Source organism: Elusimicrobiota bacterium, from assembly GCA_016218575.1.
In the GTDB taxonomy this organism is placed as follows: domain Bacteria; phylum Elusimicrobiota; class Elusimicrobia; order UBA1565; family UBA9628; genus JACRDN01.
Genome location: JACRDN010000007.1, coordinates 1 through 52673, shown reverse-complemented (window position 1 = coordinate 52673; position 52673 = coordinate 1). Strand labels below are relative to the sequence as shown.

Annotated in this window: 57 protein-coding genes; 6 read left to right on the top strand and 51 right to left on the bottom strand. The window is 62.0% G+C overall.

Going from position 1 to position 52673, the window contains the following annotated elements; translation table 11 throughout:
• Positions 1–68: 68 nt before the first annotated feature.
• Entirely contained in the window at positions 69–1325 is a 1257-nt protein-coding gene (locus HY921_02145) for an IS256 family transposase (GenBank protein ID MBI5629666.1), read from the bottom strand.
• Between HY921_02145 and HY921_02140 the strand changes: the two genes are divergently transcribed.
• On the top strand, positions 1326–1949 hold the full coding sequence (locus tag HY921_02140) for a hypothetical protein (GenBank protein ID MBI5629665.1): 624 nt from the start codon (positions 1326–1328) through the stop codon (positions 1947–1949).
• 88 nt (positions 1950–2037) lie between these two features.
• Positions 2038–4140, top strand: coding sequence for a trypsin-like peptidase domain-containing protein (locus HY921_02135; protein ID MBI5629664.1), 2103 nt, complete (start codon positions 2038–2040; stop codon positions 4138–4140).
• A gap of 290 nt (positions 4141–4430) precedes the next feature.
• Here the strand turns inward: HY921_02135 and HY921_02130 are convergent, their stop codons facing one another.
• Genes HY921_02130 through HY921_02120 form a run of 3 tightly spaced genes read right to left on the bottom strand, consistent with a single transcriptional unit; the run spans position 4431 to position 15653 of the window.
• Complete coding sequence (locus tag HY921_02130) at positions 4431–5885, bottom strand: hypothetical protein (protein ID MBI5629663.1); 1455 nt, start codon at positions 5883–5885, stop codon at positions 4431–4433.
• Between the two features lie 13 nt (positions 5886–5898).
• Positions 5899–7395, bottom strand: a complete 1497-nt coding sequence (locus HY921_02125) for a MoxR family ATPase (GenBank protein ID MBI5629662.1) — start codon at positions 7393–7395, stop codon at positions 5899–5901.
• Entirely contained in the window at positions 7392–15653 is an 8262-nt protein-coding gene (locus tag HY921_02120; GenBank protein MBI5629661.1) for a VWA domain-containing protein, read from the bottom strand. The genes HY921_02125 and HY921_02120 overlap by 4 nt, the downstream gene beginning before the upstream one ends.
• 127 nt (positions 15654–15780) lie before the next feature.
• Here HY921_02120 and HY921_02115 point away from each other — a divergent pair, with 127 nt between their 5' ends.
• Both HY921_02115 and HY921_02110 read left to right on the top strand, forming a co-directional pair.
• Entirely contained in the window at positions 15781–16272 is a 492-nt protein-coding gene (locus HY921_02115) for a hypothetical protein (protein ID MBI5629660.1), read from the top strand.
• Positions 16273–16357: 85 nt separating this feature from the next.
• Positions 16358–16969, top strand: coding sequence for a hypothetical protein (locus HY921_02110; GenBank protein MBI5629659.1), 612 nt, complete (start codon positions 16358–16360; stop codon positions 16967–16969).
• Here HY921_02110 and HY921_02105 read toward each other — a convergent pair.
• The 5 genes from HY921_02105 to HY921_02085 form a co-directional block, all read right to left on the bottom strand.
• Positions 16951–17868 (bottom strand): restriction endonuclease, encoded by a 918-nt coding sequence (locus HY921_02105; protein ID MBI5629658.1) that lies wholly within the window; start codon positions 17866–17868, stop codon positions 16951–16953. The genes HY921_02110 and HY921_02105 overlap by 19 nt on opposite strands.
• A gap of 12 nt (positions 17869–17880) precedes the next feature.
• The gene (locus HY921_02100) at positions 17881–18855 is read right to left on the bottom strand and encodes a restriction endonuclease (GenBank protein ID MBI5629657.1); all 975 of its coding nucleotides are present in this window, start codon (positions 18853–18855) and stop codon (positions 17881–17883) included.
• 211 nt (positions 18856–19066) lie between these two features.
• The gene (locus tag HY921_02095) at positions 19067–22231 is read right to left on the bottom strand and encodes a type I restriction endonuclease subunit R (GenBank protein ID MBI5629656.1); all 3165 of its coding nucleotides are present in this window, start codon (positions 22229–22231) and stop codon (positions 19067–19069) included.
• Positions 22232–22240: 9 nt separating this feature from the next.
• Positions 22241–22573 carry a hypothetical protein gene (locus tag HY921_02090; protein MBI5629655.1) on the bottom strand — a complete coding sequence of 111 codons (333 nt, stop codon included), beginning with the start codon at positions 22571–22573 and terminating at the stop codon, positions 22241–22243.
• Positions 22570–23772, bottom strand: a complete 1203-nt coding sequence (locus HY921_02085; protein ID MBI5629654.1) for a restriction endonuclease subunit S — start codon at positions 23770–23772, stop codon at positions 22570–22572. Before HY921_02085 ends, HY921_02090 begins: the two co-directional genes overlap by 4 nt.
• 61 nt (positions 23773–23833) lie before the next feature.
• Between HY921_02085 and HY921_02080 the strand changes: the two genes are divergently transcribed.
• Positions 23834–24079, top strand: coding sequence for an ORF6N domain-containing protein (locus HY921_02080; protein ID MBI5629653.1), 246 nt, complete (start codon positions 23834–23836; stop codon positions 24077–24079).
• A gap of 20 nt (positions 24080–24099) precedes the next feature.
• Here the strand turns inward: HY921_02080 and HY921_02075 are convergent, their stop codons facing one another.
• Positions 24100–25563 carry an SAM-dependent DNA methyltransferase gene (locus HY921_02075; protein MBI5629652.1) on the bottom strand — a complete coding sequence of 488 codons (1464 nt, stop codon included), beginning with the start codon at positions 25561–25563 and terminating at the stop codon, positions 24100–24102.
• Between the two features lie 163 nt (positions 25564–25726).
• On the opposite strand from HY921_02075, the gene HY921_02070 reads away from it, so the two are divergent.
• Entirely contained in the window at positions 25727–26068 is a 342-nt protein-coding gene (locus tag HY921_02070) for a helix-turn-helix transcriptional regulator (GenBank protein ID MBI5629651.1), read from the top strand.
• 2 nt (positions 26069–26070) lie between these two features.
• On the opposite strand, the gene HY921_02065 is transcribed toward HY921_02070, so the two are convergent.
• From HY921_02065 to tuf, 41 genes are all read right to left on the bottom strand, one after another.
• Positions 26071–26418 (bottom strand): reactive intermediate/imine deaminase, encoded by a 348-nt coding sequence (locus HY921_02065; GenBank protein ID MBI5629650.1) that lies wholly within the window; start codon positions 26416–26418, stop codon positions 26071–26073.
• A gap of 28 nt (positions 26419–26446) precedes the next feature.
• Positions 26447–27487 carry a transcription termination factor Rho gene (rho, locus tag HY921_02060; protein MBI5629649.1) on the bottom strand — a complete coding sequence of 347 codons (1041 nt, stop codon included), beginning with the start codon at positions 27485–27487 and terminating at the stop codon, positions 26447–26449.
• 23 nt (positions 27488–27510) lie between these two features.
• Positions 27511–28323: a glutamate racemase gene (locus tag HY921_02055; GenBank protein MBI5629648.1), complete on the bottom strand. Its 813-nt coding sequence runs from the start codon at positions 28321–28323 to the stop codon at positions 27511–27513.
• Position 28324: 1 nt separating this feature from the next.
• Complete coding sequence (locus HY921_02050) at positions 28325–29884, bottom strand: N-acetylmuramoyl-L-alanine amidase (GenBank protein ID MBI5629647.1); 1560 nt, start codon at positions 29882–29884, stop codon at positions 28325–28327.
• Entirely contained in the window at positions 29881–31587 is a 1707-nt protein-coding gene (locus tag HY921_02045) for an Rne/Rng family ribonuclease (protein ID MBI5629646.1), read from the bottom strand. The genes HY921_02050 and HY921_02045 overlap by 4 nt, the downstream gene beginning before the upstream one ends.
• A 20-nt stretch (positions 31588–31607) precedes the next feature.
• Positions 31608–32948: a rod shape-determining protein RodA gene (gene rodA, locus HY921_02040; protein ID MBI5629645.1), complete on the bottom strand. Its 1341-nt coding sequence runs from the start codon at positions 32946–32948 to the stop codon at positions 31608–31610.
• On the bottom strand, positions 32938–34695 hold the full coding sequence (mrdA, locus tag HY921_02035; GenBank protein ID MBI5629644.1) for a penicillin-binding protein 2: 1758 nt from the start codon (positions 34693–34695) through the stop codon (positions 32938–32940). The genes rodA and mrdA overlap by 11 nt, the downstream gene beginning before the upstream one ends.
• A 53-nt stretch (positions 34696–34748) precedes the next feature.
• Positions 34749–35222: a rod shape-determining protein MreD gene (gene mreD, locus HY921_02030; protein ID MBI5629643.1), complete on the bottom strand. Its 474-nt coding sequence runs from the start codon at positions 35220–35222 to the stop codon at positions 34749–34751.
• Positions 35219–36046: a rod shape-determining protein MreC gene (gene mreC, locus HY921_02025; GenBank protein ID MBI5629642.1), complete on the bottom strand. Its 828-nt coding sequence runs from the start codon at positions 36044–36046 to the stop codon at positions 35219–35221. Before mreC ends, mreD begins: the two co-directional genes overlap by 4 nt.
• Before the next feature lie 49 nt (positions 36047–36095).
• Positions 36096–37148, bottom strand: coding sequence for a rod shape-determining protein (locus HY921_02020; GenBank protein MBI5629641.1), 1053 nt, complete (start codon positions 37146–37148; stop codon positions 36096–36098).
• Positions 37148–37492, bottom strand: coding sequence for a 50S ribosomal protein L17 (gene rplQ / locus HY921_02015; GenBank protein MBI5629640.1), 345 nt, complete (start codon positions 37490–37492; stop codon positions 37148–37150). Before rplQ ends, HY921_02020 begins: the two co-directional genes overlap by 1 nt.
• Before the next feature lie 50 nt (positions 37493–37542).
• Positions 37543–38544 carry a DNA-directed RNA polymerase subunit alpha gene (locus HY921_02010; GenBank protein ID MBI5629639.1) on the bottom strand — a complete coding sequence of 334 codons (1002 nt, stop codon included), beginning with the start codon at positions 38542–38544 and terminating at the stop codon, positions 37543–37545.
• 24 nt (positions 38545–38568) lie between these two features.
• A complete protein-coding gene (rpsD, locus tag HY921_02005) occupies positions 38569–39195 on the bottom strand; it encodes a 30S ribosomal protein S4 (protein MBI5629638.1) in 627 nt (208 codons plus the stop codon).
• Positions 39196–39198: 3 nt separating this feature from the next.
• Positions 39199–39618 (bottom strand): 30S ribosomal protein S11, encoded by a 420-nt coding sequence (gene rpsK / locus HY921_02000; GenBank protein ID MBI5629637.1) that lies wholly within the window; start codon positions 39616–39618, stop codon positions 39199–39201.
• A 20-nt stretch (positions 39619–39638) separates the two neighbouring features.
• Complete coding sequence (gene rpsM / locus HY921_01995; protein ID MBI5629636.1) at positions 39639–40028, bottom strand: 30S ribosomal protein S13; 390 nt, start codon at positions 40026–40028, stop codon at positions 39639–39641.
• 19 nt (positions 40029–40047) lie between these two features.
• Positions 40048–40161 (bottom strand): 50S ribosomal protein L36, encoded by a 114-nt coding sequence (rpmJ, locus tag HY921_01990; protein ID MBI5629635.1) that lies wholly within the window; start codon positions 40159–40161, stop codon positions 40048–40050.
• A 2-nt stretch (positions 40162–40163) separates the two neighbouring features.
• Positions 40164–40379, bottom strand: coding sequence for a translation initiation factor IF-1 (gene infA / locus HY921_01985; GenBank protein ID MBI5629634.1), 216 nt, complete (start codon positions 40377–40379; stop codon positions 40164–40166).
• Positions 40372–41136, bottom strand: coding sequence for a type I methionyl aminopeptidase (gene map, locus HY921_01980; protein ID MBI5629633.1), 765 nt, complete (start codon positions 41134–41136; stop codon positions 40372–40374). The genes infA and map overlap by 8 nt, the downstream gene beginning before the upstream one ends.
• Positions 41137–41142: 6 nt before the next feature.
• Complete coding sequence (locus tag HY921_01975; GenBank protein MBI5629632.1) at positions 41143–41790, bottom strand: nucleoside monophosphate kinase; 648 nt, start codon at positions 41788–41790, stop codon at positions 41143–41145.
• A 7-nt stretch (positions 41791–41797) separates the two neighbouring features.
• On the bottom strand, positions 41798–43129 hold the full coding sequence (gene secY, locus HY921_01970; protein ID MBI5629631.1) for a preprotein translocase subunit SecY: 1332 nt from the start codon (positions 43127–43129) through the stop codon (positions 41798–41800).
• The gene (gene rplO, locus HY921_01965) at positions 43126–43590 is read right to left on the bottom strand and encodes a 50S ribosomal protein L15 (protein MBI5629630.1); all 465 of its coding nucleotides are present in this window, start codon (positions 43588–43590) and stop codon (positions 43126–43128) included. The genes secY and rplO overlap by 4 nt, the downstream gene beginning before the upstream one ends.
• Position 43591: 1 nt before the next feature.
• Entirely contained in the window at positions 43592–44143 is a 552-nt protein-coding gene (rpsE, locus tag HY921_01960; GenBank protein MBI5629629.1) for a 30S ribosomal protein S5, read from the bottom strand.
• Between the two features lie 18 nt (positions 44144–44161).
• Complete coding sequence (rplR, locus tag HY921_01955) at positions 44162–44512, bottom strand: 50S ribosomal protein L18 (GenBank protein MBI5629628.1); 351 nt, start codon at positions 44510–44512, stop codon at positions 44162–44164.
• Positions 44513–44528: 16 nt separating this feature from the next.
• Positions 44529–45104 (bottom strand): 50S ribosomal protein L6, encoded by a 576-nt coding sequence (gene rplF, locus HY921_01950; protein ID MBI5629627.1) that lies wholly within the window; start codon positions 45102–45104, stop codon positions 44529–44531.
• Positions 45105–45111: 7 nt separating this feature from the next.
• Entirely contained in the window at positions 45112–45507 is a 396-nt protein-coding gene (gene rpsH / locus HY921_01945) for a 30S ribosomal protein S8 (GenBank protein MBI5629626.1), read from the bottom strand.
• 6 nt (positions 45508–45513) lie between these two features.
• Complete coding sequence (locus HY921_01940) at positions 45514–45699, bottom strand: type Z 30S ribosomal protein S14 (protein ID MBI5629625.1); 186 nt, start codon at positions 45697–45699, stop codon at positions 45514–45516.
• On the bottom strand, positions 45699–46247 hold the full coding sequence (rplE, locus tag HY921_01935; GenBank protein ID MBI5629624.1) for a 50S ribosomal protein L5: 549 nt from the start codon (positions 46245–46247) through the stop codon (positions 45699–45701). Before rplE ends, HY921_01940 begins: the two co-directional genes overlap by 1 nt.
• A 154-nt stretch (positions 46248–46401) precedes the next feature.
• Entirely contained in the window at positions 46402–46719 is a 318-nt protein-coding gene (locus tag HY921_01930; GenBank protein ID MBI5629623.1) for a 50S ribosomal protein L24, read from the bottom strand.
• Entirely contained in the window at positions 46719–47087 is a 369-nt protein-coding gene (gene rplN, locus HY921_01925) for a 50S ribosomal protein L14 (protein MBI5629622.1), read from the bottom strand. The genes HY921_01930 and rplN overlap by 1 nt, the downstream gene beginning before the upstream one ends.
• Positions 47084–47383, bottom strand: coding sequence for a 30S ribosomal protein S17 (gene rpsQ, locus HY921_01920; protein MBI5629621.1), 300 nt, complete (start codon positions 47381–47383; stop codon positions 47084–47086). Before rpsQ ends, rplN begins: the two co-directional genes overlap by 4 nt.
• Positions 47380–47583: a 50S ribosomal protein L29 gene (rpmC, locus tag HY921_01915; protein ID MBI5629620.1), complete on the bottom strand. Its 204-nt coding sequence runs from the start codon at positions 47581–47583 to the stop codon at positions 47380–47382. Before rpmC ends, rpsQ begins: the two co-directional genes overlap by 4 nt.
• Entirely contained in the window at positions 47583–47999 is a 417-nt protein-coding gene (gene rplP, locus HY921_01910) for a 50S ribosomal protein L16 (GenBank protein ID MBI5629619.1), read from the bottom strand. The genes rpmC and rplP overlap by 1 nt, the downstream gene beginning before the upstream one ends.
• Positions 48000–48002: 3 nt before the next feature.
• Complete coding sequence (gene rpsC, locus HY921_01905) at positions 48003–48848, bottom strand: 30S ribosomal protein S3 (GenBank protein MBI5629618.1); 846 nt, start codon at positions 48846–48848, stop codon at positions 48003–48005.
• A 26-nt stretch (positions 48849–48874) separates the two neighbouring features.
• Positions 48875–49264 carry a 50S ribosomal protein L22 gene (rplV, locus tag HY921_01900; GenBank protein MBI5629617.1) on the bottom strand — a complete coding sequence of 130 codons (390 nt, stop codon included), beginning with the start codon at positions 49262–49264 and terminating at the stop codon, positions 48875–48877.
• 20 nt (positions 49265–49284) lie between these two features.
• A complete protein-coding gene (gene rpsS, locus HY921_01895) occupies positions 49285–49569 on the bottom strand; it encodes a 30S ribosomal protein S19 (GenBank protein ID MBI5629616.1) in 285 nt (94 codons plus the stop codon).
• A gap of 10 nt (positions 49570–49579) precedes the next feature.
• Positions 49580–50425 carry a 50S ribosomal protein L2 gene (gene rplB, locus HY921_01890; protein ID MBI5629615.1) on the bottom strand — a complete coding sequence of 282 codons (846 nt, stop codon included), beginning with the start codon at positions 50423–50425 and terminating at the stop codon, positions 49580–49582.
• A gap of 16 nt (positions 50426–50441) precedes the next feature.
• The gene (gene rplW, locus HY921_01885) at positions 50442–50741 is read right to left on the bottom strand and encodes a 50S ribosomal protein L23 (protein MBI5629614.1); all 300 of its coding nucleotides are present in this window, start codon (positions 50739–50741) and stop codon (positions 50442–50444) included.
• Positions 50742–50760: 19 nt separating this feature from the next.
• On the bottom strand, positions 50761–51366 hold the full coding sequence (rplD, locus tag HY921_01880) for a 50S ribosomal protein L4 (protein ID MBI5629613.1): 606 nt from the start codon (positions 51364–51366) through the stop codon (positions 50761–50763).
• Positions 51367–51383: 17 nt separating this feature from the next.
• Positions 51384–52187, bottom strand: a complete 804-nt coding sequence (rplC, locus tag HY921_01875) for a 50S ribosomal protein L3 (protein ID MBI5629612.1) — start codon at positions 52185–52187, stop codon at positions 51384–51386.
• The gene (gene rpsJ, locus HY921_01870; GenBank protein ID MBI5629611.1) at positions 52184–52504 is read right to left on the bottom strand and encodes a 30S ribosomal protein S10; all 321 of its coding nucleotides are present in this window, start codon (positions 52502–52504) and stop codon (positions 52184–52186) included. The genes rplC and rpsJ overlap by 4 nt, the downstream gene beginning before the upstream one ends.
• 28 nt (positions 52505–52532) lie before the next feature.
• Positions 52533–52673 (bottom strand): elongation factor Tu (tuf, locus tag HY921_01865; GenBank protein ID MBI5629610.1); only part of this gene is annotated, 141 nt, incomplete at its 5' end.

The following is a 52673-nucleotide window of genomic DNA, read 5'->3' as shown; positions in this document are numbered from 1 at the left end:
GGCCGTGCCCCGATGTCCGGGGAAATTGCGTAGCGTAACCTAATTGGTGAGGGATTCATTCTAACTTTTTAGGCCGCGACTAGTTGCCTCACCTCCGCTTGCTCTTCGGTTCCAATCGCGGCCAGCGCAGGAACATTGCTCATATCCGCGTGCCCTTCGATGCGCCGCATCCGAATCATTCCCGAGGCCATCAGCCCAAACAACAAGACTAAAACGGATTGCTCCGAGGGAAACGAGCTTTGGGTCTTGATCCGCCGTCTAAACTCCCCGTTGATGCGTTCGATGATGTTCGTGGTCCGCAGCGATTTCCACTGGCTCTGTGGATAGCGATAGAAAGCCAGCAATTCCGGGCCGGCTTCCTCCAGCGATCGGGCGACGCCTTCGCACGAGCGTTTCCATTTCCCAAGGAAGACTTCGTAGGCCGCCTGACCCGCGGCATAGTTCTCGGCGTAGACGATGGCATGAAAATCGTCTTTGATCTCGTCGTAGTGCCGTTTCGGAGCGTGGTCATGAAGGTTGCGCAGCTTGTGAACGGCGCATCGCTGCCGCTGCGTCTTGGGCCATGTCTGCGCCAGAGCCTGCGTCAACCCGGGGTTGCCGTCAATGATCGCCAGCCGCGGGGCACGCAGGCCTCGCCCACTCAAGCTCTCGATGAGGCCCTTCCAAGACGACGTGCTCTCCGCACCACACAGCTCTAGAGCCAAGAGGACCTTCTCCCCATCGGCTCGCACGCCCACGACCGCCAACACGGGCAGACTCTCCGTCCTGCCCCCGCAGCGCACACGCACGCAAATGCCGTCAAGGTAAACATAGCGGACGTCCTCCCCAGCCAAACTCCGCCGGCGCCAAGCCTCGAAGTATTCCTTCAGCCTCACGATCAGCCGCGAGATCGCCGACTTCGACAGCGGCGAATTGCGCAGCAACGGACGGATCGCCTGTTTCACCTTGCGCGTGTTCACGCCGCCGAAATACATCCCCAACAGCGCCGCGTCCACCGCGCGACAGCGACGGGCGTAGCGCGGGATCATCGTCGACTGCCATTCTTGCTCAACGCCCCCGGCCGCAAATATCTTCGCACGCGGCATGTTGAACGTCGTCTTGCCAGAACCCGTCGTTAACGTTCTCTCCTCGCTCCCGTGCCGGTATCCTCGACGGTTCTCCGTTCTTTCGTGAAGCCTGGCTCCCAACGCGGCGTCCATTTCTTCGTTGGCGATCTGCGTCATCGCCTCTCGAATCCGAAGCCGAATCGCCTCGCTGAGAAGATCTCCCCCGAACGGCATGCTCATTGCATTTCCCTGGGTGACCACCTCTTTGCTATTCTTCATTTGAGCGTAACCTCCTTGGTGGGCCAGTTCAAGCTGGCCTCTTTTGATTTCCTCAACCAAAGGTTACGCTTTTTGCTTTTTCTCCATCAAACGGGACGCGGCCTCGCGGACGTCGAAAAGGCCTTGAATCTATTCACTCCGACTCTCTCTCTGGAAACTCACGACGCGGCCGCGATAGACGGGTCCCTTCATCCCATCGCCGGGACCGCCCATGAACGACCACTCCAAGAAGAGCTCTCCCTCTATCATTACAACTCGCTTCCCGTCATTTGGGATTATCCTCAGGAGGAAACCAATCCTCTGCCCGAGTTTTCCTGGGGTCCAAGCATTTCCGCCTTCGCCCAAGCGGCTTTGAAAAAATATTTCCAATCCAACGGCGCTTTAGTCGAGAGAGCCGTACGCGGCTGGTTTTCCATAAATCCGGACGAAACGATCCTTTACATCGTCCGGGAAGCGTCAAACAACGAGTTCCAATTCCCCCACCACCACAACACGTTCCAGATCAATGCGGCCGTCCGGCGCGACGGCTCGCTTCACGTCGCGGGATCCATCGAAATCCATCCGGATATCGCCTGCTTCTCCAGCGGGGAATGCGTTATCAACGGTTCAATAATCAAGAAATAGGGCCTAATTTCTCCATAGGCCCCTTGCCCGGCCGCCGAAGCCCGAAAGGCCCATGCCGGCCTTCTCCGGTCGGTTTTAGAATCTAGGCATGGCGGAGTCGCGTCAATTTCCAATGAGGCTGATTTCCCTGCTCCTGTCCGCGTCCTTGCTTCTAGCCTCTTTCCCGCCTGAAGCGCTTTCCGCCGCGCCGCGCGCGGCGCGGCCGGGGCCGAGGCTCCAGAAATTAGTCGCGGCCCTGGCCGCGCGGCTTCCAGTACGGCTCTTGGCCTTGCGCGCCAAAGACGCGGCCCGCGCAATAGAGCTCGACAAGGACCAAGGGGCCCAAGTCTTCGAGGCCGAGAGCTCAACGCAAGGCCTCACGCTCCCGCCGTCCTTTCCGGCCGCCCCGGCGCTGAGGCTGGAGCTCTCCAAACCGCTTGCAAAGCCCAAGCCCTCGGCCCGCCGCGACCGCAACGGCGGGCCGCCTCACCTCGAGCTGAGCCGCCCGAGGCAGGCCCTCTACGGACTCCAATGGGGGATCAACCTCGCGGGCTTGGGGGCCCTGGCCCAGGTCTGCGTGGAAGCCCTCTGCCGTCTCTATCATTGGCCGCTCGCCGTCCCGTCCCAATTCTTGGACGCCCTCGGCCGCGCCGAGCTCATGGCTTTCCTGGGGCCGGCGGATACCTCCCGCATCCTCGAAACGCACCCTTGGCTCTTCTTCTTGGCTGGGATCCCGGCCCTGGCGGCCCTCGAGGAAGTCCTCTTTCGGGGCGTCGAATTCGGGCTCGCCTTCTACGCATTGGCGGCGCTCGGACCGCTCTCCAACAAGGCCTCCCGCGTTCTCGAAGCCTTGCCGGAGCTCTTCAGCTGGGGGCCTTTGGCAAGGAATGCCCTCGCCCTGGCGACCTTCCTGTCAAGGAAGGCCTTCCCCTTGGCGGCCGGTCTTTCCGCCCTGGGATTCACGGCGGCTCATTTCCCTCGCTGGGGAGTAGAACCCGTGTTTATGGCCCAGCATCTTATCCTAGGCCTGGCCTTGGCGCATGCCGCCTACCGCACCAGGAGCCTCATCGCCCCGATCGCGGCCCACGCGGCCTACAACGCTATATCCCTCCTCCCGCTGGATCCGGCCTTGAAGCAGCTCATAGGCATCGGGGCCTTGGCCCATCTCTATTATTTTACCCGCGCGAGCCAAAAGGCCGGCGCCCCGGGATTGGCCCGCAAGGTTTTAGCCGCGGCCTTCTTCGGGCTTCTCGCTTTCTCGGCCCCTCGATTCGCCGCACCCGCACTCGCGCCCGCGGCTCCGGCCCCGCGCGTAGCTAGCACCGCTCAGCCCGCAACGCTAGCTCCTAAACCGACCTCACCAGCGCCGAGGCCTATCCTCACGGACGAGGCGGCCATAGCCTCGGCCAAGCCCTCCGTGCTTCGCATAATCACTGACGAGGGGATCGGCTCGGGCGTCATTATTACCGCGGAAGGCCTCGTCCTCACCAACGCCCACGTAGCCGCGGCCGCAGGCCGAGGCGGACAAGTCCAGGTAGACTTTACCGACGGCCGGCAAATGAAGGGGCTCGTCCTAGACATCAACCCGGACAAAGATATCGCGTTGATTCAGCTCCCGGCCCGCCTCGGGGGCTGGGCCTTGCTTCCCCTGGCCGAGCCCGCGTCCTTGGCCGAAGGGCAGAAAGTCCTGGCCTTGGGTTACCCTCAATTCCAGCCCTTTTCGGCGAGCGCGGGAATCATCAGCGGCATCGGGGAGCGAAGCAACGGCCACGTAAGCTATGTCCAGACCGACGCGGCCGTCAACCACGGCAATTCCGGCGGCCCTCTCATCAACAACAAAGGAGAGATCGTCGGCCTCAACACCATGGGCATAGCCGGCGCCGAAGGCCTCAACATGGCCATTTCCTCGGAGGACTTGGCAAGGGCCCTGGCGCAATATGGGAAGCTCGGCCATCTGCGCTCCCCTTGGCTCGGCATCGTATTGGACCGCGGCGGTGACACGGCCCAGGACAAGGGCCTCGCCGTGGAGGCGGTCCGGCCCGGCTCGCCCGCGGCCCGGGCCGGGATAGAGTCCGGGGATGTCCTCCTCGGAACGGATTTCGAGGCTCTCGAGCAGGCCTTGAGCCGTCTCCAGCCGGGAGAGAAGTTGTCCCTCAGGATCGCCCGTCAAGGCGCAATTTTTGAAAAGGAAGCCGTTCTGGGAGAGCGGTGAGAGAGTCTAACCTGAAAACGTCTGTTGGCCAGCTTCCACCGTCGGAAGCGGCCGGATAATTCTGTCCCGCTTCTTTCGGACAATGGCCTTCAATTGCTTCAGAAGCGCCGCGTCATCCGATTGCTTGAGATTCATTGTTTCTCCGCGACCAACCGTGGGCGCCCACAGTTGCCATTACTATACATGACGGCCTCTAAAAAGAGTCTGCATTTTTAACCGGCGCATGCCAGCGGTGATTTATCAAAGTTATCCCCAGAACTTCGCGGGAAAGTTTTGGGGATAAGTCCGCCTTAATAATGGACCAGCAGCCGCGAACCGTCCCTAAGCCGCACGGCCATGGCCTCGGACGAGAAGTCCAAGCGGGGAAGGGCCGCGAACCCGGCTTTAAGCGCCCCGGGCTCGCCAAGGAGAAGCAAGTAGGGGCGCCCCGCATCCGACCAGGAAATAACGGCCAGGGGTCCGCCGGAAGACAGGCCGACGAGCCTACCCACCTGCTCGGAGCGCAGGGACCAGTCCAAGGCTTCCCGCAACGATTCCAAGGAAGCAGGGCTCAACATGACGACTACCGGCCTTAGGGAATCCTTCAAGACGGCTCGCCGCACGCTCTCGCGCTCCGCCGCGGCGTCCGCCACGCGCAGCTGGACCGCGTTCGAGATGTCCATGGCTTGAAACAAAGGCTCGGCCAGTTCCATCGTGCCGGGGTCGGTCAAGAGCACTTGGTTCCTGAAATATCGGCAGAGCTTGGCTTGGGCCGCGAGCGCGCGCACCGCCGCGGCCCAGCGCGGGGCGCGAGAGCTCAAGGTCCCGCTTTCGTCCATGGCCCGCCTCACCTCCGGAAAGACTGACTTGGCGAAGGCGTCCACGCTCGTGGAGTACCAGTTTCCATCGGCCTTGAATTTCTCGGGGACATGGCGGAATAGAAACAAGCCCTGCCCGAGGGCGGTGGCCAGGCCCTCGTTCATGTCCTGCAGGAAGAACAGCCCGGCCCGGCGGTCGATCTTGAACAACTCCTTGGCGAGGCCGGCCCTGGCTTTCTCCGGGATCGCCGCGAACAGATCGTGGACGCACTCATGGACGATGACGTCTATCTGGTCCAAAAGCCGCAAATCCTCGGGAAGCTCGACCAGCATGACCGTCCCCTTGCGCACGGCGTGGGAGTGCCCGGCCGAGGCCTTGAGCCCGGGATGCCAGAGCAAGGCGATCTTGAAGTCCCTGGAAAGAGCCGGATCCAATTCAAAGAACCGCGAGACCCCGGCCAGGTACTCCTCGATTCGAACGTCCCAGCCTCCTTTCGAGAAATCCGCCACGGCCTGGGTCAAATGGCCTGAACGGCTCTCCCACAGGGGCTGGAACTTCCGGCCGAAATGCGCCAGGGCCTGGAACAGGTCTTGGGCCTCCTCGGCTTCCAGCGCGGCCGCAGCTCTTTCCCGGGCTTGCGCGACGCTCGAAGCGCCGATGAACATCAGGGGCCATTTCTCGTCCGAGTCCCGGTCATGGGCCTTGCGCAGGGCGGCGTATCTCGCCAAGAAGGCCTCGTCCTCGGCGTCGAGCCCGAATTTCTCTTTCCAAAATTCGCGGTAATAGGCGCTGGTCTCCAGGGGCTGGGCCCCGGAAAGGTTGTCGAGGAGGTAGAAGAGGCTGGCCGCATAGCTCGCGTCCACGCGAACCTGAAAAGCGGCCCGCGCGGGGACGGCCGCGGCCGACAAAACGCCGGCCGCGACAAGGAACCGCGCTAGCCGGCGCATCCGTCAATTATACTCACGGAATCCGGACCATTCCAAGCGCCAGGTCTATGAGGCTGTCGGGAGTGTGAACGATCGCGGCCTCGTAGGTCAAGGCCATGCGGTGCCGGAGCGCCCGGTGCGCCACGGCCTCGATGTCCTCGGGCAGGACGAAGCCCCGCCCCTGGAACAGGGCCTGAAGACGCGCGGCGCGCCTGATGTGGATGGCCGCCCGGGTGTAAAAGTAGTGCTTCAGGAGGGGTTTGATCTCTTTACTCTCGAAAGCATAAATGAGGGACAGGATATACTCCTCCAGGGCCTGGTCCACTTTCACGCGCTCGGAAAGCCCGCGGATCTTGTCGAGCTCCTCCAAGCTCGCCACCGGCCCGACCTCCGGCAGAGACCCGGGCGATTCGTTGAGCTTGACGATCCGGCCCAGCTCCTCCCGGCCCGGCTGGGGCACCATGACCCAGAACATGAAGCGGTCTATCTGGGCCTCGGAAGGAGGGTTGATGCCCTTCTCCTCGATTGGGTTCTGCGTGGAGAGAACGGAAATCAAGGGCAAGGGATAAGTCCTTCCCCCCGCGGTCACCTGCCTTTCCTGCATGGCTTCCAAGAGCGCGGACTGGGCTCTCGGCGTGGCTCGGTTGCCCTCGTCGAAGAGCACGAACTCGGCGAAAATCGGGCCTGGCCTGAAATCCATGCCCCTCCTGCCGGTGTCGGGATTCTCCTGCAGTATCTCCGAACCCGTTATGTCGGCCGGCTGAAGGTCGGGGGTTCCCTGGATGCGATTGAAGGAAGCCCTCACCGCCTTGGCCAAGGCCTTGATCGCCGCGGTTTTGCCCACGCCGGGAACTCCCTCGGCCAGCACGTGCTCGCGCAGGACCACGGCCATGATGAGGGAGTCCACGAGCTCCTGTTGGCCGATGATGGCGCGCCCCACCTCGGCGCGGATCCTCTGAATGGTCTCATGCGCGGCCTTCAGATCATCATCCCCCTCGCCGGGCAATTCCCTCGCGGAGGAAGCGCCCAGAATGCCAGCCGCCGCGAAGACCGCACCCGCGCCTAGGCCGAGATCCGGCAGGAGCCCCGCGGCGTTCAAGGCTAAAATGCCCATGGCGAGCAGCCCTCCGAATACCAAGGCCGGGGTGGAGTAGGCGGCGCGTAGAAAGCCTTTCCCCACGGAGCAGAGCGGCGGATGAGCGAGTCGTGGAGATGTCCTTCGCGCTTCAAGAGGCTTCGCCCTCAGAAGGGAGAATTTTGGAAGTTCCCGCGAGGTGGCTGCCGCGATTCGAGGAATCGCCAAATCGGGAGAACTTCCCCGAGGCCCGCCCGTCAAGGTTTCCTCAAGAACGAGGGCGCTCTGCGCGGCGCCTTCAGAGGTCTTGGAGCGCCCAAGCATGGTCAAGACTTCTCCTATGGAGGCGGATTGGCCTCTCCAAGAGAGAAATCCGGCGGCAGATCCGGGAGCGGGGCAGGCCAAGCAGAGAGTCAAGGACAAGGCAAGGATTTTGCGCGGCATCTCTTGTTTCATTTTGAAAACTCCTTTAAGAATGCGGCCCAATAGTCGCCTGCGGTCGAAACCGCGGCGACCCGGGCCGAGGTCCGGGAAAAAATTCTTTTCAGATTGTCTTCGCGCCGGCTCAAGGCCGCGGCCTCGGCCGCGCGCCAGGCGGGATCGGAAGTATCGGCCAATCGGACCGCCCCCGACTCCGGGTCCTGGACCCGGACCAGGCCCACGTCCGGCAAGGGCTTGAGCTCGGCCGGGTCAAAAACCCGCACCAGACGCACGTCATGGCGCTCGCCGAGCGCCATGAGCGCGCTTGCGAACCCCTCGGCCAGGAAATCCGAGACCACGACCACGGTGCTGCGCGAGCCGAGCCGGCTCAGGGCCAGCTCAAGGGCCGCCTTCAAATCGGTGCCTTTCCCCGAGGGCTCTGCCGCCAAAAGCCTCCGGATCATGAGCCGGGCCGAGTCTTCCCCTTGCCGGGGGAGCACCCAGGACTCGACTTTATCCGAGAAAACGACCGAACCCGCCTTGCGCCCCGCGGCCGCGGCCGCGAGCATTAGGGCCCCGGCGAGCTCCTCGATAACCTGGGATTTCCGGGCTCCCAGGGCCCAGACCATAGAAGAGCGGCTTCGGTCCGCGATGACCACGACCGGCATGTCCTTCTCAAGCCCGGTCTGCTTGAGGTAAGGAGTATCGAGCCGGGCCGTGGTTTTCACGTCCAGGAAACGGGCATCTTCCCCGTTCTCGTAGGGCCGAGAGTCGGCGACGTCCACTCCCCCGAGCCCGATGAAGGCGGAGAGGGCCGAGCCCCAGGACATGGAGTCGGCCAAACGCCGGGCCGCGAGCTCGATTGACCCGGCGCGCTTCTCGATTTGGGCCGGCGACCTCTTGGCCGCGAAGCTCGCGAGGGACGCGGGACGGCTCGCCTTCCACCGCGCGTAAGCGCGACACAGGAGATAAACCGTCGCCGCGGCGAGCGCCAGCCACGCCGAGGCGCCCCAAGCCGCGCCCTGGAGAATACCAAAGCCCATGCCCGCCAGACCATACAACGGAGACGAGCGCGGGCGCTCGATGAGCCTTTCCACCGTCTTTATAGCCGCCTCGAGATACGCTTTCTGGCTCGCTTCGAGCGGCGGCCGGCTCCCGTCATAGTTCCAACCCTTGCCCGCGGCCAAGGTCCGGGCCAGGAAGGCGCGGAGATTTACCAGGTCCTCCCGCGAGTAGGCTCCCGGCAAATTGTCCGCCGAGCCCGCGTCCGAGTTTTGCGCCGGGATCAGGCCCTCCTCGTGCAGAGCCTTGAAAAACTCGAAGGAAAGCGCGGCCGAACCGGCCGCCAGAAGCTCGTTGATCTCCTCGGCCGTGAGCTCCGGCGCGGTATCTCCCGCGGGCATCCCTAATTGAGCGCCCAGTTCCAGGAACCTGGGGGCCAAGCCTTCCATGCGCCGGAGCTCATCGGCTTGGAGTTGGCTCAAGCGCCCCTGCTCCTGCGCGAGCGCATCCGCCGCTTCCCGGAGCCTAGTCATGAATATCCGTATCTGCAGTCTGGTGTAGCCGTGCTGCTTCCGGGCCAGAGCCTCCAAGGAGTGAGCCGGGAAATAGAAGGCCGCATCGCTGAAAGCCTTGGCCACGGCTTCATCGAGCTTCTTGCGCAGAAGCGCGGCGGGCCTGCCGCCCGGCCCCAGACGCCCGGCCTCGGCCAGTAGGGCCAATTGCTCCTCGTACTCCGCTGCGTTGAACAAGTCGTCGAGGAAGGGCTCGAGGTCTCCCAAGGCCGGACGGGCCTGAGGCTTGCCCGCCCAGCCCATCGCCCAACGCAGGGCTTGGCCCTGGAACGCGGCGTCCTTCTTGCGAATTTGACAGGCGACGGAGAGGCGGGCCAAGGCCAGGCTCTCCTCGCCGGCGCGCTCGAGGCCCTCCCAGAAATCCGCCGGACGGGCGGGGCCCTCCGCCGGGAAATGCCGCGCCCGCGCGCTGCCAACCGCGTCCAATAGATAGCTCAAGTATTTCTTCTCGTCCCAAGAAAGGGCCGATGACTCGCCGCCGCGACCCCAGGCCCGGCCCGAGGCCGCGAGCTTGCGGAAAAACGCCTCGAATCTCGCCAGGTCCTTCGGGCCGTAGGCTTGGGGCCAAAGGGCTTCCCCGGCCGAGCGGTCGAGACCTTGTCGCGCGACGAGGCCCTCGCTCTGCAGGGCCGCCAGGAGCATGGCCGGAAAGCGGAAGGCGTGCGAGCTCTGGGAAAGGGCCCGGTTGAAATCGTCGGCCGCCCAGTCCTCGGCGAGGTTTCCCTCTTTCACCCCCAAAGCCGAACCCAAGGCCAAAAGGGCCCTAAGACCGCCCAAGGAGCGGCGCGCGTACTCCCAACGTCGGGAAGTCATGCTTTTGGCGGAGACCGCGGCCCTGACCTCCGCGGCGACGGCGCGGCGCAGGTTTTTCAGATGCCCGAGCTTGTAGGCGTCCCTGTAGACGGGAACGCCGGCCCCGGGAGCGGCCGCGGCGGGGCTCGCCTCGTAATCCACGAAGCCCGAGTCCAAGGCGTCCGGCAGAACCACTTTCCCCTTGAGCAGGCGCGCGTGCAGGCCCGAGAACTCCGTTTCGCCCTCGCTTACCAGGTCCTTGGCCGCGATGTTGAAGGCGTTCCTGGCCGCCGCCAAGAGCGGGGCCGGGGCCTTGGCGGCTCCCCCCACCGCCGAGATCTCTTCTCGGAACAGCTCGAGCGCGGTCTCGAGCAGACTGGATGGATTCTTACGGCGCGCCGCATCCAACGAAGAAGCCTTGTTAATGAAAATCTGGACCAGGTCCTGAGCCTTGAAAAGCTCTTCTTCCTCCATGGGGGCAGAGCTCAAACGCTTGAGAAGAATCTTCTCGAGCCACAGATTGGCCAGGCCCTTGTCCGCGAACTCGCGCTGGAGGCCAATGAGCTCTGGAAAGAATTGGTCTCTTTTGCCCGCGGACCACAGGACACGGTACAGGGCCTCGGCGGCCAGAGACTGGAGGCCGGGCTCCTCGGCGCGAATCAAGAAGTTCAGGATCTGACGCTCGGCTGCGGGCCCTCCCATGGCCGCGGCGGCCTCCAGCATCTCAGCGGCCTGCTCCAGCCTGCGGGGATCGGGATTTTCCCCGGCGGTCGCCTCGACCAGAACGGCCCAAACTCCGTCGTTTTTCCAGCGCACCAAGGCCGCCGTCATGAGCGCGCGGGCCCGGAGGGAAAGCCCCAGCTCCGAGGCGTGCTTGAAGATGAGTTCCATCAGGTTCTCGGCCTTGGGATCGCTGGAATGGGAAAGCGCCTCGACCGCGGCCTCCATGTCCCCGGCCGCCACACCCAGGGGCCAGCGCGAGAGGGCCGGCAGGACCAGCCTGCCGATGCGCGGGTCGGCGTAACGGTCGTAAAGAGCGTAAGCGTCCTCCCCGTAAAATATCCGGACCGCGCCTCGCGCCGCCATGGCCCTGTCCTGGAAATACTGGACGGTCTTGGCGCCGGACAAGCCGGCCAAGCCCAGGACCGGGACGAGCATAAGGGCGGCCGCGAGCAGAGCCAAGCGCCGGCCCCAGGGAAGGCGCGGAGGGGCGGCGGGCGCCTCGGCGGCTCCCAAGGCCCGCGACAATGCCATCATCCTCGCGGGCATGGCGCCGTCCTCAAGCCAGGTAAAACGCGCGCGGTTTTCAAGAAGCCTCTCCCAGACCGCCTGCGGAGATTGGAGATACCTCGCATGCCCAGCCTCAAGCGCCGCGAGAATCTTTTCCTGGGACTCGTCCGAACTGCCGTAAAGCCAGGCCGCGACGAGCTTCTCGCGCCAAAGCTGGGAATCCTCCAGGGCCTCGGCCGCGAGCTCTCCCCGGCGGCTCCCGCCCGCTTGGGACCAAGCCTTCATGAACGCGGCCAAGGAAGGGATGTCGGCCTCGCGGATGTCGAAGAGATGCTCCAGGTCCTTGAGGAGGGCCCCCTCGGCCCCGCTCCGGCGCCTCTGCCAGGCCCGGCGCAGGCCGCGCATCACCGAACCCCCGCCGCGCCAATCCAGCCAAAGCAGGACTCCCAGGGCGGCGGTGAGAAGCGCGAAGGGGAAAATCATGGGCCAGAAATGCAGGGGAATAGTCCCCAGCCCGAGCAAAACTCCCCCGTGCAGAAGGGAGTTTTTATCTTGCGCCGAGTCGTCCTCGCCCTTGAGCTTCGTCCCTAGGACGCTTTCAAGCAGCAAGAGAAGAAAGGCCGGCGCCACGAGCCAGACCCCGATGTCCCGGGGAGAGCGCAGGACGTTCCATTGCCGGCCCTCGTGACGGCCGGCCACCTGGGCCAAAATCCGCTCCATGGAGCCCTCGCCCTCGGCGCGGAAATAGGCCCCTCCGGTGGACTCGGCCAGGCGGCGCAGGTTTTTCTCGTTGAGAAAGGTCACGGCGGGCTTGTCCGTGGTGGAGTCCACGAGATCCTGGAGCGATTTCCCATCGCGGCTCGGGACCTTGATGCGGCTGCCCTCGGGGGACCCCATCCCTATCGTGTAAATCACCAATCTCGAGGCGTGGCGGACGGATTTTAGGGCGGCCTCGACATCGTAGTCCGGCACGTCCCCATCCGAGATCAGGACCAGAATCCACTCCCTGTCTCCCAGGTCTTTGGCCGCCACGAACGCGGCAATGGCTTGGCGCACCGCCGCGCTGAGCTTGGAGCCGTCCTCGAGGCGCTCGGCCTCGCTCTCCAAATGCTGGAGTTGGTATTGCAGGGTGCCGTAGTCCATGGAAAGGGAAGCCGCGGTCTTGGCCGTGCCCGAGAACAGGATAAGCCCCACGCGGTCAGCGCCTTGCAGGCGGGAAACGAAGCGCGTTAAGCCCTCGCCGTGGGCCTTGAAATGCCCTAGCTCAGAACGGCGCGTGCTCAGGGAAAGGTCGAAGTCGAGCAGGACGTCGTTTCCTCCGAAGCTCACGGCCACGTCCTGCTGGCCGCCCATGGGGCGCGCGGCCGCCAGACATAGCAGCCCAACGCCAAGCAGGAGGAGAGCCGCTTTGTTTTTGTACAACCTCGCCCCCCTCCAGGCGCCGAAGCTCGCGGGGGCCACGGCCGGGGCCGCGGACTTGGCCGCCTGGATTTTCTTGTGTATCCCGTAGGCCAGAAGCCAGGCCACTATGGGCAGGAGGATGGCCGCCGCCCAAAGCCAGGCCGGGGAGGCCAAGGCCACTCCCGAGCCCAAAAATCCGGGAGCCAGAAGGGGCAAGGCCAGCAGTCCCCAAAGGCTCGGCGGCGCCTCGGTGGGAATACCGCCCTTCTTCCAGGGCTTGGAGTCGTCCTTCTCCTGATCTTGGAGGCCTTTCTGGAGGTCCTCAAGGCCCGTCTTTCCCTGGTCCTGGGAAGGCTTGGCGGCGGATTGGGCCGAGGGCTCGCCTTTGCGCGGATCGGGATGCTCTTGAGAGCTTCGATTGCGGCCGTCTTCGCCCTCTCTATTCTCTCCATCCCTCTTCTTTCCGTCATGATTCTTCTGCTTCTTCTTTAGCAGCTGGTTGACCAAGTCCAGGTTCCAACGCGCGTCGGCGTCCCCGGGGTTCAAGCGCAGGGCCTGCTTGAAGGCGTCGCGGGCCGCGGCCAAGTCCTTCTGCAGGAGAGCCGCCAGACCCCTATTGTAATGGGCCTGGGCCGCGAGCTCGGAATCCCCGGAGCGGGCCAGGAACTCCTGGTAGCACCGCGCCGCCTTCTCGGCCTCGCCCAGGCTCAGGTAGGCGTTTCCCATGTTGAAGTAGAGCTCGGCCATGTCCGGGTACCGCTCCAAGGCCCGGGCGTAGCGGACCGCGGCCTCGCCGTAGCGCCCCTGGTGGAAAAGAAGATTGCCGTCCGAAAGCGCGGCAGGTTGCGACATCAGAGGCAGGGAGAGAAACGCCAGCCCCTGCAGGACGCGCAGCCAGGTGCTGGAAAGCGTCAACTCGAGCCCCACCAAAAGTAACGCCAGGATCGCCAGCTCCTGCCTTAGATCCCTCACCATGGGCACGGCCAGGACTTTGGACGGGATTTTGACCAAGGCGTTGATCTCAAGGAGGGCCTGCGTCAAGGCCTCCGCGTCTGCGGCGCGGAAATAGCGGGCCCCCGTGATCTCCGCCATTTTCTTGAGCGTGGCCTCGTCCACGCCGGGCCCGCCGGCATCGCTGGCGATTCCGACCGTGTAAATCTTGATGCCGAGCTTTTTCGCGATCCGGGCCGCCTCCAAGGGGCTGATCCCGACGTTGGAATCGCCGTCGCTGAATACCACCAAGACCTTTTGGCGCTCGGAACGCAGAACGCGCGCCGCCAAGTCGGGCTGGGCGTTGAGGTAAGCCAAGGCCTTGCGAAGGCCTCGGCCGGCCAATATCCGTTTTGCCTCCTTGACGCGCGGATCGCCGGAGTCGTCGAGATTCTTGAGGTCGTCCTCGACGAATTGGGCCGCTCCCGCGAGCACGGCCCGGCCTATGGCCGTGCCGCCCCGCACGGCGACCCCCTCCAATTGGGCGAGGAAGGCGTCCGTGTCAAAGGTCAGCATCACCTCGAACTCCGCGTTCTCCGCGAAGCTGAATAGACCCAGACGGTTGCCGCCTCCACGGCGCTGCTCCACGGCATAGGCCTTGGCGGATTCCTTGGCGGCCTGCAGACGGCTCTTGCCCCCCTGGGCGCTGTAGGGCGACGCCATGCTGCCGGAACTGTCTATCTCGAGAATCGTGTCCGTCGAGGCGATGAAGGCCTCCTGCCGGACGACTCCCAGCTGGGGCTGGGCCATGTACAAGATCAAAAGCCCGAGAACCACGACCCGGAGCGCGTTCGGCAGGAAGGCGAGCCTCTGGCGCAAGCTGGGGCGGAGGGCCGCGGGCAAGGCCTGGGGCATGAGAAGCCCGGCAGGGCGCCCGCGCCATTTCCAGAGGATGAAGGCGGTCAGCGGCACGAAGAGAATGAGGGCCCAGGGGTTGCCGAAATGCAATGAAGCCGCTTCAATTGGGAGAAAGCCCAATATTCCCAAGAGCCCCGAAGCCCCCCTAGGGGCTTCGCCTCCGGGACGACCCGCCACGCTGCGCGTCAAGTCCCCGAGCGATCGCAAATCCCGGCGCCGCCGGTCCGCGGACGCGTCCCCCCCTCCGAAGCGGACCATCTCGGCCCGCCGGGCCAAGCCCGCGGCCACCTCGAGCTGGCCCGAGCCGAGCTTTCGAGAGGCCTTGAGGTCCGCGGCAAGCCCCGCCGCGTGGCGCTCCTTGACCGGGAGGCCGTGGTAGTCCACCAGGAAGGAGCTCAATATTTTGTAGTACTCGGCGTAAAATTCCCGGTCCGGCAGGCTCTCAAGGTTGTCCTCGAGAACGGCCATCCCGGCCTCGGCGCGGGAGAGGACCGGCTCTTTCTCCGGGAAGGGCTGGGCCGGGGCGGGCGCGCTCCTTAAAAATCGCTCCGCGGCCAGAACTGCGAGCACGAGCAAAGGCAGGGCGAACGCCCAGGACCATTCCGGCTCGCTTTTCTGGACCACGTCCTTGGGGCCGCGGAAGCCTTTCTGCTCCCAGTCGGGGGTGAGCGGGGACTTCACCGCCACCGAGACCGGAGCGACCGCCGTTCCCAGGAGCTCCCCCCCGATCTTGAGCTCTCCCGAGCCGAAGGCGATGAACTCGAAGGACAGCTCCCGGGTTTGGCCGGGGCTCAACACGATGGGATCGGGGGCTTGCCCTTGAAGCTCGAGTTCCTCCGGGAAAAGGCCGGCCAGGGCCGCCCGGGACAGGTTGAGCCTCATGGGAGCCTTCCCGCCGTTTCTGACCGTCAAAACCAGGCGCCCGCGTCCGCCCAATTCCAGGGGCGTCCCCTCGACCCGCGCGGTCATTCCTGCCGAGGCCGGCTGAAGAGTCGCGGCCGCGGGAGCGCGGGCGGCGGGCGACGGGGGCGGTGTGGGCTCGGCTCGAATAGGGCCCGGAGCGGAGCTTAGGGCCAAGGAGAGCCCTAATGCCGCAGCGACCAGCGTCCTCGATAGGAATTTTTGGGGAGAGACTCCCTCCCGAGGCGGAGCCTCTAGCTCCTGCCGCATCACGACCGCGCTAGGGCCGAGCAAAGCCTCGGCCTGAACTGGAAGGGCTTCCGGGGCTTGGCGCGATCTTGCGAGAACGCGCAGGAGGGGTGCTGCGCCGCGCTTGAGGCGCGCCACGAAGGCCGCGCTCCGCTTCATGGGCGCGGCCGGCTGGAGAACGACGACAGCCTTCGGCGCCGCGCCGACTTGAGCGGCCAGGGCCTGATAGCAGGGCACGCCGGGAGACAGGAAGGCCAGGGAGAAAGCCAGCATCCCGGCTATCGCTTTGCGCGGCAGCATGACCGGATTATCGCAATCTGTCTTCGGGGGGAGCCCCGTCCTTTAGGCCCAGGAGGCCCTGGGCTTTGGGCCCAGGCTCAATTGGGCCAAAGGTCGCATGGCGGCTCCGTTGTGCTAGAATGCGGCCATGACCAAGATCATCCCGGCAGTTCTTTGTATTTTTATGGCCTCCGGCTCCGCGGCCGCGGGCCTAGAGTCCCTGGCCTCCGGCTCCGCCGCCTCGTTCCAGAAAATATTGGCCCAGCCCCAGACCCACCTGCAAGTCAAGAGCTACGTCCCGGTCTCCGGCCAGGTTTCCCTGAGCGGCTCGGCCTACGTTCCGAACGGATCGTCCTACGTCACGGTCACCTTGACCGGATTCGCTTACTTCAAGGATTCCTCGGGAAGAATCACGAGCCACCCCGCCTACATCCATGTCATGCACGGCTTCTGGGCCAATCAAGCCTGGGTCTCCAACTACGTCTACGTGACCGCCTATCCCTCCTTCTTCCAGGACGGCGCCTCCATCGGCGCCTTTCCCGTAAGCGGCTCCGTCCACGTTTCCGGCTGGATCACCGGCAACTGGATCCGATTGACCGGAACCGGAACTCTGGCGGGGACCGTCGCCGGTAAAAATTAGGCCCTTTGCCTAGGCCGATTTAGGCCGAAAGGCCCAGGACCCGCCTCGGCAAAAGTTGGAGAATGCCGCTCATGGAGGATTTGCCATGAGAACTTTGCTTCGAACCGCCGCTTTTATCGCCGCCTTGAACGCCTTCTCCGGGCCAGCGCGGGCGGAGATAGACTGTCCTCGCAACTACCCCAGCGGAAGGACGCTGCGCTATGACGGCGGGCATATGTATTACCCCAACGGCGCAACCCTGCGCTATGAGGGCGGCCACATGGATTATCCCAATGGCGGCACCATGCGCTACGAAGGCGGGCACATGGATTACCCAAATGGGAAGACCATGCGCTATGAGAGCGGCTCCATGGACTACCCCAGCGGGAGAACCCTGCGCGACGGCAGCGGCTCCATGGACTACCCCAGCGGGAGAACCCTGCGCGACGGCAGCGGCTATCTGGAATACGAAAATGGCCGCAGCATCCCGGATGGCTACATGGTCCGGCTTTCCATTCCACTGGAACCTTCGGGCACCATGGTCGTCAGGGTCGGACGCAAAACCGCGACCTACGAGCTCCTCCTAAAGGACGGCTCGACCGACATCCGGATCGTATTCGACGACAAGCAGAATTTCTTCTGCGAGATCACAGGGGAAGGCGCGCTGCGGCAGAGTTATCCTTTTTGGAAAGTGTCGTCTCACTCCTCGCTAAAATAATCGGCGTCAACCTTGCCGATCTCGTAGGAAGCGACCTTGCTCACGCCCACGCCGTGCTCGATCATGAGCTGGGCGAGCTTCTCCCCGTCTATCAATATGACGGTTTCCTTTATACGGGCGACGAACTCCAACGCGGACTTGGTAAAGCTGGAAGCCGTTATGAATACCCCGCGGCTCGCCTTGCGGCCCGACAAACTTCCGACGAAATTTCGGATATCAACCTCACCCACGGTCCCGTCCCAGCGTTTAGCCTGGACATAGATCACGTCCAACCCGAGGCGATCCTCGTTGATAATGCCATCAATGCCTCCGTCCCCGCTCCCACCCACCACCCGGGCGGCTTCTTTGCGAGAACCGCCGTAGCCCATCTTGACTAGAAGGTCCACGACAAGATTTTCGAAAAACCTCGGAGAGCTCTGCCTGATCGCCTCCAGCAAGTCTCCAGCGAGCTCGTTGCGCAATTTTTGGTAGCATTCCTCTAGGATTTCCTTGGTCGTCCCGGCGGCTTCCGCGACCGCGACGGCCTCGCCTTTCTTTCCCGCGTTGCCCCTCAAGGACCGATTCCTGAAATCCATAAATTTCGGGAACTGCATCAGGAAGTTGATGTTGATTCTCTTGGGCTTCGAATCCAAGACCTTGCGGCCGTCATCCGTAATCCGGAAGGATCCCCGAGCTGGATTTTGCAGCAGTCCGGCCTGCTTGAGATAGGACCGCGCCCAATGGACACGGTTGTCAAAACGCGCTTCGAAGCCGCTCGGGAGAAGCTCTCGGCACTCTTCATTGCTGAGCTTGAAAGCGCGCCCTAGGTTGTCAATGGCCTCCCGCACGGCGTGGTCGTTTCCATCCGCGGCAAGCTGCAGAAGAGGCAGCATGATTTCTTGAAAGTCGGGAATAGCCATGATTTCATCTCCTCACGCCCTGACCAGTCCGGGCTTGAGGCCCAGCTGGTCCCGGAACTCCCTCGGGATCGCGTCCCAATGCTCGATCAAGAGGTCCACTAGCTGTCGGCCGTTAATGAGACCGATGCGTGGGAAATTGGGATCCAGGGCCACCTCGGCCGCGGCTTCCTGGTAGTCCGCCGTCGTTATGAAAGCCCCCTGCCCGTCCCGAGGGACGGCCTGGCGCAATTGTTTGACCACATTGGCCGAGACCTTCGCGCCCAATTGATAGCGCTTGGCTTGGACGAAAATCTTTATCTTGGCCAAGTTGGCGATGTTGAGCTCACCCTTGGCATCCACTCCCCCGTCGCCGCTTTTTCCCACTACCTCCGAGCCCTCGAAGCCCAGAGCGGTCAGAAGGTGCCCCGCCAATATCTCGAACTCTTTGTCATCGAGCTTCAGAATCTGCTGCAAGACCGCGCGGTAGGGGTCATAGTGGTCGAAAGCCGCTTTCGGGGCGGCGTCTTTGATCCCGATCGCCTCCAGGAATTCCTCGGACTGTGAAATGGTGAATACGGTCAAGGCACAGCGAATGGCACTTTGAAAGGGAACCGAAAAATCCCCCCTCTTGATGGGCTCCTTGGCCCATTCCACCTCCCGGCGGTGCCGGTAGGGGCAGGAGTCCGCCTCTTTCTGGTAGTAATAGGACGGGGCCGGCCCCACTGTGCCGTAATTCAGAAACTCCGTATCCGCAGCCGGCGTCACCACGTAGTCCCCGGCCTTCATGTCGAGGAGGAACCTCGCCACCTGCCCGACGTTCTGCCCCACCACCAGCTTGCTCGCGACCTTCGGGTAGGCCGCCCTGAAGAGGCCGTAGAGCTCGTCTATGTCTTTCACCCCCGAGAGATCGGCTACAATCGCCGACCACCCGATCGCCGCGTACCCGCCCTCCAGAAAATCCCGGGTGTAATTCCCCGAATCCGCCCGTACGCAGTAGACGCTGGTCATTTTTCCCCCGTTAATCATCACTCATCTCCGACTTATCCACCGAACTTCGCAGCGAAGTTTGGTGGATAAGTCGGACTCAACCCTTAAACAGCCAACAATACAGCGCAAGCAGACCAGCCGCCCAGGTTGCGCAACGCGTCCAGAAGAGGTCCAAACCATTCGAAGAATGAAGAGCCTGCCGCTTGTTCTTTATTTGCCATGTTTTTGCCTCCTACGCGGCCTCAACAGCCGTGCTCTGAGCGAACAATTCGGCCTGCTCGAGAACCGTGGAGGCCGCTTTTTCCTGCTTGTCGGGAGGATAGCCGTGGCGGCGCAGGATTTTCTTGACCGTGACGCGCAGCCTGGCCCTCACGCTTTCCTTCATGGTCCAGTCTATCGAGGCGTTTCGGCGCACGTTCTCCACCAGCTCCCGGGCGATGTCGCGCAGCTTCTTGTCGCCCAGAACGCTGACCGCGCTGTCGCTGGTCTCCAAGGCGTCATAGAACGCGGCCTCCTCGAAGCCGAGGCCCAGCCGCTCTCCGCGCTTCTCGGCCTCGCGCATGTCCTTGGCCAGGGCGATCAGCTCGGTCAGGACCTGGACCGTTTCCACGGCGCGGTTATGGTAGCTGCGCAGGGCCGCCTCGAGCCGCTCGGCGAAGGATTTGCCCTGGACGACGTTCCTCCGAGAGCGGAGCTTGATCTCCTCCTTCAACAGCTTCCTTAAAAGCTCGACGGCCAGGTTCTGGTGCGGCATTTCCCGCACCTCGGCCAGGAACTCGTCCGACAGGATGGAGATGTTCGGCTTCTTGAGTCCCGCGGCCTCGAAAATGTCCACGATCTGGCTCGATGAAACCGCCTTCGAGACGAGCTGGCGCACGGCCTGCTCGAGATCCTCCTCGGTACCGAGGTCGCGCGCGCCCGTCTTGATCAAAGCTGCGCGCACGGCCTGGAAGAACCCCACGTCGTCCCGTATTTCCCGGGTCTTTTCGTGGGGCACCGCCAAGGCGAAGGCCTGCCACAAATCCTTGGCCGCCTTCAGAAGCCGGGCCTTGCCGTCCTCGAGGGCGAGGATATGTTGCTGGGCCGGGGGCAGGAGGCGCAGACGATCTTCCGAGGCGGTCGGCCCCTTCCAGGAGGACCAATCGAAGCCGTCGAAGAGGCCGCGGCAGATTTCGTGCTTTTCCAGCATGAGGGCCACGGCCTCGGCCTGGTCTATGGCGGTACGGCCCTGTCCGCCCCCGGCCGTGTAAGCGCCCAAGGCCCGCTTCAAGTTGTCCGCCAAGCCCAGGTAATCCACCACCAAGCCGCCTTTCTTGTCCTTGAAGACGCGGTTGACGCGGGCAATCGCCTGCATGAGGCCATGCCCGCGCATGGGCTTGTCGAGGTACATCGTGTGCAGGCACGGCGCGTCGAAGCCCGTCAGCCACATGTCGCGCACGATCACGATCTTGAACGGGTCCTTGGGGTCCTTGAAGCGCTTGGCCAAATCCTCGCGCGCGGTCTTGCTGCGGATATGGCCCTGCCAAGGCAGGGGGTCGGAGGCCGAGCCGGTCATGACGAGCTTGAGGGCCCCCTTCTTGTCGTCCGGGTCATGCCACTCGGGCTTGATTCTGGCCAAGGCCGCGTACAAGTCCACGCAAATCCGCCGGCTCATGCACACGAACATGGCCTTGCCCTCGAGGACCTTCTGGCGCTCCTCAAAGTGCGCCGCCATGTCCTTGGCGATGAGCCCGATGCGGTCCTCGGCCCCGACCAGGCCCTCCAAGGCCGCCCATTTGCTCTTGAGCCTCTCCTTGCGCTCGGCCTCCTCGTCCTCGGTGATTTCCTCGAACTCCAGGTCGAGGAAGGAACGCTCCGCCTCCGAGAACTTGAGCTTGGCCAGGCGGCTCTCGTAATAGATGGGAACCGTCGCCCCGTCCTCCACCGCCCTCTGGATGTCGTACACGCTGATGTAATCCCCGAACACGGCGCGGGTGCTCTTGTCCGTGAGCTCGATGGGGGTCCCGGTGAAGCCGATGAAGGAGGCGTTGGGCAAAGCGTCGCGCATGTGGCGGGCGAACCCGTCTATGAAGTCGTATTGGCTGCGATGCGCCTCGTCGGCGATCACCACGATGTTGCGCCGGTCCGAGAGCTTGGGGAAGACGTCTCCCTTCTCCTCCGGAAGGAATTTCTGGATCGTGGCGAAAACCACCCCTCCCGCCGCGACCTGGAGCAGTTCCCGAAGATGGGCGCGGTCCCGAGCCTGCGCCGGAGACTGCCGCAAAAGCTCCCGGCAGCGGCTGAAGGTCCCGAAAAGCTGGTCGTCCAGGTCGTTTCGGTCGGTTATTACGAGAACTGTCGGGTTCTCTAGGTCTGGCTCTTGGATGATGCGGCCGGCGTAGAAGGCCATGGTGAGGCTCTTGCCCGATCCTTGGGTGTGCCATACCAGGCCGATCCGGCGGTCGCCGGGCTTCGACGTCTCCTTCAAGCCGGCGGCGCGGTAAACCCCGAGGGGAGGCTCTCCGACCGCGGAGGCAGTTCCTGGGGGGCGCCCCCAAGCGCGCAAAGTCTCCTCCACGGCCGTTTTCACCGCATGAAATTGATGGTAGCCAGCGATCTTCTTGGCCACGGACCCGTCCCGGTCCTCCTCGAAAACGATGAAGCCCCTCAGGAGATCCAGGAGGCGCCCCTTGTCGAAGAGTCCTTTTACGAGCACCTCGATCTGGGGCATGGCCTTGGGAGCCAAATCCTCCCCCGAAACGGTCTTCCAGGGTAGAAAGCGCTCTCCGTCGGCCGTCAAAGACCCCATCCGGGCCTCGAGGCCGTCGGAGATGATCATCAGTTCGTTGAAGGCGAAAAGGGCCGGTATCTGCTGTTTGTAGGTTTCGAGCTGGCGCAAGGCCGTCCAAATCGTGGCGTTCTCGTCGGCCGGGTTCTTGAGCTCGACCACGGCCACGGGCAGGCCGTTGAGGAAAACGACCACGTCCGGCCGGCGGTTGTGAGACCCCTCGAGCACGGTGAATTGATTGACCGCCGCCCAGTCGTTTCGGTCCGGATCCCGGAAATCCGCGAGCCTCGCCTTGTCGTGAATGACGCGTCCGTCTTTGCGGTACTCGACGTCCACACCCTCCGCCAGCATCCGGTGAAAGGCCCTGTTGTTCTGGACGAGCGACACCGACCCGGGCCGCGTGACCTTACGGAAGGCCTCATCCAGAGCCTCGCCCGGAGCGGCGGGGTTGAGCCTTTTCAGCGCCTCCCGGAGCCTTCCAGGCAGAAATGGCTCCTGGAATGAGGCCCTCTCCGCCTCCGGCTCGCCGGGAGCGATCTCCGGCCCGTGGAGAACCTCGTACCCCAGGCCGGAAACCCAGACCAGGAGCGCGTCCTCGACTTCGGATTCGGTGAAGCGGGAGTTTCTCATGCCCTAGCCCTAGCCAATCGCATTCCCCATGGCCGAGTTATCCACCGAACTTCGCTGCGAAGTTTTGTGGATAGCATCACCATTTTTTATGGATTTAATCCATAGCAGAGTTGCTAAAAACGTTTGGATGACAGTGCAGATAAGGATGATAACGGTGAAGCAATACATTCTCCTATTAATCTGCATTAACTTCTGATCGTGTTCCTCCCTGTCCCGGCGATAGATTTCTTCAAGAAAGAAATCAGCGGGAACCACCCGGTCCGGCTTTGCAAATGCATCATGCTGCGCAATCAAATAGTTCTTGTCCTTGCTGCGCAGGTCTGAATATTTCAGTGGATTCACAAATAGTTCACCTCCACAATGCGGAGTTCTCCGCGAATCATTTTGGGTAGCAATGTATCCCGGAGGTTGGCTAAGCAACGGATCTCGTTTTTGGTCCGTATTATTTCCTCCTTAATCAACGCGGCTATCACCTGGAAACGTTCCACCAGCTCATTACCGGGAATGCAAACACATTGTCGGACAATCCAGCCCTTATCTACATGGGGGATTGAAGTTCCGGTTAAATGTTGCCGGATTTCCGGCTCCAGGTACTTCAATGCGGCATACAGAAAACTCTTACCTGGGACTTTCTGTTTGGGCAATATTTTCGCCAGTGTTGAACCAACCAAGCCGCCCAACCCGGTATCGACACGACCAGAGCTGGCGCCATCCATTACCATAAGCACGTCATCCCCATTTACTTCAATCATTTCGTCAGGTACGGCATATTGAGACCTGCCAGAGTTAAGAGACTCAATGAGAATCACGGGCAGAAGTCCTCCCTCTGGAGAATCCATAGTTTTAGAAGGTTTGCGGCCCTTAACAAATTCCAATAAATCTCCAAATTTTCCAACACACCAGCCCTTTGGGATCAAACCCCATACAGATTCCTGGAACCGCTCCGGAAACAAGTCTGCGATGTCCCTAGGTAACCCCGTATCCCGATCCTCGGCCTTGGCCCGGACGGGATCGAAGTCCACGAACCAGGACTTGAAAATGGCCTGGGCCATGGCCTCCAAGGTCTTATTCAGGCGGTGGCTACTCTCAATTTTTTGTTCTAGCGCTCCAAGCATATTCGCGATTTCTTTCTGTTCATGAAGAGCTGGATAAGCGATATTCAGCTTTCGAGCATCCCCCTGCGAAATAAATGGCTGAGCGGATCCACGTTTCGGCCAAATTAAAGGATCTCGCGTAACCCAATACAGGAACTCCGTGTCCACCTCTGGATCTTTCGACCAAAATCGGATCGTATTTTTAATACAGGACCATTTACCTTGAGCCAGCCAGGTCCGTCCACAATTAGCTCCAATGGCACTAAGAACTACCCCGGTTCGATCAAAATCTGCATATGGCAGGAATCCATCCGAACCGGATGCGCTGTAGGCTGTAAACCCTGCATCAACATAGGCAGCTTTTGTCGTAGAGGTATCGCCCCAATTCACGTCTGCGGCATCCCCAAGTGATGACCGCTGCCAATGTGAAGGCCAATTATCAGCCATGCCATTTACTTGCGGAACATAAAACAGGGAACTTTTTCGGTGGGTGAATCGTATAACTAATATGGCCGATTTCGCCCTGGGGGACTCCATAGAGAAACGGATATTCCTGATCCGGGGACTTAAGGTTATGCTCGACAGGGATTTGGCGGAGCTTTATCAGGTCCCTACGAAAGTCCTGAACCAGGCGGTTCTCCGCAATCAAGAGCGCTTCCCGGACGGGTTCATGTTCCGCTTGACGTCGAAAGAACTGCGGGAACTGATCACAATTTGTGACCGGTTCAATGACCGAACTTATCACAAATTGTGATAAGTTCATGACCCCTGCCATCACAACGGATACCCCACCTTCTTAAGATTCTCCCTGATGGCGCGCTCGAGCTTTAAGGATTCGGAGAATTGCTCCCTGAGCTGGGCGGTGAGGCGTCTCATCTTCTGGTCGAATGGCTCGCCGTCGTCCTCCGCCGCTTCTGCTCCCACGTAGCGGCCGGGGGTGAGGACGTGACCGTGCTGGCGGATTTCTTCGAGCTTGGCGGACTTGCAGAAGCCGGGGACGTCCTGGTACTTCGCCTTGCAGTCCTTGTCTCCGCGCCAGGAACGGTAGGCGCCCACGATTTTTTTGATGTCGGCGTCGGCAAGCTCACGGTGGACGCGGTCTATCATGAAGCCGAGCTTGCGGGCGTCAATGAAAAGCACCTCGCCGCGGCGGTCCCGCAGCCGGCCGCCCTTGCGGTCGCGGGCCAGAAACCACAAGCACACCGGGATTTGGGTCGAGTAGAACAGCTGGCCCGGCAGGGCCGCCATGCAGTCCACGAGATCCGCCTCTATGATCGCCTTGCGAATATCGCCCTCGCCGGAGGTGTTGGAGGACATGGAGCCGTTGGCAAGCACAAATCCCGCCAGGCCGCCCGGAGCCAAATGGTGGATGAAATGGGAGATCCAGGCGTAGTTGGCGTTTCCGGCGGGCGGGGTCCCAAATTGCCAGCGCTTGTCCTCGCGCACGAGCTCGCCCTTCCAATCGCTGTCGTTGAACGGGGGATTGGCCAGGATGAAGTCGGCCTTGAGATCGGGGTGGAGGTCCCGGTGGAAGCTGTCCGCGTGCTCGGGGCCTAGATTGGCGTCAATCCCGCGGATGGCCAGGTTCATCTTGGCCAGGCGCCAGGTCGTGTGGTTTGATTCTTGCCCGTAAACGCTGATGTCTCCCACCCGCCCGCCATGCTGCTCGATGAACTTTTCGCTTTGGACGAACATCCCTCCGGAGCCGCAGCACGGGTCGTAAACCCGCCCCTTGTAGGGCGCCAGCATCTCGACTAGGAGCTGGACCACCGACCGGGGAGTGTAAAATTGTCCGCCTTTTTTTCCCTCGGCGCTCGCGAACTCCGAGAGGAAGTATTCATAGACCCGGCCGAGGACGTCCTTGGACCGGCTCTCCCTGTCGCCAAGACCGATCGTGCCGACAAGGTCTATGAGCTCTCCCAGCCTCTGCTTGTCGAGGGCGGGCCTGCCGAAATCCTTGGGGAGCACGCCTTTCAAGACCTTATTGTCCCGCTCGATCGCGACCATGGCGTCGTCGAGGACTTTCCCGATGCCCGGCTGCTTGGCCCGGCCCTGAAGGAAGCTCCAGCGGGCCTCCTTGGGCACCCAGAACACGTTCTCCGCCAGATATTCGTCCTTGTCCTCGGGATCGGAGCCCTTGTCGGCCGAGAGCCTCGCGTGCAGATCCTCGAAGGCGTCGGAGATGTACTTCAGGAAGATGAGGCCAAGGACGACGTGCTTGTACTCGGCCGCGTCCATGTTGTTGCGCAGTTTGTCGGCGGCCTGCCAGAGCTTGGCCTCGAAGCCTAAAACCGCAGCTTTTTTGGCGATGGCCACGGCGTATTATACTAATAGTCAAATACATATTTGACCTACAGATAATGGCCGAGGCCTTTTGTAACCCCTACAATGGGAAAAGGCTATGGTCAAGAGCATTCACGTCATGGTGGGCCAGAGGGTGCGGCAGGAAAGGCTCAGGGCCAAGCTGACCATCGAGCAACTGGCGGGATTGGCACAAATCAGCACCAGTTTTTTAAGCTACGTAGAGAATAGGGGCAAGCCGGCCAGCCTAGACACCATCCACAAGCTGGCGTTAGCCCTGAGGATTCCCGTGGCGGAGCTGTTCAAGGACGAGCCGGCACCACCCAAAGACGAGCTCTACGACGCGGCCCAGCAATTCACCCAGCTCATCCGCGACAAGAAGCCCCGCGAAAGGGAGCATATACTGGACGTGGTGCGGACGTTGTCCAAGAAGCGGGACTGATCCTACCCTGCAACCGCCACCGCCTCGATTTCCACCAAGGCCCCCTTGGGCAAGGCCGCGACCCCGACCGTGGCCCGGGCGGGGAAGGGGGGCTTAAAATGGCGGGCGTAGACCTCGTTCATGGACGCGAACTGGGTCAAATCCGCCATGAAAACCGTGGTTTTGACCACGGACGAGGCGTTAAGCCCGGCCTCGGCAAGAACTGACTCTAGATTTCTCAGACATTGTTCGGTTTGAGCTTCTATCCCGGGGGCGAGCCGGCCCTCGGCGTCCGCTCCGATCTGGCCGGAAACGAAAACCCAGCCCCCTCGCGCCACGAAGGGGGAATACGGCCCTATCGGCGTTGCCATCGGGATAATTCGGTAACTGTCACCGAATTCAGCGCAAGGCCGCCAATAAGGCTTTGTTGGTTTTTTGGACGCGGAGCATTTCGTTGAAGGCGCGGATGGCCTCGATGTCGCCCAGGCCCGCCATGTGGCGGCGCAGCTTCCAGACCCCCTCCAGGACCTCGGACGGCAGGAGCTTCTCCTCCTTGCGGGTCCCGCTGTCGCGGACCTTCAAGGCCGGGAAGATGCGCATCTCCGCGGCCTGCCGGAACAGCACGAGCTCCATGTTTCCGGTGCCCTTGAACTCCTGGAAGATGACCTCGTCCATCTTGCTCCCGGTCTCGACCAGGATGGTGGCCAGAATCGTGAGCGAGCCCCCCTCCTCGAGCTTGCGGGCCGCGCCGAAGAAGCGGCGCGGCACCTCCATGGCCCGGGAATCCAAGCCGCCGGTCATGGTGCGCGATCCCGTGGCGAACTGGTTGTGCACCCGGGCAAGCCTCGTCAGAGAATCGAGGAGGATGAAGACGTCCTCGCCCTGGGAGGCCAAGGCTACGGCCTGGCGCATCAAACCCTCGGCCACGGCCACGTGCCGGTCATAGCTTTGGTCGCTCGAGGAGGCGACGACCTCGGCCGGCACGCTCCTTTTGAAGTCAGTGACTTCCTCGGGCCTCTCGTCTATGAGAAGGCAGAACTGCTTGATCTTGGGGTCCACCCCGGCCACCGCGTTGGAGATTTGCTTGAGGAAGGTAGTCTTGCCGGCCTTAGGCGGGGCCACGATGAGGCCGCGGGTGCCGCGCCCGATGGGGCAGAGGAGGTCCATGGCCCTCATGGAGGGGTCGGTGGAGCCCTTCTCGAGCTGTATCCACTGGTGGGGATCCACCGGGGTCTTGCCCATGAAAAGCTTCTCGGCCTCGCTCTGGACATAGGGCCTCGGGCCCCCGCCGCGGTTGTCTCGGGGCGGACCTCCCCCATCCCGGCGGTGATGATTGGGATGGTGATGATGCTGGCCCTTGTGATGCTGATGTTGGGGCCGGCCGTATCTCTTGAACGGCCTCTGGTTTTGTCCGCCCTGTCCCGGCCTTTCCTCGTTCATACCTGTACCTCTTTTAGCCCGACCTAATCCAACGGATGCCGAACGACCCGTCCCACCTTGACCCCCAAGAGGCGCCTGCTTAGCTTCAGGAAGCGCTCCGGGGAGTCCGAAACGTAGAACGCCCGCGCGGCCTTGCCCGTCTTCTTTCTCAGATTGAGATTCTCCAGCAGATTTTCCGTCTCCAAAGCGGTTTGCTCGGCCGAGTCGATAAGATTGACCCTGGGGCCGAGAACTTGGCCCAAGATATTCTTCAACAGAGGATAATGGGTGCACCCTAAAATAACGGAATCTACCCGCGCCCTTTTCAAGGACCCTAAATACTCCCTGGCCACGGCCTCGGCCACCGGGTGCGCCCACCAGCCCTCCTCGACCAAGGGCACGAAAAGGGGACAGGCCCGGCTCACGGCCTTGACCCGGGGCGAGCGCGCCTTGAGCGCGCGCTCGTAGGCCCCGGAGGCGATCGTAGCCTCGGTGCCGATGATGCCCACCGTGCCACGCCGTGTCGCCCGGGCCGCGGCCCGGGCCCCGGGCTCGATCACCCCGAGAACGGGAATCGACAGCCTCCTTTTGATCGCCTCCAGGGCCAAAGCTGAGGAGGTGTTGCAGGCCACGACCAGGACCTTGATCCCGCGCCCGGCCAGGAACTCGGCCACCTGCAGGGAGTAGCGCGTCACCGCCTCCCTGGACTTTGAGCCGTAGGGCACGCGGGCCGTATCGCCGAAATAAACCAAATTTTCATGGGGCATGCGGCGGCTTAAAGCCTGGAAGACGGTAAGCCCCCCCAAGCCAGAGTCGAATATCCCGATGGGCCGCGCCGCCAAGCTTTTCAAAGCCATTTCAGTGACGGCCGGCGGCAGCCTGCCCATGGGCCTCCCCCTCCGAATTCGCGAACCAGCCCTGGCGTTTGGAGTACTCGACCAGGCCCGCGTAAACGCCGTCCACGATCTTGCGCCTGAATTTGCGGGATTCGAGCTTTCTCTCATCCTGCCTGTGGGTCAGATAGGCCATCTCGACCAGGATCGAGGGGGCGTGGGTCCCGCGCAAAACGTAGAAGGCGGCCTGCTTGACCCCGCGGTTGAATAGAGCCACTCGCCGCGACAGCGAGCGCGCAATCAGGGCCGCGAGCTCCGAGGCGGCGTTGATGTTCTCTGTCTTGCTGAGCTCCCCCAGGAGAATTGAGGCCTGGCCGTCCTGGGGGGCGTGGTCCTCCAACTTCAGGACCGAGTTCTCGAACTCGGCTGGGCGCTCGGCCTCCGGGTCGGAGGCCTTTTCGGACAGGAAGTAGACCTCGTAACCGGTGTCTCCGGAGCTCCGGGAGGCGTTGCAGTGGACGGAGATGAAGAGATCCGCCCCGAACTCGTTGGCCAGGCGCGAGCGCTCGGCCAAGGGGATGAAGGTGTCGTCGTTGCGGGTCATGAGCACATCGAAATGGCCCTCCTCGTTCAAGAGAGCCGCCAGCTCCTGGGCCGCGAGAAGGTTGATGTCCTTCTCCTGGACGCCGCGCCGGCCGGTGGCTCCGGAGTCCTTTCCCCCGTGTCCCGCATCTATCACTATGCGGCGTCTCCCTTTGGCGGCCGTAGGAGACGCCGCTGTCGAGAGCCCTTCCATGGATGTCTCGGGCTTGTAGTCGGACGCTTCACGTGGGGGATTTGGAGCAGAAGCCTGGACTCCATCGGAGCTAAAGTCAATCACCACCCGCCGCGGCCGCTCGAGCTCCTGGATCTTCCAGCGCACCTGGGCTCCGGCGGTCTTGACCGAGAGCACGGCGGCCTTGGAGCCGGGCTTAAGAATGACCGAGTCCACGATCCCATCCGCGATCTTCGCCTCCTCCGGACCTTCCAGAGCGCCGAAAGGAATGCTGAGCTCGAGGCCCCCGACCCCGCGGGGGGCCACGTTGTAGCGCAGCTTCTGCGACAGCTCGAGGACCACTCGGGTATAGCCCTTGTAGGAGAACCAGCGCAGGGGGCCGATCGAGCTCTCGTGGTCCACGGCGACAAGGCGCGTCCGGGGGTTGAAGGAGGTCTCAAAGCCTGACCAGGAGGCGAACTCCTCGGAGAGAAAGAACGACAGGGGCACCATGGCCTGGGAGCCGCGCACGATCACCGGGGCCTCGAGCCGGACTTCTTGGCCGTTCAGGCGAGCGGTCTTGGACTCGACCAGGAAGAGCAGGGGCTTGCCCCTCAAGCTCATTTGGACCCGGCCGGAAACCGGATACCAGTAGACCTGGGCGCCGTAAAGCCGGGCGGCCTGCTTGGCTCCGATGTAATGCGCCGAGCCCACCTTGTGGGCCGAGAGGGGATCCCGCCTATGCCCGGAAACGGTCACGGACAAGGTCTCGGCCCAGGAAAGACCGGCCCCGATAAGCAGCAGCAACGGCAGGAGGAGAATGCGCCTCATTCGAGAACGATGCGGTACTCCTCCCAGGGCAGCATGGGCTCGCCGTTGATCTTGATCGAGCGCTGGATGTTCTTCTCGATGAGGGCCTGCTGGGACCGGAACACCTCGGCCAGGCCCGGATGGAGTTGGAGGCGTATTTGGCCGCCGGGGCGGCCCGCGGTCATCTCGTAGATCTCGCGCTGGATGCGGATGCGCAAGGTCTCGCTCGAAAGGACCCGGCCAGCACCCTTGCACTGCGGGCACTCGTCGGTGATAAGGCTCACCGTAGATTCGCGCTTTCTCTCGCGCGTCATCTCGATAAGGCCCAGCCTCGTGATCGGGAGGATCCGGATCTTGGCCCGGTCCGACCTCACGGACTGGGCGAAGGCCTCCATGACCTTATTGCGGTTGGAGGCCTTCCTCATGTCGATGAAGTCCACGACGATGATCCCGCCGATGTTGCGCAGGCGGATTTGATGCGCGATCTCGTGGGCCGCCTCGATGTTGGTCTGGGTGACCGTCTCCTCCTGGGACTTAGACCCCGTGAAGCGCCCGGTATTGACGTCTATGGCGCAGAGGGACTCCGCTTCCTGGATCACGATGGAGCCGCCGTTCGGGAGAGCCACCTTGATCTTGCGCAGATTCTCGATCTCACCTTCCAGGTTGAAGGCCTTGAAAATCGGCGTCTTGGCGTCGTAACAGCGCACCCGCTCGCAGAGGTCCGGGGAGATCTCGCGCACGAAGTCCAGGACGTTCTTGTGGTTCTCCTTGTTGTCGAGAAGGTAGACGTAGACCTGGTCCGAGAGGATATCCCGGGCCACCTGGAGGGTCAGATCCAAGTCCTTGTGCAGAAGCGCTGGGCCCGGCTGGGTCTCGAATTTCTTCTGGATGGCGCTCCACGTGGCGAAAAGGTACTTGACTTCGCGCTCCAGCTCCTCGGCGCTGGCCCCCTCGGCCTCGGTGCGCACCACGACCCCTGTGCCGCTCAGGTGGGCCGCGGCCAGGCCCTCGACCACGGTCTGGAGCCTTTTGCGCTCATGGGCGTCCTCGATGTGCTTGGAGATGCCCACCGTGTCCTGAAAGGGCATGAACACGAGGTAGCGCCCGGGAAGGGAGACATCCATCGTCACCTTCATGCCCTTGGTCCCGATGGCCTCCTTGGCCACCTGGATCATGATCTGCTGGCCCTTCTTGAGCGTGGCGTCTATGGCGGCCCCGCGCTGGCCGAGAACGTCCGATATATAAAGGTAGGCATTCTTCTCGAAGCCGATGTTGACGAAGGCCGAGGAGATTCCGGGAAGCACGTTTTCCACCACGCCTTTATAAATGTTTCCGACGATGCTGGCCTCGCTCTTGCGCTCCCAAAGAAGCTCGGAAAGCCGGCCGTCCTCGAGGATCGCGATGCGCGTCTCCTCGAAGCTCGTATTGGCCAAAACCTCGCGCTTGACCTTCTTGGCGGAGCGGTGCTGGTGCTGATTTTCATGGGGCCTGCCTCCGCCCTCATGATGGGGCCTTTCCTGGCGCTGGTGCTGGCCCTGATGCTGGCCGGGCTGTCTCTCGCCCCTGCCTCCATCGCGCTCGCGCCCGCCCCGCCTGCGGCGGCGCCGGCCATCGTGCTGGCGGTTCTCGCCGGCAGGCTGCGCCGGCGCGCCTTGGGGTTCGGCCGGGACAGTTTCCGGCTTCGCGTCCCGGGGAGCCGTTTCCCCTTCAATGTTCTCGTTCATGTGAATCCTCCGCGCGCGCGCTACAAAAGCGCGTAGCGCCGCGAATAAATATTGGCCACGATGCCCAGCGACCACAAAGCGATGACGAGGCTCGAGCCTCCGTATGAAATCAGGGGAAGCGGAATCCCCGCGACCGGCATAAGGCCCAGGCACATGCCGACGTTCAAGACCAGCTCGAAGGCGAACATGGCGGCCAGGCCGCAGCAGATCAAATACCCGTAGCGGTCCCGGGCGGATCTGCCGGCGGCCACGATGCGCCCTATGAGAAGAAGATAGAGGGCCAACAAGCTCATCGTCCCGACGAATCCCATCTCTTCCCCGATAACGGCGTAGATGAAATCCGTGTGGCGCTCCGGAAGGAACCCCAGCTTGGACTGAGTTCCGGCGAAAAGTCCCTTGCCGAATACCCCGCCGGAGCCGATCGCGATCTGGGATTGGTGCACGTGGTAGGCCGCGCCCTGGATGTCAGACTGGGGAGCCACGTAAGCCACGAAGCGGTTGCGCTGATAGCCCTTGAGCTGGCGGTTGACCATGACCCCGGAGGCCAGCCCCACTCCCAGGATCATGGGTACCCCGATGAAATAGACGGGACGGGCCTGGAGGCGCAGCCAGCCGCACAAACGCCAGGCCGCCAGGCTCAAGGCGGCCAAGGCCGCCAAGGCCAGGACCGTGGTGAGGCCCATCCGGGAGGTCTGGAGCACGAAATAAGGCCAGGTTCCGGGCCCGGCCTGGGGATAACGCACCTGGCAGAAAATGTAGAGCATGGGCATGGACAAGGAAACAAGCCCGTATCCCATCACGGTCAAGATATGAGCGTACCGCGCCCCCGCGCAAAAAAGCATCCCGATCAGGATAGGAAAGAAGGTAAGAGTGGTCGAGAAGTCCGGCTGCTTAAGGATGAGGATCATAATGGGTGCGGCCAGGAGCAAGGCGTAGAACACGGCCGAGAACTCCGTGATCTTGCGGGCCGAGAAATCCAAGTACGCGGCCATGACGAGGATCATGGCCAGGCGCGCCAGCTCCGCGGGTTGGAAGGTCAGGAAAGCCAGGTGGAACCAGGCCTTATGCCCTCTTTGTGTGATGCCCATCATGAGGACTCCCGACAGGATCGCCAAGATCACGGCATAAACACCCTTGGCCTGATCCTGGAAAATTTGGTAGTTGAAGCTGAACCCGATAAGGAAAAGAACGGCCCCCACGGCCAGGGCGATGAAATGACGCTGGAGTATCTGCGTGTAGTAAGGAAGGGGGCTCGCTGCCGAGATCATGGACAAGGTGCCCAGACAAACGAGGCCCGCCATGGCCAGGAGAAAGCTCCAATCGAGCCGCCCCCTGATCGCCGACTCGACCTTAATTGGCATGCGCCGCTCCTCCGGGAGGCTGGGGCTTGTCGCCGTATGCCGCCAGGAAAATATTGCGGGCGATGGGGGCCGCGACCGAGGCTCCGTGCCCCCCATTCTCAACCAGGACGGCCAGGGCCACGCCAGGGGTCTGGCCCTGGGGTCCGGCGAAGGCGATGAACCAGGCGTGATCATTCCCGCCGGGGTTCTGCGCGGTCCCGGTCTTGCCGAGGATGTCGAGACCGGAGATGCCAGTGCCCCGGGCCGTGCCGGAGGAAACCACGAGCTGCATGGCCTCATGAAGGTCACGCCAAACCGATTCCTTGAGGGCCACCGCGCCCAAGCGCTCTGGCTTGGTGACGTAGTCCGGCTGGCCGTCGGCATAGGAGATGCGGGCCGTGTAGTACGGCCGCCAAAGAGTCCCTCGGTTGGCCAAAGCCGCGGCGAAAACCGCGAGCTGAATGGGGGTCACGAGGAGCTCGCCCTGGCCGATCGAGAGGTTCACGGTGTCCCCATCGTACCAGGGGTGGCGGCTCAAGGCGCGGGCCTCGGGGCCGAAAAGGTGTCCTGAGCGCTCGCCGGGCAGAGCGATGTTGGTCTTTGCCCCGAAGCCGAAGAGCTTGGAATAGCGCTCGATGGCCTCGCCCCCGGTCTTAAGCCCCATGCGATTGAAATAGATGTTGCAAGATCTGGCCAATCCCATGCTCCAGGACACGGTCTTGTGCCCTTTATGATCCCAGCAGAGGAATATCCTGCGGCCCAGCTCGAAATAGCCCGGGCAGAAAACCGTTTCACGGGTGCTGAACTTGCCCTCGTTCAAGCCCGCAGCCCCCACCACGAGCTTGAAGGCAGAACCCGGAGGGTAGACTCCCGCGATGGCGTGGTTGAACTCCGGAAGGTCCTCGATGGTCCGCTTGACCTCCTGGGGGTTGGTGGAAAGAAGAGCGTTGGGATCGAAGTCGGGCGAGGAGGCCAGCGCCAGGATGGCGCCGGTCGAGGGATCCAGGGCCACCACGGCCCCGCGCCCGGTCGGGCTTTTGCGCAAGCCCTCGTCGGCCGCCTTCTGCATGGCCGCGTCCAAGGTCAGCGTGATGTTGCTGCCCGGCTCCCAGGAAATTTTCTCCAAGATCCTCTTGAGACGGCCTTGGGCGTCCACTTCCATGCGGATGCCTCCGTCCTGCCCGCGGAGCTCCGCCTCGAACATCCTCTCCACCCCCATTTTTCCCACCCTGGAGTCTATGCGGTAGCCCTTGTTCTTCAAGTCCTTCCAGCTGCGTTGATCCATCTTGCCCATGTAGCCGACGAGGTGGCTGGCGAAGCGTCCGAAGGGATAATAGCGCCGGGCCTCCACGATGAGCTCCACGCCCGGGTAGACGGTCTTAAGCTCCGAGAGCCTGAACATCGTCTCCATGGGCAGGTTCTCGGCCAGCCGGATCGCCGTCTCCTCGCGCACGGCCTGCTCCAGGTTTTCCAGAAGATCATCGGGGTCCTTGTGGAGCTGCTGGGACAGGGCCGAAGCCAACGACTTCAAATCCGACCGCTCCTGGCCGCGGCCAGGCGGCAGGTAGATGAGGGAAAAAGCCGGGCGATTGGTAGCCAGGACCGCGCCCTTGCGGTCGTATAGGCGTCCGCGGGGCGCGGTCTTGTAAATGATCTGGCTGCGGTTGCGCTCGGCCGCGCGCTGATACTCCACGTTCTGGATGATCTGAAGCTGGAAGAGCCTTGCGCCCAAGATGGCGCCGCCCATATAGATGAAAAACCAGAGCATGTTGAGGCGATTAAAAAGCCTTTGATGATTCATGTAAGAGCCGGTGTCAGATGCTAATTTCTACTTTTTCCTAAAAAAATAAAAGGAGGAGCAACGGCAACGACCCATACCAGAATCACGTTATAAAAAGGGCAGGCCAAGAACGAGGGCCAGCCGATCCATAGAAAGCCTTCCATGAAAACAAGCCCCAGAACCCCCAGGAGCAGAAAATAGGCCCATGTCATCAGGAATACGACCGCGCTCAAGGAACCCGCTCCGGTCACGTCGATCTGCCGGCGCACCGAACCGGTCCCGTAGCCCACCATGGTGAGGGCCAAAGCGTTGGCTCCGAAAAGATGGGGGCTCGAGACGTCCAAGAACAACCCCCAGAAGAAACCCAGGCACATGGCCAGGATCGGGCCGCGGTAGGCGGCCACCAGGGCGGTAAGCACCAGGAGAAGCTGGGGAGCCAACCCCCAAAAGGCGAATTGACTGCTCCAAAGCCATTGCGCGGCCATGGCGGAGAAAAATAGCAGGATGTAGCTCATGGGGAGCCCTGCCTTTTGAGAATCAACACCTCACTGAGCCTTCCGCTGTCCAAGGCCGGGGATATCTCCACGGACTGGAAAGTGAGAAATGGATCCCGCGGGAAGACCCGGGCCACCCGGCCGATCAAGATGCCTGGCGGGAACGTGGCGCTGGTGGCTGAGGTGTAGGCCAAGTCCCCCAAGGTGAGCGAAGCGTCCTCGGAAAGATAGTTCATGATGAGCCTGGCCCCCCCCTGGCCCTGCGCCAAGCCCTCGACCGTGCTCGAGGAGAGATGCGCGGCCACCGAGGAGAGCTCGTCTGTCACGAGAAGGACCAAGGAGGAGCGCGGCCGAACCTCCACCACTCGGCCGATCACGGAGAGGCCCTCGGCTCCTTTTCCCAAAACCGGGGCATTGAGGGCGAGACCGTCCTTTTGCCCGGCGTCCACCATGAAGCTGTGGTACCAATGCAGGGGGTCGCGCTCCAGGACGCGCGCCCAAATGGAGGTGTATCCGGGGGAAGCCTTGAGGCCCAAGACGGCCCTCAGGCGCTCGTTCTCCGCCTTCAAGGCCTGGGCCTCGGCCCGGGCCCAGGAGGCCTCCTTGACCTCCTCGCGCATGAGGCGGTTTTCTATGTCGGCGGCCAAGAGCCCGCGGATGCGGTCGGGAACATCGGCGATTTTCTCGACCCCCTTGGCTCCCCGGTAGGCCGCCGGATCCGACAAATAGACGAGACAGGCCTTAAAAACCCGGACCGGGCCCGACAAGGGCAGGGAAAGCAGAGTCAGGGAAATAATGCCGAAAACGGCTAAAAAGTAGTTTGCGATTCGCGCTTCGCGCTGCATGGGCGACCAGCTAATTTAGTTAGGAGCGGGCTGGGGAAGAAACGGCGCGTTAAGAGCCGCGATAGCGGTAGGAGGTGACAAAATCCGGGCGGCGATCCATGATATGATCGAGCTCCTCTAGGAATTTGCCTGTCCCCATCGCCACGCAACTCAAAGGATCCGCGGAGCGGTGCACCGGAAGCTCCGTCTCTTGGCGGATGAGGTCCGGCAGCCCCCGAAGGAGCGAGCCTCCCCCCGCCAACATGATTCCGCGGTCCACCAAATCCGCAGCCAACTCGGCCGGAGTCTCCTCCAGCGTATTCTTGATCACGTCCAGGATCAACTGCACCGGCTCCATCAGAGCCTGGCGGATTTCCTCGGATGTGATCAGCACTGTTTTGGGCAGGCCGGTGGCTTGATCCCGGCCTTTGACTTCCATCGTCTTCTCCTCCTTCAAGGGGAAGACGGAACCGATTTGAATCTTGACGTCCTCGGCGGTCGTCTCGCCGATCAAAAGATTGTACTTGCGACGGAAGTGCATCATGACCGCCTCATCCATCTCGTCTCCGGCGATGTCGATGGACTTGGAGACCACGAGCCCGCCCAGGGATATCACGGCGGCCTCCGTGGTTCCCCCGCCGATGTCCACGATGAAGTTGGCGTGGGGCTCTGAGATGGGCAGGTCCGCCCCTATGGCGGCGGCCATGGGCTCCTCGATGAGGTACACCTCGCGAGCTCCGGCCTGCTCTGCCGACTCCTGGACCGCGCGGCGCTCCACCTCGGTGATTCCAGAGGGGATGCCGATCACGATGCGGGGATGGAGAAGGGAGCGCCGATTGTGCACCTTGCGGATGAAATACTTGATCATCTCCTGCGTCACCTCGAAGTCGGCGATGACTCCGTTCTTTAAGGGGCGCACGGCGATGATGGATGACGGGGTGCGGCCCAGCATTCTCTTGGCCTCGGCTCCGATGGCCAAGACTCGGCGGCTCTCCCGATCTATCGCGACCACGGAAGGCTCGCGCAGGACGATTCCCTGGTTCTTCACGTAGACAAGGGTATTGGCCGTTCCAAGGTCAATGCCCATGTCGTTGGAGAACAGGCTGAAGAGGAAATCGAACATCAAGAGACCAAAGACACGAGTCCCCGGGTCGCGTTGTCTCCGGACCTGGGGGCCAGGCGAAGGACGCGGGTGTAGCCTCCGGGGCGCTGAGCGTAGCGGGGGGCCAGCACCTCGAAGAGCTTCTTGTAGACCATCTTATCCTGTATCTGGCGGCGCACCAGGTAGTGCTTGCCCCTCTTGGCGGAAGTGATGATCCGCTCCGCGTAGGGCCTGAGCTCCTTGGCCTTGGCCAAGGTCGTCTCGACTTTTTCGTGCAGGAATAGGCTCGTGGCCATGTTCCTGAGCAAAAATTTACGATGGGAGCTGGTGACTCCCAGCTTGCGTCCGCCCAATTGCTTTACCATAACCGCTTACACCTCATTAAACACATTTAGACAATGCCTTTTCAATCTTTTTAAGCGACCTTCTCCCCGAGTTGCATGCCCAGGGACAAGCCCATGTCCTTGAGCCGGTCCTTGATCTCATCGAGGGATTTCTTGCCGAAATTCTTGACGGCCAGGAGCTCCTCGTCGCGCTTGGAGACGAGCTCTCCGATGGTCTTGATGCGCGCGACCTTGAGACAATTCGAGGCTCGGGAGGAGAGCTCGATCATCTCGATGGGCTGGGAAAGTATCTCCTTAAGCTTCACGTCAAGCGAGCCCCCATCCCCAGCGGCAGCGCCCTCCCCATCTCCGTAGGCGCCTTCCTGCGGCGCGGCCTCCTCCTCGGGAATGAAGATGTTGAGAGACTCCCTTAAGAGCTTCGAGGATTGGATCAGGGCCTCGGCCGGGTTCAACGAACCATCGGTCCAAATCTCGAGGATCAAGCGGTCGTAGTCCGTGACCTGCCCCACGCGGGCGTTTTCGACGTCATAGTGGACCTTGAGCACCGGAGAGAACAGGGCGTCGACCGGGAGGAATCCCGCCGGCCAATGGCTCTGCGCCCTCAAGTCTTCGGCGGAGGCGTAGCCTCGGCCCTTGGAGATCTCGATCTCCATGTCAAGCTTGCCGCCGGCCTCCATATGGGCGATCACGAGGTCGGAGTTCACCACTTCGACGTTGGAGTTCTCCTGGATCGCGGCGGCCGTGACCGGCCCTTCCTTGCTCGCGGTCAGGAAAATAGTCTCTGGCCCATTAGAGAAAATCTTGAGCCGGAGCTTCTTGAGGTTGAGCAGAATGTTCATCACGTCTTCCCTGACCCCTGGGATGGTGGCGTACTCGTGCTGGGCTTTCTCGATGCGCACGGCGGTCACCGCCGCGCCCTCCAAGCTCGACAAGAGCACTCGGCGCAAGGCGTTGCCCACGGTATGGCCGTAGCCGCGCTCGTAAGGCTCGGCCACGAACTTGGCGTAATTCTCGGACATCGTCTTCTCGTCGACGCTCAGCTTCTGCGGCAGGATCAGTTCTTTATAAGCCATAGCTATTATCGCCCTCTCCAGGTTTTATTTCGAATAGTACTCGATGATCAGCTGCTCGGTCACGGGGAATGACATTTCCGCGCGCTCGGGGTTTCTCAGCACCTTCGCGGAAAAATCAGCCTCGTTGAACTCCAGGAAAGCCGGCCTGTTGTTGAGCCGCTTGGCCGTGTCGAGGCTGAGCTTGACTCCCACGTTCTCCTTGAGTTTGGGGCTCAGACTCACTGTCTCCCCGGCCCTTACGTTGTAGGAGGGAATGTTGACGACCCGGCCCGCCACCTTGATGTGGTTGTGCAGGACGAGCTGACGCGCGGTGTTGAGGGAAGTGGCCACCCCCATGCGCCGGATGATATTGTCCAAGCGCATCTCCAGGGAGCGCAGGAGATGATCCCCGGAGGCCTCGTGGCTCTTGGACGCCGCCGCCACCAGCCTTTGGAAGGGCTTCTCATTGACGGAGATCATGCGCCGCAGCTTCTGCTTCTCGCGCAATCGGATGGCGTAGGCCGACGGCTTGCCCCTCTGGGGCTTGGCCATTCCAGGGGTCGTGGGCCTCTTCTCCAAGACGCACTTGGTGTAGCACTTGTCCCCCTTGAGAAACAGCTTCGTCTGTTCCCGGCGGCACAGCTTGCAGACCGACTCGATGTATCTGGACATAAATTAGACTCTCCTGGCTTTCGGCGGGCGGCAGCCGTTGTGGGGCAGCGGCGTGACGTCCTTGAGGCTGACGATCATGAGGCCGGAATTGCCAAGCGAGCGGACGGCGGTTTCGCGCCCCGGCCCGGGCCCCTTGACGTAGACGGCCACCTGCTTGACTCCAAGCTCTATGGCGCGCTTGGACACCTTCCCAGCCGTCACTCCGGCCGCGAAGGGGGTGCCCTTCTTGGTGCCGCGGAACCCGCTGCCCCCGGCCGAAGCCCAAGCCAGCACGTCCCCGCGCTCGTCCGTCAGGGAAACGATGGTATTGTTGAACGAACACTGGATATAGACCTTGGCGAAGGTCAAGGACTTCCAGTTCTTCCTCTTGGGACTTTGGGCTTGAGCCTTAGGTCCCGCCGCCGCTGTTTTCTCGTCAGCCATGAACTATTCTCCCGGTGCGATTATGCCGCAGCCTTTTCCGCCTTGCCGGCGCCGACCGTCTTGCGGCGGCCGCGGCGGGTGCGGGCATTGGTCTTGGTGCGCTGCCCTCGCACAGGCAAACTCTTGCGATGGCGAGAACCTCGATAGGAATTGGTCTCGTAGAGGCGCTGGAGGTTCCCCTGCAGCTCCCGGCGCAGCTCTCCCTCAACCTTGTATTCCTTGGTGATTAAATTGTTCAGCAAGCCCACCTGGTTTTCGGTCAGCTCCCTCACCCGAGTCTCGGGCTTGACCGCTCCGTTGAGCTTTTGCAGGACCTCGGCGGAGTTCGCCTTGCCGAGGCCGTAGACGTATCTCAGCGCCACGTCTATGCGCTTGTTCTTGGGTAAATCCACTCCCGCTACGCGTGCCATTGTTCCTCTCCTGGTTCCCTTATCCTTGCCTTTGTTTATGCTTGGGGTTTGTGCACAATACGCGCACCACCCGGCTGCGCTTGACTATCTTGCACTTCTGGCAAATCGGCTTTACGCTCGCTCTGACTTTCATGATCACTCCCTAAAGATGATCCGGCCCCGGGTAAGGTCGTACGGAGACAGCTCCAGTCTTACCTTGTCGCCGGGCAGAATTTTTATGTAATGCATGCGCATCTTGCCCGAGATATGGGCCAGCACGATGCGCCCCGGCGGAATCTCAACTCGGAACATCGCGTTGGGCAAGGCCTCCACGATGCTCCCTTCCACTTCGATTTTGTCGTCTTTAGGCAACTGTCAGCACCTCCGGTCCGTTCGCCGTCAAGGCCACCGTATGCTCGAAATGGGCTGAAAGACTTCCATCCTTGGCCACCGCCGTCCAGCCGTCGCTCAACGTCTCCACCTCCGGGCCGCCCGCGTTGACCATCGGCTCGATGGCAAGCACCATCCCCTCGCTCAAGCGTGGGCCGGTCCCGGCCTTGCCGTAATTGGGCACAGGAGGATCCTCGTGAAGGGCCCGGCCTATGCCGTGGCCGACGAAATCGCGCACCACCGAAAATCCGTTCGCCTCCACATGGCTTTGGACGGCGCTCGAAATGTCGCCTAGGCGCCCTCCGGGCGCCATGGCGGAGATTCCCTTCTCCAAAGCCTGCCTGGTCACGTCCATCAGCTTTTGGGCCGCGGCAGAGACCTTTCCCGCGCCGACCGTCACCGCCGCATCGGCGTAAAGACCGTCCACGACACAGCCAAAATCAAGCCCCACTATATCCCCTTCCGCCAAGACGCGCCGGGCCGATGGAATCCCATGCACCACCTCCGAGTTGATCGACACGCAGAGGCAGGCCGGAAATCCATGGTAGCCCAAAAACGCGGGCTTGGCCTTGCGGCGGTCGAGCTCATGGAGCGCCGTCCGGTCGAGCTCAAGCGTGCTGGTCCCGGGCTTAGCCGCCTCGGCCAAAACGGCCAAGATCTGGGCCACGATCCGTCCCGCTTGTCTCATCACCGAGATTTCTTTAGGACTTTTGAGCTCTATGGTCTTGGTCGAAAACATTCCCATTTAGATCTTCGCCAAGGTCATGTCGATGGCGCCGCAGATGTCGGCTGTCACCGCCTCGGGGACGCGCGAAGCGTCTATCTCGCGGAAAACCTGCTCCGTCTTGTAGTAAGCCACCAAGGGCTGGGTCAAGTCCTCGAAAACCATGAGGCGCTTATTGGCCGTGGCCTCGGAATCGTCCTCCCGCTGGATTAGGGAGCCCTGGCATTTGTCGCATTTGCCTTCTACCGCTGGCGGCCGGGAGAGCAGATTGTAGACCTCGCCGCAGCCGCCGCAGACCCGGCGAGAGGTCAGCCTTTTGATGGCCTCCTGCCGGGGGAGGTCCAGATGCAGGACCAAATCAATGCCCGCCTTTTGGGCCACGAGGAGGGAATGCAGGGCCTGAGCCTGATCCAAGGTCCGCGGAAAGCCGTCGAGCAGGTATTTAGTGCCATTGAATTCCAGACGCCCCGCCACCATCTCGGTCACGATCTGGTCGGGAACGAGCTTCCCGGTCTTCAAGTATTCGGCGGCCTTGAGCCCCAGGGGGGTCTTGGCCGCGATCTCTCCGCGGAAAATGTCTCCAGTGGCCAAATGGCTGAAGCCGTACTTGGCGCTCAACACCTTGGACTGGGTTCCCTTGCCGGAACCGGGGGCGCCTAGAAGGATCACTATCACCTCAGCTCCCCACGTTGAACCAGCGCTGGCGGATTCGGCCCTTTCTCAAAAAGCCCTCGTAGTGGCGCATGATGAGCTGGGCCTCCAGCTGGCCCATGGTGTCCAAGGCCACCCCCACCACGATCAGGAGGGCGGTCCCACCGAAGAAAAAGGGCACGTTAAAATGGCTGCGCATCCAATCGGGCATGACCGCGATCGCGGCCACGAACAGCGCCCCTCCCAAGGTAATCCGCTCCAAGACCCACTCGATATACTTGGCGGTGGAGTCGCCGGGGCGATAGCCGGGGATGAAGCCCCCGGATTTTTTCATGTTCTCGGCCAGGTCAATGGGGTTGATGGACACGGAATTGTAGAAGTAGCAGAAGAAGATGATGAGCCCTGCATAGATCACCTGATATATCCAATTGCCGCGGCCCCAGAACTCCATGATTTTTTGGGCTAAGGGCGCGCTCGGAAAGAACTGGACCATGGTCACCGGGACGGCCAGGAGGGAGACCGCAAAAATCACGGCGATGACCCCGGATTGGTCCACCTTGAGGGGGAGATAGCTCTGCGCTCCCCCGTACATCTTGCGGCCCACGACGCGCTTGGCGTATTGGACCGGGATCTTTCTCTGGGCCGTCTCGACCCAGACGACGGACAGGATCACCGCGATTAGGAGCCCCACCAAGGCCAGGGCCTGGAGAAGCCCGACTTCCTCGGCCTGAACGAGCTTGATGAGGTTGAGGGCGGCACTCGGTATCCGCTCCACGATGCCGGCGAAAATAATGAGGGAGGTCCCGTTGCCGATGCCCATCTCCGTCACCTGCTCTCCCAGCCACATGATGAAAATCGTGCCCGCGGTCAGAGTCAGGACCGTCAGGCAGTAAAAAGACCAGGTCGGATTCGAGACCACGGGGATGTTTCCCGGAGTGGGCATCTTGGTTATGGCGATGGTGAGGCCGAAGGACTGGAAAGCCGCCAGAAACAAAGTCAGGTAGCGCGTGTAGGTATTGAGCTTGCGGCGGCCGAGTTCGCCCTCCTTATGCAGACGGTCCAAGTGCGGGATCACGTGCGCGCCCTGGAGCAGGCTCATGATGATGGAGGCGTTGATGTATGGCATGACCCCCATTGAGAAAATGGAGAAGCGCGACAGGGCTCCTCCCGAGAAAATATTGAGGAAGCTCAGGATCCCGCCCCGCTGGCTGTCGAAAATCGCCTTCAATGCGTCTCCATTGATTCCGGGGATGGGAATGGCCGCGCCCACCCGGTAAACCGCGATGGCCCCCAAGGTGAAAAGGACTTTCTTGCGCAGTTCCGCGATGTCGAAAATGTCCGTGAACTTCTGGATCACCCCGTCACCTCTTCGGCCGAGCCCCCCGCCTTCTTGATCTTCTCGCGGGCGCTGGCCGAGAAGGCGTGGGCGGCTATCTTGTAAGCGCGGGTCACGTCTCCGTCGCCCAGGATTTTCACCGGGCGCGGGCCGCGGACGAGCCCGTGTATCTTCAGGGAGTCCAGGGAGACTTCCTTCTGGTTCTTGAAGACCCGCTCGATATCGGCCAAGGACACGATCTGGTAGCGGACCTTAAAGGGGGCATTGGTGAATCCCCTCTTGGGCACCCGCCGCAAGAGCGGGGTCTGGCCTCCCTCGAAGCCCACCAGCTTGCCGTCGCCGGAGCGGCTGCGCTGGCCCTTCTGGCCGCGCGAGGCGGTCTGTCCGAGGCCAGAGCCCTCGCCCAAGCCCAGCCGGCGCCGCTCCCTGCGGGCCCCTGGTTTGGATTTCAACGCGCTTAAATCGATCTTTGAATCAGCCATGTTATTTGCCCCGGAGCTTGGCGATGTCAGCGCTGGTGCGCAGCTTTTGCAGGCATTCCAAGGTCGCTCCCACAACGTTGAAGGCATTGGAGCTGCCCAAGCTCTTGGTCAGGATATTCTTGACTCCGCCCGCCTCCAAAACCGCGCGCACCCCCCCGCCAGCGATGACTCCCGTTCCCGGGGCCGCCGGCTTCATCCAGACTTTGCCGGCCCGGTACTTGGCGATGATCTCGTGCGGAATCGTGCCCTCCACCAGCGGAAATTGTATCAGGCTTTTGCGGGCCTGGGCGTTGCCTTTCTGGATCGCGGACTGGACCTCGCGGGCCTTGCCGAGCCCGGCCCCCACGGTGCCGAGGCCATCGCCGATCACGACCAAGGCGCTGAAAGAGAATCTCTTCCCGCCCTTGACGACCTTGGCCACGCGATTGATGGTAACAACGGTCTCTTTGAAGCCGCCCTCCTCCCGGGCCTCGGCGTAGCGCGAGCGCCTGGGCCCGTGCTGGGGCCTGTGCCCCGTCTGGGACGATTTATTTTCCGCCGCAATCTCTGCCATGCATTGTCTCCAAGAAAATTAGAATTCCAGCCCTCCGGCTCGAGCCGCCTCGGCCAAGGTCTTGATCCTGCCGTGGTAGATGTAGGCCCCCCGGTCGAAAACGACCTTCTTGACGCCCGCGGCCAAGGCCTTCTTCGCCACGAGCTCCCCTACTTTCTTGGCCGCCGAGAGGTCTTTGCCGGCCTTGAACTCCTTGCACGAGGATGAGGCGCAGGCCAAGGTCTTGCCGGAATTGTCATCCACGACCTGGGCATAGAGATGCTTCAGGCTGCGGTATACCGTCAGTCGCGGCCGATCCCCGGCTTTCAAGCGGATCTTGCCGCGGGTTCTCTCCCTGCGGTACTGAAGTCGAGTCTCTTTATCTTTCATGAGTCATCCTCACGGGTTACTTCTTGCCGCCGCCGGCCGCTCCGCTGGCTCCAGCCGCGGTCTTGCCCGCCTTCTTGCGGATGAATTCTCCCTGATAGCGGATGCCGGTCCCTTTATAAGGCTCCGGCTTGCGCAGCTCGCGGATCTTGGCGGCCGTGGCGCCGACCAAGTCCTTGTCGGGACCGCTCACCGTGATCTGGGTCTTCTTGGCGTCCACGGACAGCGCGACCTCCTTGGGGGCCTCGAAAACCACGGGATGGGACTTGCCCAGGCTCAAAGTCAGCTTCTGCCCAGCGACCTCGGCCCTGAAGCCCAAGCCCATGATCTCGAGGGTCTTTGAAAATCCGTCGGCCACCCCCTGCAAGGTGTTGGCGACCCGGGCGCGGGACATGCCGTAAATGGCCGAGGCGTCCTTGGCGGCCTTCAGGTCCGCGCTCAAACAGACCTCTCCGTCCTTGATCTCGGCCGTCACCAGGGGGTTCAAGACCTGCTTGAGCTGGCCCTTGGGCCCCTTGGCGGTGAGCACGCCTTGGGCGACGCTCACTTCGACTCCCTTCGGGATTGAGACAGGCATTCTTCCAATTCGGCTCATGATACCCTCACCAAACCTGGCAGAGAATCTCGCCGCCCATCTTCTTCTCCTTCGCCTGGGAATGAGTCATCACGCCCTTGGAAGTCGAAACGATGGTCACGGGGAATCCGCCGCGCGCCAGGGGAATCTCCTCGTAGGAGCGGTAGACCCGCAGGCCCGGCTTCGACACCCGCCGGATGCCCTGGATCACGGCCTCCTTGGCGGGGGAGTACTTCAGGAAAATGCGCAGAGTCCCCTGCTTGCTCCCACTGGTGTACAGGGACTTGAAATTGGCGATGAACCCCTCTTCCTTCAGGATCCTCGCCACCTCGAGCTTGAGCTTGGACAAGGGCATGTCCACCCGGTCCTTGAGCCTCATGTTCGCGTTGTTGATTCTTGAGATCAGATCTGAAATGGGATCCATAATCACCTACCAGGAAGATTTTTTCACGCCGGGGATTTGGCCCATGTGGGCCATTTTCCGGAAGCAGATGCGGCAAAGGCCGAAGTCACGGTAATAAGCGCGGGGCCTGCCACAGATCTGGCAGCGATTCCGGTAGCGCGTCGCGAATTTTTGGGGCTTGCGCATCTTCGCAGCCCAGGCAGTTGTGGCCATCAATTCCTCCCCGACTTGAACGGCATCCCGAAAAGCCTCAAGAGCTCCAGGCTTAAATCGTCCTTGCCAGCCGTCGTCACTATGGAAATGTTCATGCCCCGGGCCTTGGACACCTTCTCGACGTTGATCTCGGGGAATATAAGCTGCTCGCGCAGGCCTAGATTGTAGTTGCCATGGCCATCGAAGCCCGCGGGCTCGAGCCCGCGGAAGTCCCGAATGCGGGGGATCGCCGTGGATATGAGCCTGTCCAGGAACTCGTACATCCTGTCGCCCCGCAAGGTCACCCGCACGCCGATGGGCATGCCCTGGCGGAGCTTGAAATTAGATATGGACTTGCTGGCTCTGCGCAGCTGGGGCCACTGCCCGGTGATCATGGCCAGCTCCTCTCGCGCGCCGTCCAGGGCCTGGATGTTCTCCCGGGCCTCGGAAACGCCGATGTTGACCACGATCTTGGAGAGCTTGGGGGCCTGCATGGGGTTCTTCAAGTCCAGCTTCTCCATCATCGCGGGAATCACCTTCTCGGTGAAGCGCTTCTTAAGCCGCGGCACGGGATGGGGCGCCTCGCGGCCGTCGGAAACAGCCATGGTGGGGCCGGCGGCCTTGGCCGCCTTGGCCTCCAAGGCCGCCTTTCGCGCGGCCGCGGCCTTCTCTTTGGCTTTCTGCTCTGCTATCGGATCTTTTTCCGCCATGATTTATGCTCTCTTATAAAATGGTCTCGCCGCACTCGCGGCAAAGGCGCACCCGCTCTCCGGTGGCCAGCTTGTCCAGCTTCGGCTTGATTGCCTTTTCGCACTTGGGACAGACCAGCATCACCTTGGAAAGCGGCAGGGGCGCTTCCATTTTCTCGATTCCTCCCGGCTCGTTCTGCCGGGCCTTCTTGTGCTTGGTCACGATGTTGACCTTGCTGACCAGCACGCGCATCTCCGATGGGTAGACCCGGACGACCTCGCCGGTCTTGCCCTTGTCCTTCCCTGACAGAACCAGGACCTTGTCTTTTTTATGAATTTTCAGCTTCAGCATCACAGGACCTCTGGAGCCAGCGAAATGATCTTCAAGTATTCCTTGTCTCGAAGCTCCCGGGCCACGGGTCCGAAAACGCGGGTGCCCCTGGGCTCGCCGTTGGCGTCGATGACGCAGGCGGCGTTGTCATCGAACTTGATGTAGGATCCGTCCGGCCTTCTCTTATTGCGCACGGCGCGCACGACCACCGCCTTGACCACGTCGCCCTTCTTGATCTGGCCGTGGGGCAGGGCGTCTCGGACGCTGCAGACGATAATGTCGCCTATGGCGGCATAGCGCCGGTAGCTTCCCCCCATGACATGGAAGCACTGCAGCTTCTTGGCGCCGGAATTGTCGGCGACGTTGATGATGGACCTGAGCTGTATCATGAGCGCCCTCCCTCGCGGGGAGCGGCTTTGATGACCCGGATCACCCGCCAGCGCTTGGTCTTGGACAAAGGCCGGGTGCTCATGATCTCGACGAGGTCCCCCTGATGGGAGGCGTTGGACTCGTCATGAGCGCTGAACTTCGACCCCTTCCTCACGATTTTCTCATAAAAGGGATGCCTCACCAGGCGGGGAACCTTGACGATCCTGGTCTTGTCCATCTTGTCGGAGACAACGACTCCCTCGAAAGTCTTTCGGCTGGCGCGTTCGGAGACGCCGTTTTGGTCTGTCTTTGTCATCTCTTCTCCTGCTTCTCTTGAATCCAAGTCTTGAGCCGGGCGATGTGCCGGCGCAGGCTGCGCAGCTCCACGGGATTGGCAAGAGGCGTCACCTGGTGCTTGAAGCCAAGCCTGAACGCCTTTTCCTGGGCCTGGTGCAGCTCTGCCCCAAGCTCAGCCACGGACAAATTCTTCTTGGCCTGGCGGTCGTTGGCCTTCATTATAAGGACTCCCGGGTCACGAATTTGGTCTTGATCGGCAGCTTGTAGGAGGCAGCCCGGAGCGCCGCGGCGGCTTCCTCATGACCCACTCCCTGGATCTCGAAAAGGATGCGGCCGGGCCTGACCACCGCGACCCAATGGTCGGGCGCGCCCTTCCCCTTTCCCATGCGGGTCTCGGCAGGGTGCTTGGTCACGGCCTTGTCCGGAAAAACCCGGGTCCAAAGCTTGCCGCCCTTCTTGAGGTAGCGGCCGATGGCCACGCGGGATGCCTCGATTTGGCGGGCCGTCACCCACTTCGGCTCCAAAGCCCTGAGCGCGTAATCGCCGAAGGCAATGGAGATCCCGCGCTTGGCCGGCCCCTTGATGCGAGGATGGCTGTGCGGTTTGCGGTACTTAACGCGTTTAGGCATCAACATAGTTTATTCCTTCGCGCCATGGAGCCGTTCGTCGACGGCCTCCATGGCCTCTTCCATGGTACTGGGGCCCTCCGCGTCCGCATCGAGGGCCACGGCCTCGGGAACGGGGGCGGCTGCGGGGGCGACGGCTTCCGGAGCCGCGACGGTAATTCCCGTTCCGGCGATCACCGCGGCCGGTGCGGGCTCCGCGCGTTTGGCCAGCATCAGGAGCTCCTTGGGGTTCTTGACGAAAAGCTGCTTCTTGAAAATCCAGACCTTGACCCCGATCAGGCCCGCCGTGGTAAAGGCCTCCGCGGTGCCGTAGTCCACGTCGGCGCAATAGGTGTGCAGGGGAACGCGGCCCTCGCGCGCCCACTCCCGGCGGGCGATCTCGGATCCGTTCAAGCGCCCCCCCACCATGACCTTGATGCCGAGCGCCCCGGACTGCATGGTCCGCTCCATGGCACGGCGCATGGCCCGGCGGTAGGCGATACGCTTCTCAAGCTGCATGGCGATGGCCTCGGCCACGAGCCTGGAATCCAGCTCAGGCTCCTTGATCTCCATGACGTTTATGAAGGTCTTGCGGGAGGTGATGTTCTCGATCTTGCTGCGGATGCCCTCGATATCGACGCCCTTCTTGCCGATGACGACGCCGGGGCGGGCGGTGTGGATGTTGACCCGCAGGTAGGAGCCGGCCCTCTCGATTCCGATCCAGCTCACCGCGGCCTGCCTGAAAGTGTTCTTGACCAAGGTGCGTATCTTGAAATCCTCTCCGATGAGCGCCGGCATCTCCCGCAGGGAAAACCACTTTGACTCCCAGTCATGGATGTAGCCCAGGCGCACGCCGTTGGGATGAATTTTATTGCCCATGTGTTTTCCTCATATATGCAAACCCCTTAACCCCCGAAAACCCCCGCGGCGTTGCGGGGGTCTCTCTCATCCGAGACCACCATGGTCAGATGGCACACCTTGCGCTTGAAAGTCATGGCGCGCCCTTGAGGGGCGGGCTGGACTCTCTTCATGTTCCCCATGGGACCCATTCCGGCCCAGCAGGACTTGATGTAGACTTGGGCGGGAACCACGGTTTTTCCGGCCCGGTGCGCCTTAACCACGAGATTGGCGGCCGCAGACTTCAGGGTCTTGGCGACCATGGGGGCGCAAATCCTGGGCAAAAGCGGCAAAAGCTGCTCCGCCTCGAGGACGGACTTGCCGCGAATCTCCTTGAGCACCTGGGCCACCTTGCGGGCCCCGTACCTTTGAAACCGAGCGTAAGCGATAGCTTCCATGAATATTTTCCCTTGACCGTTTAAGTGAGATCCTTGGACTCTTTATGGGTGGACCCGTGACCCTTAAAAAACCGCGTGAAGGAGAACTCCCCCAGCCGATGCCCCACCATCTGCTCCGTGACGTAGACGGGCAGGAACTTGCGTCCGTTGTGCACGGCAAAGGTGTGCCCCACGAACTCGGGGGTCACGGTGCAGGCCCGCGCCCAGGTTTTGATTACCTTCTTCTCGCCGGAAGCGTTGAGCTTCTGGACTTTCTCGAGGAGGTTTTGCTCCACGTAAGGCCCCTTCTTAGTCGATCGTCCCATTGAATTCCCTCTATGACGCCATCTGCTTGGACTGGCGGCGGTCGGCCATGATCATCCAGCTCCAAAGCTTTCTTTTGTTGCGGGTTTTGTATCCCTTGGCCAGCTGATTCCAGGGGGACTTGGGATGATTGCCTCCCTTGGATTTGCCGCGGCCGCCGCCCAGCGGATGGTCGGTGGCGTTCATGGCTCCGCCGCGCACCGTCGGGCGGATGCCCCGGTGGCGCGAGCGGCCGGCCTTTCCCAAATTGATCGTGTTGTGCTCGGTGTTGGAAACCTGCCCGATGGTGGCCATGCAGGCCTCCGGGACGAGGCGAATCTCTCCCGAGGGCATCTTGAGCTGGACGTAGCCGGCATCCTTGGCCATGAGCTGGGCCTGGGAGCCGGCCGCGCGCATGAGTTGACCGCCCCTTCCGGGTATGAGCTCCACGTTGTGCACGAAGGTTCCGTCCGGGATGTTCTTGAGCGGCAGGGCGTTCCCGACCTTGATGTCGGAGCCGGGGCCGCTGACCACGCTGTCCCCGATCTTGAGGCCCACGGAATGGAGAATGTAGCGCCTCTCCCCGTCGGCATACTTGACCAGACAAATGCGCGCGGTGCGGTTAGGATCGTACTCCAAGGTCGCGACCTTGCCGGGGATCCCGGTCTTGTCGCGCTTGAAGTCCACGATGCGGTAGGCCCGCTTATGGCCGCCGCCATGGTGGCGCACCATAATCGTGCCGGTGTTGTTGCGGCCGCCGGTCTTGCGCAGGGGAGCCAAAAGGCTTTTCTCCGGGGCGCAGGCCGACAGCTCGGAATAATCCGCGACCGTCATGTGGCGGCGCGAAGGCGTGTAAGGCTTGAAAGTTTTCGATGGCATTGTCCTATTCTCTCTTTTAGGCGGCCTGCTCCGTGAAATCGATCTTCTGGCCCTGCTTCAAGGTGACGACGGCCTTTTTCCAGTCCGGCCTGTAGTTGCCCCCCCGGCCGAAACGGCGGAACTTCCCGCCCACGACCATGGTGCGCACGGCCTCCACTTGGACTTTGAAAAGCCGCTCTATGGCGCTCTTGATCTGGCCCTTGTTGGCGCCCAGGGAGGCCTCGAATACGTACTGGTTGTTTTTTTCCTTCATGATCGTGCTGCGCTCGGTCAAGAGGGGCCTGACGATCACTCCGTAAATATCTTGCTCTGTCATAATTGTTGTCTCATGTGGATCAATTCCAGCGCGCGCCCAGTTTCTCGAGGGCCTGCTGGGTCATCACCAATTTCCTGCAGTTGAGAACGGTGTAGGCATTGAGGTCCGCGGCCATCTGGATGGACACTCCCGGGATATTGCGCGCGGCCAAGGCCAGCTTCGGGTTCGGAGCGTCCAGCACCACCAAGGTCCTGCCTTGGCAGCCGAGCGTCTTGAGGAGCCTCGCCACGATCTTTGTTTTAGGCTCCTCAAGGGAAATGGCCTCGATGAAGATCATGCGGCCTTGACTGTGCTGCGAGGCCAGGGCGTGGGCCAAAGCGAGCTTCGCCTTCTGGCGCGGGAAGTCCAGGGCGGTCTTGCTGGAGCGGGGCCCGAAGGTCGTGCCTCCGTGCCGCCACAGCGGAGAACGGTTGGAGCCGGCGCGGGCGCGCCCGGTGTGCTTCTGCTTCCATGGCTTTTTTCCGCCGCCAGAGACTTCGCCGCGAGTCTTGGTGTGAGCCGTTCCCTGCCGTTGATTGGCGCGGTAAACGGTGACGTATTCGTGCAGGAACTCGCGCGAGGGCTTCTGTCCGAAAAGGACCTCCTTGAGCTCTATCTTCCCGACTTCCTCGCCTTTGACGTTCAATAATGGTGCTTGCATAGTTATTTCGCGGGGGCGGCTTTGCTCGGCTTCTTGCCGATGATGTTGCCCATCTTGTCCTTCTTCACCGCGAGCTTGGCCGCTTCGACCCGGAATTTCTTGGATTTGACTGTCTCGGAAATCGTGACCAGTCCCCCCCTGGGGCCGGGCACGGAGCCGTTGATGTAGATCAGGTTATGCTCCGGCTCGACCTTAATCACCTCGAGCTTCTGCATGGTAACCGCCTCGTGGCCCATGTGGCCGGCCATGCGCTGTCCCGGCAGCACCCGCCCGAGGGAGCGGCGGGAGGCCAACGAACCCGGGGAGCGCTGTTTGTCGGAGGCGCCGTGCGATCCGGGAAGTCCGCGGAAATTGTGCCGCTTCATGACGCCGGCGAAACCCCGGCCCTTGGAGATTCCCCGCACGTCCACGTAGTCGCCGATCTTGAATATCTGGTCGACCACGACTTCCTGCCCGGCCTCGACGCCCTTGGCATCGGAAACCCGGATCTCGCGAAGGAAGCGCCGGGGGGAGACTCCGGCCTTCTTGAACTGTCCCAGGACGGAATGGGGAACGCTCTTCTCCTTGGCTTCGCCGTAGGCAAGCTGGACAGCGCAGTAGCCGTCGCGGCTCTCGGCGGCCTTGACCCGCACCACAGGGCAGGGCCCGGCCTTGACCACGGTCACGTCGTAAAGCTGCCTATCCTTGGGGTGAAAGACCTGGGTCATGCCCACCTTCTCCCCGAGAATGCTCCGAAAGGTCGCGGGGGCGAGCTTGCGCCCGTCGCCTTCGGATTTAACCTCTGTTTTCGCCTGCTCTTCTGTCATAGCTTGATCTCGACATCCACTCCGGCCGGCAAATCCAGCTTCATGAGCTCGTCCACGGTTTTCGACGTGGTGCTGTTAAGCTCGATCAGCCTCTTGTGAATCCGCATCTCGAATTGCTCACGCGACTTCTTGTCAACGTGGGGAGAACGCAGCACCGTGTACTTCTTGATGTGAGTCGGCAGCAAAATGGGGCCCGAAACAACGGCCCCAGTGCGTTGCGCCGTCTCGACAATCTTGCCCACGCTCGCGTCCAAGACGCGATGGTCATAGGCGCGAAGGCGGATACGGATTCTCTGCTGCGGATTATTTTGTTCCATATATATTATACCTTATATTGACGGCTCCTTACGCGATAATGTCGCTGACGACGCCTGCGCCGACCGTGTGGCCGCCCTCGCGGACGGCGAAGCGCAGGCCCTTCTCCATGGCGATGGGGGCGATGAGTTCTACCTCTATGTCTATGTTGTCGCCTGGCATCACCATCTC

Bases quoted from the DNA above. Each gene is read 5' to 3' on its own strand.
- rpsS (MBI5629616.1), bottom strand. From the start codon at position 49,569: ATGGGACGATCGACTAAGAAGGGGCCTTACGTGGAGCAAAACCTCCTC.
- HY921_02130 (MBI5629663.1), bottom strand. From the start codon at position 5,885: ATGCGCCGGCTAGCGCGGTTCCTTGTCGCGGCCGGCGTTTTGTCGGCC.
- HY921_02080 (MBI5629653.1), top strand. From the start codon at position 23,834: ATGGCCGATTTCGCCCTGGGGGACTCCATAGAGAAACGGATATTCCTG.
- rho (MBI5629649.1), bottom strand. From the start codon at position 27,487: ATGAACGAGGAAAGGCCGGGACAGGGCGGACAAAACCAGAGGCCGTTC.
- HY921_02125 (MBI5629662.1), bottom strand. From the start codon at position 7,395: ATGAAACAAGAGATGCCGCGCAAAATCCTTGCCTTGTCCTTGACTCTC.
- HY921_02105 (MBI5629658.1), bottom strand. From the start codon at position 17,868: ATGGCTATTCCCGACTTTCAAGAAATCATGCTGCCTCTTCTGCAGCTT.
- rpsC (MBI5629618.1), bottom strand. From the start codon at position 48,848: ATGGGCAATAAAATTCATCCCAACGGCGTGCGCCTGGGCTACATCCAT.
- HY921_02095 (MBI5629656.1), bottom strand. From the start codon at position 22,231: ATGAGAAACTCCCGCTTCACCGAATCCGAAGTCGAGGACGCGCTCCTG.
- rplB (MBI5629615.1), bottom strand. From the start codon at position 50,425: ATGCCATCGAAAACTTTCAAGCCTTACACGCCTTCGCGCCGCCACATG.
- rpsJ (MBI5629611.1), bottom strand. From the start codon at position 52,504: ATGGAACAAAATAATCCGCAGCAGAGAATCCGTATCCGCCTTCGCGCC.
- rpmJ (MBI5629635.1), bottom strand. From the start codon at position 40,161: ATGAAAGTCAGAGCGAGCGTAAAGCCGATTTGCCAGAAGTGCAAGATA.
- mrdA (MBI5629644.1), bottom strand. From the start codon at position 34,695: ATGCTCTGGTTTTTCATCTATATGGGCGGCGCCATCTTGGGCGCAAGG.
- rpsD (MBI5629638.1), bottom strand. From the start codon at position 39,195: ATGTCCAGATACATCGAGTCGGTCTGCAAGCTGTGCCGCCGGGAACAG.
- HY921_02120 (MBI5629661.1), bottom strand. From the start codon at position 15,653: ATGCTGCCGCGCAAAGCGATAGCCGGGATGCTGGCTTTCTCCCTGGCC.
- HY921_02070 (MBI5629651.1), top strand. From the start codon at position 25,727: ATGGTCAAGAGCATTCACGTCATGGTGGGCCAGAGGGTGCGGCAGGAA.
- rpmC (MBI5629620.1), bottom strand. From the start codon at position 47,583: ATGAAGGCCAACGACCGCCAGGCCAAGAAGAATTTGTCCGTGGCTGAG.
- rplW (MBI5629614.1), bottom strand. From the start codon at position 50,741: ATGACAGAGCAAGATATTTACGGAGTGATCGTCAGGCCCCTCTTGACC.
- rplN (MBI5629622.1), bottom strand. From the start codon at position 47,087: ATGATACAGCTCAGGTCCATCATCAACGTCGCCGACAATTCCGGCGCC.
- rodA (MBI5629645.1), bottom strand. From the start codon at position 32,948: ATGCCAATTAAGGTCGAGTCGGCGATCAGGGGGCGGCTCGATTGGAGC.
- rpsM (MBI5629636.1), bottom strand. From the start codon at position 40,028: ATGGCACGCGTAGCGGGAGTGGATTTACCCAAGAACAAGCGCATAGAC.
- rpsK (MBI5629637.1), bottom strand. From the start codon at position 39,618: ATGGCTGACGAGAAAACAGCGGCGGCGGGACCTAAGGCTCAAGCCCAA.
- HY921_01940 (MBI5629625.1), bottom strand. From the start codon at position 45,699: ATGGCCACAACTGCCTGGGCTGCGAAGATGCGCAAGCCCCAAAAATTC.
- HY921_02045 (MBI5629646.1), bottom strand. From the start codon at position 31,587: ATGAACGAGAACATTGAAGGGGAAACGGCTCCCCGGGACGCGAAGCCG.
- HY921_02100 (MBI5629657.1), bottom strand. From the start codon at position 18,855: ATGACCAGCGTCTACTGCGTACGGGCGGATTCGGGGAATTACACCCGG.
- HY921_02050 (MBI5629647.1), bottom strand. From the start codon at position 29,884: ATGAGGCGCATTCTCCTCCTGCCGTTGCTGCTGCTTATCGGGGCCGGT.
- HY921_02065 (MBI5629650.1), bottom strand. From the start codon at position 26,418: ATGGCAACGCCGATAGGGCCGTATTCCCCCTTCGTGGCGCGAGGGGGC.
- rpsH (MBI5629626.1), bottom strand. From the start codon at position 45,507: ATGGATCCCATTTCAGATCTGATCTCAAGAATCAACAACGCGAACATG.
- mreC (MBI5629642.1), bottom strand. From the start codon at position 36,046: ATGCAGCGCGAAGCGCGAATCGCAAACTACTTTTTAGCCGTTTTCGGC.
- HY921_02010 (MBI5629639.1), bottom strand. From the start codon at position 38,544: ATGGCTTATAAAGAACTGATCCTGCCGCAGAAGCTGAGCGTCGACGAG.
- HY921_02135 (MBI5629664.1), top strand. From the start codon at position 2,038: ATGGCGGAGTCGCGTCAATTTCCAATGAGGCTGATTTCCCTGCTCCTG.
- rplC (MBI5629612.1), bottom strand. From the start codon at position 52,187: ATGACAGAAGAGCAGGCGAAAACAGAGGTTAAATCCGAAGGCGACGGG.
- HY921_02145 (MBI5629666.1), bottom strand. From the start codon at position 1,325: ATGAAGAATAGCAAAGAGGTGGTCACCCAGGGAAATGCAATGAGCATG.
- rplQ (MBI5629640.1), bottom strand. From the start codon at position 37,492: ATGGTAAAGCAATTGGGCGGACGCAAGCTGGGAGTCACCAGCTCCCAT.
- HY921_02055 (MBI5629648.1), bottom strand. From the start codon at position 28,323: ATGGCTTTGAAAAGCTTGGCGGCGCGGCCCATCGGGATATTCGACTCT.
- HY921_02075 (MBI5629652.1), bottom strand. From the start codon at position 25,563: ATGGACGCGGCCGAGTACAAGCACGTCGTCCTTGGCCTCATCTTCCTG.
- HY921_02115 (MBI5629660.1), top strand. From the start codon at position 15,781: ATGACCAAGATCATCCCGGCAGTTCTTTGTATTTTTATGGCCTCCGGC.
- mreD (MBI5629643.1), bottom strand. From the start codon at position 35,222: ATGAGCTACATCCTGCTATTTTTCTCCGCCATGGCCGCGCAATGGCTT.
- rplV (MBI5629617.1), bottom strand. From the start codon at position 49,264: ATGGAAGCTATCGCTTACGCTCGGTTTCAAAGGTACGGGGCCCGCAAG.
- HY921_02020 (MBI5629641.1), bottom strand. From the start codon at position 37,148: ATGTTCGATTTCCTCTTCAGCCTGTTCTCCAACGACATGGGCATTGAC.
- HY921_02085 (MBI5629654.1), bottom strand. From the start codon at position 23,772: ATGGCTGATAATTGGCCTTCACATTGGCAGCGGTCATCACTTGGGGAT.
- HY921_01930 (MBI5629623.1), bottom strand. From the start codon at position 46,719: ATGCTGAAGCTGAAAATTCATAAAAAAGACAAGGTCCTGGTTCTGTCA.
- HY921_02110 (MBI5629659.1), top strand. From the start codon at position 16,358: ATGAGAACTTTGCTTCGAACCGCCGCTTTTATCGCCGCCTTGAACGCC.
- rplO (MBI5629630.1), bottom strand. From the start codon at position 43,590: ATGGCTGATTCAAAGATCGATTTAAGCGCGTTGAAATCCAAACCAGGG.
- map (MBI5629633.1), bottom strand. From the start codon at position 41,136: ATGTTTTCGACCAAGACCATAGAGCTCAAAAGTCCTAAAGAAATCTCG.
- rplF (MBI5629627.1), bottom strand. From the start codon at position 45,104: ATGAGCCGAATTGGAAGAATGCCTGTCTCAATCCCGAAGGGAGTCGAA.
- rplR (MBI5629628.1), bottom strand. From the start codon at position 44,512: ATGAAAGATAAAGAGACTCGACTTCAGTACCGCAGGGAGAGAACCCGC.
- rpsQ (MBI5629621.1), bottom strand. From the start codon at position 47,383: ATGACAAAGACAGACCAAAACGGCGTCTCCGAACGCGCCAGCCGAAAG.
- rplP (MBI5629619.1), bottom strand. From the start codon at position 47,999: ATGTTGATGCCTAAACGCGTTAAGTACCGCAAACCGCACAGCCATCCT.
- rpsE (MBI5629629.1), bottom strand. From the start codon at position 44,143: ATGGCAGAGATTGCGGCGGAAAATAAATCGTCCCAGACGGGGCACAGG.